42 protein-coding genes and 2 pseudogenes (1 of these 44 running past the window's edge) are annotated in these 57,671 nt (G+C 68.0%); 14 read left to right on the top strand and 30 right to left on the bottom strand.

Annotated features, from left to right (window positions below; translation table 11 throughout):
* The 7 genes and pseudogenes from JZ791_RS47185 to JZ791_RS13290 all read right to left on the bottom strand — a co-directional run.
* Nucleotides 1-3,530, bottom strand: a pseudogene (locus JZ791_RS47185) (amino acid adenylation domain-containing protein); its annotated part reaches 1,447 nt to the left of the window's first position; the annotation flags it as partial.
* Nucleotides 3,531-3,629: 99 nt separating this feature from the next.
* Nucleotides 3,630-11,624 (bottom strand): annotated as a pseudogene (locus tag JZ791_RS47180) (amino acid adenylation domain-containing protein); the annotation flags it as partial.
* Between the two features lie 417 nt (nucleotides 11,625-12,041).
* Complete coding sequence (locus tag JZ791_RS13310) at nucleotides 12,042-12,719, bottom strand: GAP family protein (protein WP_216894614.1); 678 nt, start codon at nucleotides 12,717-12,719, stop codon at nucleotides 12,042-12,044.
* Between the two features lie 19 nt (nucleotides 12,720-12,738).
* Nucleotides 12,739-14,466: a SulP family inorganic anion transporter gene (locus tag JZ791_RS13305; RefSeq protein ID WP_216894612.1), complete on the bottom strand. Its 1,728-nt coding sequence runs from the start codon at nucleotides 14,464-14,466 to the stop codon at nucleotides 12,739-12,741.
* Between the two features lie 9 nt (nucleotides 14,467-14,475).
* On the bottom strand, nucleotides 14,476-16,308 hold the full coding sequence (locus JZ791_RS13300; protein WP_216894626.1) for an alkyl/aryl-sulfatase: 1,833 nt from the start codon (nucleotides 16,306-16,308) through the stop codon (nucleotides 14,476-14,478).
* A 271-nt stretch (nucleotides 16,309-16,579) separates the two neighbouring features.
* Nucleotides 16,580-16,891, bottom strand: coding sequence for a DUF202 domain-containing protein (locus JZ791_RS13295; RefSeq protein WP_216894610.1), 312 nt, complete (start codon nucleotides 16,889-16,891; stop codon nucleotides 16,580-16,582).
* Nucleotides 16,888-17,229: a YidH family protein gene (locus tag JZ791_RS13290; protein ID WP_216894609.1), complete on the bottom strand. Its 342-nt coding sequence runs from the start codon at nucleotides 17,227-17,229 to the stop codon at nucleotides 16,888-16,890. Before JZ791_RS13290 ends, JZ791_RS13295 begins: the two co-directional genes overlap by 4 nt.
* A 774-nt stretch (nucleotides 17,230-18,003) precedes the next feature.
* Here JZ791_RS13290 and JZ791_RS13285 point away from each other — a divergent pair.
* On the top strand, nucleotides 18,004-18,615 hold the full coding sequence (locus JZ791_RS13285; RefSeq protein WP_216894607.1) for a TetR/AcrR family transcriptional regulator: 612 nt from the start codon (nucleotides 18,004-18,006) through the stop codon (nucleotides 18,613-18,615).
* A gap of 6 nt (nucleotides 18,616-18,621) precedes the next feature.
* Here the strand turns inward: JZ791_RS13285 and JZ791_RS13280 are convergent, their stop codons facing one another.
* The 3 genes from JZ791_RS13280 to JZ791_RS13270 are packed head-to-tail and all read right to left on the bottom strand — an operon-like array spanning nucleotide 18,622 to nucleotide 20,890.
* Nucleotides 18,622-19,047, bottom strand: a complete 426-nt coding sequence (locus JZ791_RS13280) for a PPOX class F420-dependent oxidoreductase (protein ID WP_216894605.1) — start codon at nucleotides 19,045-19,047, stop codon at nucleotides 18,622-18,624.
* A 20-nt stretch (nucleotides 19,048-19,067) separates the two neighbouring features.
* Nucleotides 19,068-19,694, bottom strand: coding sequence for a LuxR C-terminal-related transcriptional regulator (locus JZ791_RS13275; RefSeq protein ID WP_216894603.1), 627 nt, complete (start codon nucleotides 19,692-19,694; stop codon nucleotides 19,068-19,070).
* On the bottom strand, nucleotides 19,694-20,890 hold the full coding sequence (locus tag JZ791_RS13270) for a sensor histidine kinase (RefSeq protein WP_216894601.1): 1,197 nt from the start codon (nucleotides 20,888-20,890) through the stop codon (nucleotides 19,694-19,696). Before JZ791_RS13270 ends, JZ791_RS13275 begins: the two co-directional genes overlap by 1 nt.
* Before the next feature lie 129 nt (nucleotides 20,891-21,019).
* Between JZ791_RS13270 and JZ791_RS13265 the strand changes: the two genes are divergently transcribed.
* Both JZ791_RS13265 and JZ791_RS13260 read left to right on the top strand, forming a co-directional pair.
* Nucleotides 21,020-22,069, top strand: a complete 1,050-nt coding sequence (locus JZ791_RS13265) for an ABC transporter permease (RefSeq protein ID WP_216894599.1) — start codon at nucleotides 21,020-21,022, stop codon at nucleotides 22,067-22,069.
* Between the two features lie 16 nt (nucleotides 22,070-22,085).
* Nucleotides 22,086-22,814, top strand: a complete 729-nt coding sequence (locus tag JZ791_RS13260) for an ABC transporter ATP-binding protein (RefSeq protein ID WP_216894597.1) — start codon at nucleotides 22,086-22,088, stop codon at nucleotides 22,812-22,814.
* A 211-nt stretch (nucleotides 22,815-23,025) separates the two neighbouring features.
* Here JZ791_RS13260 and JZ791_RS13255 read toward each other — a convergent pair whose 3' ends face one another.
* The 6 genes from JZ791_RS13255 to JZ791_RS13230 all read right to left on the bottom strand — a co-directional run bounded on the left by JZ791_RS13255 (nucleotide 23,026) and on the right by JZ791_RS13230 (nucleotide 31,240).
* Nucleotides 23,026-24,969 (bottom strand): acetoacetate--CoA ligase, encoded by a 1,944-nt coding sequence (locus JZ791_RS13255; protein ID WP_216894595.1) that lies wholly within the window; start codon nucleotides 24,967-24,969, stop codon nucleotides 23,026-23,028.
* Nucleotides 24,970-25,067: 98 nt separating this feature from the next.
* Complete coding sequence (locus JZ791_RS13250) at nucleotides 25,068-25,916, bottom strand: HpcH/HpaI aldolase/citrate lyase family protein (RefSeq protein ID WP_308162907.1); 849 nt, start codon at nucleotides 25,914-25,916, stop codon at nucleotides 25,068-25,070.
* A complete protein-coding gene (locus JZ791_RS13245; protein WP_216894622.1) occupies nucleotides 25,913-26,395 on the bottom strand; it encodes a MaoC family dehydratase in 483 nt (160 codons plus the stop codon). Before JZ791_RS13245 ends, JZ791_RS13250 begins: the two co-directional genes overlap by 4 nt.
* Before the next feature lie 14 nt (nucleotides 26,396-26,409).
* Nucleotides 26,410-27,570: an acyl-CoA dehydrogenase family protein gene (locus JZ791_RS13240; RefSeq protein WP_216894593.1), complete on the bottom strand. Its 1,161-nt coding sequence runs from the start codon at nucleotides 27,568-27,570 to the stop codon at nucleotides 26,410-26,412.
* Complete coding sequence (locus JZ791_RS13235) at nucleotides 27,567-29,621, bottom strand: ATP-binding protein (protein WP_216894591.1); 2,055 nt, start codon at nucleotides 29,619-29,621, stop codon at nucleotides 27,567-27,569. Before JZ791_RS13235 ends, JZ791_RS13240 begins: the two co-directional genes overlap by 4 nt.
* Before the next feature lie 17 nt (nucleotides 29,622-29,638).
* On the bottom strand, nucleotides 29,639-31,240 hold the full coding sequence (locus JZ791_RS13230) for a carboxyl transferase domain-containing protein (RefSeq protein WP_216894590.1): 1,602 nt from the start codon (nucleotides 31,238-31,240) through the stop codon (nucleotides 29,639-29,641).
* Nucleotides 31,241-31,335: 95 nt separating this feature from the next.
* Between JZ791_RS13230 and JZ791_RS13225 the strand changes: the two genes are divergently transcribed.
* Complete coding sequence (locus JZ791_RS13225) at nucleotides 31,336-31,929, top strand: SACE_7040 family transcriptional regulator (protein ID WP_216894588.1); 594 nt, start codon at nucleotides 31,336-31,338, stop codon at nucleotides 31,927-31,929.
* Nucleotides 31,930-32,239: 310 nt separating this feature from the next.
* Nucleotides 32,240-32,575, top strand: coding sequence for an OmpA family protein (locus JZ791_RS13220; protein ID WP_216894586.1), 336 nt, complete (start codon nucleotides 32,240-32,242; stop codon nucleotides 32,573-32,575).
* Nucleotides 32,576-32,712: 137 nt separating this feature from the next.
* Here the strand turns inward: JZ791_RS13220 and JZ791_RS13215 are convergent, their stop codons facing one another.
* Nucleotides 32,713-33,156 (bottom strand): SRPBCC family protein, encoded by a 444-nt coding sequence (locus tag JZ791_RS13215; RefSeq protein WP_216894584.1) that lies wholly within the window; start codon nucleotides 33,154-33,156, stop codon nucleotides 32,713-32,715.
* 507 nt (nucleotides 33,157-33,663) lie between these two features.
* On the opposite strand from JZ791_RS13215, the gene JZ791_RS13210 reads away from it, so the two are divergent.
* A complete protein-coding gene (locus tag JZ791_RS13210) occupies nucleotides 33,664-34,848 on the top strand; it encodes a TetR/AcrR family transcriptional regulator (RefSeq protein ID WP_438804516.1) in 1,185 nt (394 codons plus the stop codon).
* A gap of 12 nt (nucleotides 34,849-34,860) precedes the next feature.
* Here the strand turns inward: JZ791_RS13210 and JZ791_RS13205 are convergent, their stop codons facing one another.
* The 4 genes from JZ791_RS13205 to JZ791_RS13190 all read right to left on the bottom strand — a co-directional run bounded on the left by JZ791_RS13205 (nucleotide 34,861) and on the right by JZ791_RS13190 (nucleotide 39,264).
* On the bottom strand, nucleotides 34,861-35,511 hold the full coding sequence (locus tag JZ791_RS13205; protein ID WP_216894580.1) for a hypothetical protein: 651 nt from the start codon (nucleotides 35,509-35,511) through the stop codon (nucleotides 34,861-34,863).
* A gap of 331 nt (nucleotides 35,512-35,842) precedes the next feature.
* Nucleotides 35,843-37,984 (bottom strand): ArnT family glycosyltransferase, encoded by a 2,142-nt coding sequence (locus JZ791_RS13200; RefSeq protein ID WP_216894578.1) that lies wholly within the window; start codon nucleotides 37,982-37,984, stop codon nucleotides 35,843-35,845.
* 105 nt (nucleotides 37,985-38,089) lie between these two features.
* On the bottom strand, nucleotides 38,090-38,806 hold the full coding sequence (locus JZ791_RS13195; RefSeq protein WP_216894576.1) for an NUDIX hydrolase: 717 nt from the start codon (nucleotides 38,804-38,806) through the stop codon (nucleotides 38,090-38,092).
* A gap of 92 nt (nucleotides 38,807-38,898) precedes the next feature.
* Complete coding sequence (locus JZ791_RS13190) at nucleotides 38,899-39,264, bottom strand: hypothetical protein (RefSeq protein WP_216894574.1); 366 nt, start codon at nucleotides 39,262-39,264, stop codon at nucleotides 38,899-38,901.
* A gap of 488 nt (nucleotides 39,265-39,752) precedes the next feature.
* On the opposite strand from JZ791_RS13190, the gene JZ791_RS13185 reads away from it, so the two are divergent.
* Entirely contained in the window at nucleotides 39,753-40,721 is a 969-nt protein-coding gene (locus tag JZ791_RS13185; protein ID WP_216894572.1) for an esterase/lipase family protein, read from the top strand.
* A gap of 170 nt (nucleotides 40,722-40,891) precedes the next feature.
* On the opposite strand, the gene mftF is transcribed toward JZ791_RS13185, so the two are convergent.
* Nucleotides 40,892-42,259: a mycofactocin biosynthesis glycosyltransferase MftF gene (gene mftF, locus JZ791_RS13180; protein ID WP_216894570.1), complete on the bottom strand. Its 1,368-nt coding sequence runs from the start codon at nucleotides 42,257-42,259 to the stop codon at nucleotides 40,892-40,894.
* Between the two features lie 146 nt (nucleotides 42,260-42,405).
* On the opposite strand from mftF, the gene mftR2 reads away from it, so the two are divergent.
* Both mftR2 and JZ791_RS13170 read left to right on the top strand, forming a co-directional pair.
* Nucleotides 42,406-43,035 (top strand): mycofactocin system transcriptional regulator MftR2, encoded by a 630-nt coding sequence (gene mftR2, locus JZ791_RS13175; protein ID WP_216894568.1) that lies wholly within the window; start codon nucleotides 42,406-42,408, stop codon nucleotides 43,033-43,035.
* Nucleotides 43,036-43,087: 52 nt separating this feature from the next.
* Nucleotides 43,088-44,170: a ferredoxin--NADP reductase gene (locus JZ791_RS13170; protein WP_216894566.1), complete on the top strand. Its 1,083-nt coding sequence runs from the start codon at nucleotides 43,088-43,090 to the stop codon at nucleotides 44,168-44,170.
* Between the two features lies 1 nt (nucleotide 44,171).
* Here JZ791_RS13170 and JZ791_RS13165 read toward each other — a convergent pair whose 3' ends face one another.
* Together JZ791_RS13165 and JZ791_RS13160 are read right to left on the bottom strand one after the other, a co-directional pair.
* Nucleotides 44,172-44,945 carry a glutamate racemase gene (locus JZ791_RS13165; RefSeq protein ID WP_216894565.1) on the bottom strand — a complete coding sequence of 258 codons (774 nt, stop codon included), beginning with the start codon at nucleotides 44,943-44,945 and terminating at the stop codon, nucleotides 44,172-44,174.
* 54 nt (nucleotides 44,946-44,999) lie between these two features.
* A complete protein-coding gene (locus tag JZ791_RS13160; RefSeq protein ID WP_216894563.1) occupies nucleotides 45,000-46,175 on the bottom strand; it encodes an NAD(P)/FAD-dependent oxidoreductase in 1,176 nt (391 codons plus the stop codon).
* Between the two features lie 212 nt (nucleotides 46,176-46,387).
* Here JZ791_RS13160 and JZ791_RS13155 point away from each other — a divergent pair, with 212 nt between their 5' ends.
* The 5 genes from JZ791_RS13155 to JZ791_RS13135 all read left to right on the top strand — a co-directional run bounded on the left by JZ791_RS13155 (nucleotide 46,388) and on the right by JZ791_RS13135 (nucleotide 51,572).
* Nucleotides 46,388-46,735: an SPW repeat domain-containing protein gene (locus JZ791_RS13155; RefSeq protein WP_216894561.1), complete on the top strand. Its 348-nt coding sequence runs from the start codon at nucleotides 46,388-46,390 to the stop codon at nucleotides 46,733-46,735.
* Nucleotides 46,735-47,364 carry a TetR/AcrR family transcriptional regulator gene (locus JZ791_RS13150; RefSeq protein WP_216894559.1) on the top strand — a complete coding sequence of 210 codons (630 nt, stop codon included), beginning with the start codon at nucleotides 46,735-46,737 and terminating at the stop codon, nucleotides 47,362-47,364. The genes JZ791_RS13155 and JZ791_RS13150 overlap by 1 nt, the downstream gene beginning before the upstream one ends.
* Before the next feature lie 97 nt (nucleotides 47,365-47,461).
* Nucleotides 47,462-48,682, top strand: a complete 1,221-nt coding sequence (locus JZ791_RS13145) for a lipase family protein (RefSeq protein WP_216894557.1) — start codon at nucleotides 47,462-47,464, stop codon at nucleotides 48,680-48,682.
* Nucleotides 48,683-48,802: 120 nt separating this feature from the next.
* Entirely contained in the window at nucleotides 48,803-49,774 is a 972-nt protein-coding gene (locus JZ791_RS13140) for a hypothetical protein (RefSeq protein ID WP_216894555.1), read from the top strand.
* 121 nt (nucleotides 49,775-49,895) lie between these two features.
* Nucleotides 49,896-51,572, top strand: a complete 1,677-nt coding sequence (locus JZ791_RS13135) for a hypothetical protein (protein WP_216894553.1) — start codon at nucleotides 49,896-49,898, stop codon at nucleotides 51,570-51,572.
* Nucleotides 51,573-51,649: 77 nt separating this feature from the next.
* On the opposite strand, the gene tuf is transcribed toward JZ791_RS13135, so the two are convergent.
* The 6 genes from tuf to JZ791_RS13105 all read right to left on the bottom strand — a co-directional run bounded on the left by tuf (nucleotide 51,650) and on the right by JZ791_RS13105 (nucleotide 57,482).
* Entirely contained in the window at nucleotides 51,650-52,840 is a 1,191-nt protein-coding gene (gene tuf / locus JZ791_RS13130; RefSeq protein ID WP_216894551.1) for an elongation factor Tu, read from the bottom strand.
* A 116-nt stretch (nucleotides 52,841-52,956) separates the two neighbouring features.
* Nucleotides 52,957-55,062, bottom strand: coding sequence for an elongation factor G (fusA, locus tag JZ791_RS13125; RefSeq protein ID WP_216894549.1), 2,106 nt, complete (start codon nucleotides 55,060-55,062; stop codon nucleotides 52,957-52,959).
* Between the two features lie 189 nt (nucleotides 55,063-55,251).
* Entirely contained in the window at nucleotides 55,252-55,722 is a 471-nt protein-coding gene (rpsG, locus tag JZ791_RS13120; protein ID WP_215916263.1) for a 30S ribosomal protein S7, read from the bottom strand.
* A 1-nt stretch (nucleotide 55,723) separates the two neighbouring features.
* The gene (rpsL, locus tag JZ791_RS13115) at nucleotides 55,724-56,098 is read right to left on the bottom strand and encodes a 30S ribosomal protein S12 (RefSeq protein ID WP_215916262.1); all 375 of its coding nucleotides are present in this window, start codon (nucleotides 56,096-56,098) and stop codon (nucleotides 55,724-55,726) included.
* A gap of 308 nt (nucleotides 56,099-56,406) precedes the next feature.
* Nucleotides 56,407-56,940, bottom strand: a complete 534-nt coding sequence (locus tag JZ791_RS13110) for a DUF3558 domain-containing protein (RefSeq protein ID WP_216894547.1) — start codon at nucleotides 56,938-56,940, stop codon at nucleotides 56,407-56,409.
* A gap of 8 nt (nucleotides 56,941-56,948) precedes the next feature.
* Nucleotides 56,949-57,482, bottom strand: coding sequence for a DUF3558 domain-containing protein (locus JZ791_RS13105; protein WP_216894545.1), 534 nt, complete (start codon nucleotides 57,480-57,482; stop codon nucleotides 56,949-56,951).
* Nucleotides 57,483-57,671: the final 189 nt, after the last annotated feature.

The raw sequence follows: 57,671 nt of genomic DNA, 5'->3' as shown, positions 1-57,671 counted from the left end.
GGCTCGGCCGTGCGCAGCACGTAGGCGATCCGGTCGGCCGGGTGACTCAGATCCAGCGGCAGGTAGGCGCCGCCCGCGGCGATCACCGCGTACATCGCGACCACCAGCTCCACCGATCGCGGCATCGCCAGTGCGACAACGGATTCGGGCCCGATGCCCGCGTCGATCAGATATCGGGCCAGCCGGTTGACGCGCTCGTCGAATTCGCGATACGTCCACACCGTCCCGTCGTGTACCACGGCCACCGCCTCCGGCGCCGCGGCCGCCGCACGCCGGTACCCGTCCAGCAGCAGCGTCTCGGGGACCGGATGGGCCGTCTCGGCCGCATCCGACAGCAGCCGCGCGCGCTCGGCCGTATCGGTGAGGTCGATATCGCCCAACGCGGCGGCGGGGTCGGCGGCGATCGCCGAGAGCAGCCGCACGAAACGGTCCACGAAGTCCTGCACGGTCGCGCGGTCGAACATGTCGGCGGCGTAGGAGACCACACCGCCGATCCCGGCGGGCGCTCCCTCGAGGTCGTAGCCGTCGCCGATCATCCAGTGCAGATCGAACTGGGACACCTGCGCGCTGATCTCGAGCTGCGCGACCGACAGCCCCGGTAGTTCCAGAGGCACCAGTTCCATGTTCTGGAACGACAGCGCCACCTGATACAGCGGGTGCCGCCCCGGGGACCGGGCCGGGTTCAGCACGGTGACCAGCCGTTCGAACGGCACGTCCGCGTTCGCGAACGCCTGGATGTCGCTCTCGCGCTGACCTGCCAGCAGCTCATCGAAGCTCGCGGCCGGCCGGTAGCGGGTGCGGAACACCAGGGTGTTGATGAACATGCCGATCAGATCGTCCAGCACCTCATCGCCGCGCCCGGCGACCGGGGAGCCGATCGCGACATCATCCGATGCCGACAGCCGGGCCAGCAGCACCGCGAGCGCGGTGTGCACGACCATGAACAGCGTCGCCCCCTGGGCTCGTGCCAATTCCCGCAGCGCCGCATGGGTTTCCGCGTCGACCTCGACGGGCACCTGACCGCCGGCGGCGGACCGCTGGATCGGCCGCGGCCGATCCGAGGGCAGGTCGAGCTGGCCCGGCAGGCCTGCCAGCTCGTGACGCCAATAGGAGATCTGTTTGGCCAGCAGCGATTCCGGATCGTCTTCGGCGCCCAGCAGATCCCGCAGCCACATGCTGTAGTCGGCGTACTGCACCGCGAGCGGGGCCCACCCGGGGGCCTGACCGGCACACCGGGCCGCGTACGCGGTCATCAGGTCCCGGACCAGCGGGCCGAGCGAGGAGCCGTCGGCGGCGATGTGGTGCATCACCATCGCCAGCACGTACTCGCGTCCGGTACCGCTCGCGGCCGGGCCGAGATCGAACAGGGCGAGCCGGACGGGCACCTCGGTGGTGAGATCGAATGCCGTCGTGGCCAGCTCGGCGACCGCGTCCACCACCTCGTCGGGGGTGACGGTCTCGATCCGCAGCTGTGGAATCGCCTGCGCGGCCGGCAGAATCACCTGTACCGGGGCTCGGCCGGTGTCATCGGCGTACGGGTACACGGTGCGCAGGATCTCGTGGCGCTCCGCCAGATCCGCGGCGGCGGCCTGCAACGCCGCCGTGTCGAGGGTGCCGCTCACCCGCACCGCCATGGGCACGTTGTAGGCCACCGAGTCCGTATCGAGGCGGTTGAGCAGCCACATGCCCTGCTGCGCCGGGGACAACGGGATCCGCTCCGGACGCGGACCGGCGACAATCGCCGGACGACCGCCGCCGGACGCGTACTCGCTCAGCCGCGCCGCGACGCCCGTCACCGTCGAGGCCTCGAACAGCATCCGCACCGGGACCCGGGTGTCGGTCGCGGCCCCGAGGCGGGCCGCCAGCCGCGTGGCGATCAGCGAGTTGCCGCCGAGTTCGAAGAAGTCGTCATCGGCGCCGACCGGCATGTCGATATGCAGCAGTTCGGCGAATACACCCGCGACCAATTCCTCCAGCGGCCCCGCCGGTGCGCGGTATTCCCGGGTGCGCAGTGCGGGGGCGGGCAGGGCGGCCCGGTCGAGCTTGCCCACCGGGGTCAGCGGGATCTGTTCCAGCACAATGATATCGGCGGGAATCATATGCGCGGGCAGGCTGCCCGCGGCGAATGCGGCGAGTTCGTCGGTATCGACGGCCGCGCCCGGGGCGGCGTGCACATAGGACACGAGAATGGTTTCGCCACTGGGGAGTTCGTGCCCGATGGTGACGGCGAAATCGACGGTGTCGTGCCCGGCGAGGACCGCGTCGATTTCGCCGAGTTCGATGCGGAATCCGCGGATCTTGACCTGGAAGTCGTTGCGGCCCAGATACTCGATGGCGCCGTCACCGGTGCGGCGTACCAGATCCCCGGTGCGATACAACCGGGATCCGTCCGCGGTGAACGGGTTGGCGACGAACCGGGCTGCGGTCAACGCCGCTCGCGCGTGGTATCCGCGCGCCAACTGTGCACCGGTGATGTACAACTCGCCTACCGCACGGTCAGGTACCGGCGAGAGGCGATCATCCAGCACGTATTCGGTGACCGCCCGGATGGGCGCACCGATGGTAACCGGATCCCCGGCTGCCAACGGTGTGCTGATGTTGGTCATGATCGTGGTCTCGGTCGGCCCGTACCCGTTGTAGAACTCCCGGCTACGGCGCCCACCGATCGGCACCGCCCAGCGCCGCACCAACTCCGGCGGACACGCCTCACCACCAGCGATCACCACACGCAACTTGTCCAGGCCGTCCGGATCCACCGACGCCAGCGCGGCGGGGGTGATGAACGCGTGCGTCACCCGCTCCCTGCCTAGCAGCGCGGCCAGTTCCTGCCCGCCGTACACGCTCGGGGACACCACCACCATGCTCGCGGCCCCACCCACAGCCAACAACAACTCCAGCACCGAGGCATCGAACGACGGCGAAGCGAAAGCCAGCGTCCGTGCGCTGCTGGTCACCCGATACCGCTCACGCTGCTCGGCACAAAAACTCGACAACCCCGCCTGCGTGACCACCACACCCTTGGGCAAACCGGTCGACCCCGAGGTGTAAATCACATAGGCGGGATGCGCCGCCCGCAACGCACGGCGGCGGTCCGCGTCGGTGACCGGATCGACCGGATACTCCTCGAGCCGCCCGGTGACCTCGTCGCCGTCGATGGTCAGCCACGCCACCGAACCGGGGAGCCCGGCCGCCGCGGCCGCGACCGTCAATCCCAGCACCGCCCCCGAATCCGAGAGCATGTGTGCGACCCGCGCGGCAGGATAGTTCGGGTCCACCGAGACGAATCCGGCGCCGGTCTTCGCGATCGCCCACACCGCCAGCACCGACTCCGGTGACCGCGGGATCCCTACCGCCACCAAATCTTCCGGGCCGATACCCTGGTCGATCAGCAACCTGGCCAGCCGGGTCGAACGCTCATCCAACTCCGCGTACTCCCACTCGGCGAGTCGATCGGTCGCATCAGCGAAGATGATCGCGATACCGTCCGGATTCTCCTCGACCGCCCCGGCCAGCAACTCCGGCAGCAACACGACATCCGTGTCCTCCTGCGGCACCGGGGCAGCCGATGCAGCGGGTGCAATGGGTGCGGTGGGGTGAATCGGCGCGGCCAATACCCGATCGCGTTCGCCCTCGTCCAGGATGTCGATATCACCGAGGACGACACTCTCATCGGCGGCGACCGCGCTCAAGATCCGCTCGAACCGCCGACCCACCCCCTGGATCGTCGCCTCCTCGAAAAGATCTGTCGCATACGTGAACACCACCACCAGCTCATCGGGTGTCCCGTCTTCGGTGTAGCGCGGCTCGATGATCACCTGCAAATCGAACTTCGCTACCACCTCTTCCAACTCCACCCCGGAGATCGTCAAACCAGGCAACTCCAGCGAAGGCTGGGCGGTGTTCTCGAACGACAACATCACCTGGAACAACGGATTACGCGCCGCATCCCGCCCCGCAGCCACCAACTCCACGACCCGCTCGAACGGCACATCCGCATTGTCGAACGCCGACAGATCGACCTCACGCACCCGCTCGACCAACGCCGCGAAACTCCCGGAGCGGTCGACCTCGGTACGCAATGTCAGGGTGTTGACGAACATCCCGATCAGGTCATCCAGTGCCGCCGCGCCGCGCCCGGCGATCGGGGTGCCGACTGCGATGTCGGATCCACCACACATCCGGGCCAGCAGCGTCGCCAACGCGGCATGCACCACCATGAACATCGACGAATTACGTTCACGCGCAATCCGATCCAAACCCTGATGGACCAGCGCGGGCACCACCACCACACTCGAGGCGCCGCGCATCGAGGCACGCGCCGGACGCGGACGATCCGGCGGCAACTGCGCGGCCTGCGACACCCCTGCCAGGGCCTCACGCCAGTAGGTCAGTTGCCGGGCAGCGATGGAGTTCTCATCCTCTTCGACACCGATGACCTCGCGCTGCCAGAGCGCGAAATCGGCGTACTGCACCGGCAACGCAGACCAGCCCGGCGCGGTGCCCTGCGCGCGTGCCAGATACGCCGTCGCCAGATCCCGCGCCAACGGCGCCATCGACACACCATCCGCGCAAATATGGTGGGCGACCACCACCAGCAAATACTCATCCGCGCCCGGACCTGAGAACAACCCGATCCGCACCGGCGGATGCTCGGTCACATCGAACCCGGCGGACAACATGCCGATCACCCGCTCACGCAGATCCCCCGATGCCGCCTCGACCGGCAACCCACCCGGCAACGTCTGCGCCGCCGACAAGATCTCCTGACGCGGCACCCCATCCGGGCCGTGCACCGGGAACCGCGTACGTAGTGCCTCGTGCCGCTCCAGCACATCCACCACGGCCTGCCCCAACGCCGACACATCCAGATCACCGGTCAACCGGATCGCGAACGGCATGTTGTAGGAAGCAGACTCGGTATCAACCTGATTCAGCACCCACATCCGTTGCTGCGCCAGCGACAGTGGCACCACCTCGGGCCGCTCCACCCGGACCAGAGCAGGCCGATCCGCACCCGAGCCCGAACCCGCCGCGATGGCAGCGGCCAGATCCGCCACCACGGGCGAATCGAACAACATCCGCACCGACACCCGCACACCCAACGCGGCACTCAACCGAGCCGCCACCTGAGTAGCCACCAACGAGTTACCACCGAGAGCGAACAGGCCGTCGCTAGCCCCCACCCGGCCCACACCGAGCACATCGGCGAACACCCCGGCCACGATCTCCTCGACCGGCGTCGACGGCGCACGATACTGCCTGGCCGCGAGGACCGGGCGCGGCAACTCCTTGCGATCCAGTTTGCCGCTGGAATTGAGAGGAAACTCGTCCAGCTCGACGATCGTTGCCGGAACCATGTACGCGGGGAGCCGCGCCGAAAGCTCCGAAAGCACTTGCGCCGGTTCCACCGTGACCCCGGGGGCAGGCACCGTGTACGCCACCAGCTGGTCGCCGAGTTCCAACGACACCACCAGGACGGCGGCCTGACTCACCGAAGGCAATGCCAGCAGCGCCGATTCGATCTCACCGAGCTCTATCCGCTGCCCTCGCAGCTTGACCTGGAAGTCGGAACGGCCCCGATACTCCAGTACCCCGCGCCCGAGTTCCGGCGTGGTCGAGTCCTCCGTACCACCCCGCACATGCCAGACCACCAGATCACCGGTTCGATACATTCGCTCACCGGACCCGAACGGGTTGGCCACGAACCGGTCCGCGGTGAGGTCCTCACGCGCCAGATAGCCCCGGGCCAGCTGGTCGCCGGCCAGATACAGCTCACCCACCACTCCGGCCGGAACCGGCCGCAACCGCGAATCCAACACGTAGACACGGGAATTCCACTGTGGCAGACCGATCGGCACGGTCGCGAGCTCCGCGCCGGTGGTCTGCCAGTAGGTGATCGAGACCGCGGCCTCGGTGGGCCCGTACAGGTTGTGCACCGACGCGTCGGAGATCGCCCGCATCGCGGCCACGGTCTCGGGCGGCAGCGCCTCGCCGATCACGAACACGTCGCGCAAGGTCGGCACCGCACCGGCCGCGGTGTTCGCGGCGAACACCGTCAGCATCGACGGCACGAAGTCGGTGACCGTCACCCCCTGCGCGGCAATGGTTTCAGCGATGTACTCCGGATCGCGATGCCCGTCGGGAGTGGCGACGACCAGTTTCGCGCCCACACTCAGCGGCAGGAACCAGCCCCACAGCGACACGTCGAAACTCGTCGCGGTCTTCTGGAAGTAGACGTCGTCCGTGTCCAGCGGGTAGTGGTCCAGCATCCATACGATCTGGTTGTGTATCGCCGCGTGCGAGACCGCGACGCCCTTCGGCCGCCCGGTCGAACCCGAGGTGAAGATCACATACGCCGGGTTGCCCGGGCGCACCGGTCGCAGCAGTTCCTCGGCGCGCACCGGCGCGCCGTCCACCTCACCCAGGTCCAGGGTGTCGAGGTACATCACCGCGATTCCGTCCGGCACGGGCACGGCGTCCGCGTGGGTGGTCAGCAGGCACTGCGGCCGCGCGATCGCCAGGATGTGGCCGTTGCGCTCGTCGGGGTGATCGGGATCCAGCGGCACGTAGGCGCCACCGGCGACCAGAATCGCGTACATGCCGACGACTTGATCCAGGGAGCGGCGAATCGCCAGACCGCACAGCGATTCCGCGCCCACGCCGCGCGAGATCAATACCCGCGCAAGACGATTGACTCGCTCGTCGAATTCCTTATAGGTGAGCGCGGCGCCCTCGTGAACCACGGCCACCCGATCCGGATATTCCCGCACCGCACGGTGATAGCCGTCCAGCAGCAACCCGGGTTCCACGGGATGCCGGGTGTCGTTCCAGTCCAGCAGAATACGATCCTGCTCGCCGGGCAGCATGACATCGATGTCGCCGACGAGAACATCCAGGCCGTCCGGCTCCCCGGCCAGCGCCTCGAGCACCCGGATCATCCGCGCGGCAAGGGTTTCCACCTCGTCGGCCGACAGCCGACTCGCCAGATGCTTCCAGGTCAGCTCGATGGTCTGCCCGGCGCCCACCAGGAGCGTCAACGGGTAGTGCGTGTCGTTGTTGATGCCGACACCGGTGACCGATACGCCATCGATCGAACTCGCCGCGGTGATCGCGTCCCGGTCGATCGGATACGACTCGAACACGATCAGAGTGTCGAAAAGCGCTCCGGCGCCGGCGATACGCTGAATATCGGTGAGACCGACGTGGTGGTGGTCGAGCAGTTCGGCCTGCTCGCGCTGCAGCCGCGTCAGGAAGTCGCCGACCGTCGACCGGTCGGAGACGGTGACGCGGACCGGCACCGTATTGATGAACAACCCGACCATGGACTCCACGCCGGGCAATTCGGCCGGTCGACCGGATACGGTCGCCCCGAAAACCACCCGGTCGCGGCCGATGAGCCTGCCGAGCAGGATGCCCCATGCCGCCTGGACCAGGGTGTTCACGGTGATACCGAGTTCGCCGGCGCGCCGGACGAGCCGACCGCTGCGGTCGGCGTCGATCTCGGTGACCAGGGTGCCGACCTCCTGGTGTTCGGCGGTGCGTGGCTGTGGCGCGAGCAGGGTCGGCTCGTCGACATCGGACAACGCCGTCGCCCACACCCGCAGCGACTCCTGCGTGTCTCGCCCGGTCAGCCAGCTCAGGAAGTTGCGATAGGACGCGCTCCTGGGCAGCGCGGACCGATCACCGCGAGACGCGTACAGCATCAACAGATCCCGCATCAGCAGCGGCATGGACCAGCCGTCGAGCAGGATGTGGTGGAAGGTCATCAGCAGATGCCACTGTCCGGCCGCGTCGTCGGCGATCGAGTTCATCCACCCCGCCGGCTCACCGTCCCCCTTGGTGCGATACAGGGTCAACCGCATCAGCGGCGCGGCGGACATGTCGAACGGGGCGATCATGTCCGCCTCGGTCGACCGCTGTAGTTCGGCGGCCTGCTCGGACGCGGGCAGATGCGTGAGATCCACTACGCGCCAAGGCACCTCGACCCGATCCAGGATCACCTGAACGGAACGGCCCTGGGCATCGGTGACGAATGCGGCCCGCAGGTTCGGGTAGCTGTCCAGGATCGCCTGCCCTGCCGCCCGCAGCCGGGCGGCATCGACGGCGCCGGTCAGCTCGATTCGCGCCTGCATGATGTAGGGGTCGACGCTCTCCACCATCAGCGCGTGGAACAGCAGACCGGACTGCAACGGGGACAGCGGCCAGACCTCCGACAACGCCGGATAATTCCGTTCCCACACCTCGATGTCCGACTGATCGGCATGCACCAGCGGCAGATCCGACGGCGTCAGACCACCGGCATCGTGCCGGTGCGCGTGCCGGGCCAGCGCGCTCAGCGCGTCGGCCCACAGATCGGCGAACTGCTGCACCCGCTCCCGCGACAACAGCCCCGACGGGAAGGCGAACGACGCACTCAGCTGCGGCCCCTCCGCCGTGTCGACGACGGTCGCGGTGATGTCGACAGCACCGTTCGCGGGCATATCCGGATCCATCTCGGCGTCCAGTTGCCCCAGCTCGCCCACCGGCATCCAGCCCAGCTCACCCAGCTGCCGGGGCAATCCACCCGGCTCCACACGACCCGGATACACCACACGACCCAGATAGTTGAAGCTGATCTGCCCCGCGGTCCCGTCCAACTGCGCGGCGGTCTCCGGGTTCAGGTAGCGCAGCAGGCCGTAGCCGATCCCCGCGTCGGGGATCGCCAGTAGCTGTTCCTTGACCGATTTCACGATGTCGCCCATGGTTTTTCCACCGGCGAACGCCTCGTCGAGGTCCGCGCCCTTCAGGCCCGCGAGATCCAGCCGGACCGGGTAGGCGCTGGTGAACCAGCCGACCGTCCGGGACAGATCCGCGCCCGCGACAACGGCCTCCTCGCGACCGTAGCCCTCCATCGCGATCAGCGCCGTACCGCCGGATGTTTCCCCGCGCCACCGGAACACCGCCAGCGCGAGCGCCGACAGCAGGCCGTCGTACACGGCGCCGCGATACAGGTTCGGGATCTCGGTCAGCACCGCATCGGTCACCTCCCGCGGCAGGCTCACTCGAACCCGGTCGACGGTGGCGAGAGTGTCGACCGCCGGATCGAAGGCACGCGTGCCGACGAGCGGATCGGTATCGTCGATATTGTTACCGGAAGCCGAAACCTCCTGCCAGAACGGCAGTTCCGCGATACGGGCCGGCTCCTTCGCCGCGTCGGCCAGGGCGTGCGCCCAGCGCCGCATCGAGGTTCCCACGGCCGGCAGCGCCACCGGTTGGCCCGTCGACAGCTGCGACCAGGCCACCGCCAGGTCCTGAATCAGCGTCCGCCAGGACGCACCGTCGATCACGACCTGGTGCGCGACGATCAGCAACACATCGCGACGGCCGGTGGCGACCGGCTCCGCGGATTCGCCGGTGGATCCGGCCGATTCGGTGCAGGCGAACCAAACGAATTGCAGCATCACCGCATTCGACGGATCGAGTCGTCCCAGGGCCGCGTCGTATTCGACGCCCGCCCGCCGCGACAATTCGGCATCGTCGATGTCGGCGGGGAGCTCGACCTGATGCACCAGAGCGCCGACATCCACCGCGCCCGGCTCCAGGGCCTCGAAAGTCCACGGGGTGCCCCCCGCGGATTCGCCCGCCACAGGACCGCTGCCGCTCAACCGAATACGCAACGCATCATGGTGGCCCACCACGGCATCGATCGTCGCGACCAGCGTCGGCAGATCAATGCCGTCCGGCAGCCCGAGCGTCATCGACTGCGAGAACCGCCGATACGACGAGCCACTGGTCAGTCTCGCCGCCATGATCGGCGTCAGCGGAATCTCACCCACCCCGCCACCGGGCAGTTCCGCCAGCCGCTCCTGCTCCGATTCCCCAGCGAGCGCGGCGATCTCGGCCAACGACTCGACGGTGCGATAGTCGAATACATCCCGGGTGGTGAACGTCAGACCGCGCGCCTTGGCCCGAGCCACCAGTTGGATCGACAGAATCGAATCGCCGCCCAGCGCGAAGAACGAGTCGTCCAGACCGATCCGCTCGACACCGAGCAACTCGGCGAACAACTCGGCGATGAGCGTCTCGACATCGCTGACCGGCGCCCGGAATTCGCGGCCCGCCAGGACCGGTTCGGGCAGCGCGTCACGATCCAGCTTGCCGACCGCAGTCAACGGGATCTCATCGAGCACCACGATCGCGGCCGGAATCATGTACGCCGGCAACGACTCCGCCAGAAACTCGGTCAACACACCGGTATCCGGCGCAGACCCCGCCCGCGGCAACACATAAGACACCAACGCGGTCACACCCGACGGCAACCTCCGCCCCAACGTCGCCGCGAACTCGATATCGGCATGACCGGTCAACGCATTGTCGATCTCACCGAGCTCGATCCGGAAACCACGGATCTTCACCTGAAAATCCGACCGACCCACATGCTCGAGGAAACCACCCGCACCATCGGACTCGATGCGGCGCACCAGATCCCCGGTGCGATACAACCGCGCACCACCGCTCGCACCACCGAACGGATTGGCCACGAAACGCTCCGCGGTCAACCCCGGACGGCCCAGATAGCCCTGCGCCAACCCGGGACCAGCCAGATACAACTCACCCATCACCCCCGCAGGCACCGGACGCAACCGCGAATCCAGCACGAACGCACCAACGCCCGCAATAGCCGAACCGATCGTGATGGGCCCGCCGGGTACCAGCGGCGGGGTGCTGGTGGCCAGAATCGTCGCCTCGGTAGGCCCGTAACCGTTGTAGAACTTGTGCTTACCGGCCCAGCGGGCGACCAGTTCCGGCCCGAACCTGTCACCGGCGACCACCACGGTCTGGAGGTCGTCGAGGCCGTCCGAGTCGACCGATTCCAGTGCCCCGGGGGTGATGAGCATGTGCGTAACACGCTCGCGCCGAAGCAGATCCGACAACCCGGAACCACCGAACACCGAGGGCGGCGCGATCACCAGCGTCGCACCGCAGGAGAAAGCCAACAGCAACTCGAGCACCGAGACATCGAAGTTCGGCGAACAGACGTGCAGGACTCGCGATTCTTCGGTCACCCCGTAGTGTTCGCGCTCAGCGGCCACCAGTCCTGCCAGACCGGCGTGCGAGACCACGACGCCCTTGGGTTTTCCGGTCGACCCCGAGGTGTAGATGACATACGCGGGATGCCGGTGATCGACCGNACGCACCCGATCGGCATACGACACCGGATGCCCCGCCCGCCCCGCGATCAGCCCGGCCTGCCCCGGCTCGTCCAGCTCGATCCACTCCACACCCGCACCGAACACCGGCCGATACCCCATGGTGGTCAACCCCAGCACCGCACCCGAATCCGACACGATATGCGCGATCCGCTCCGGCGGATACCCCGGATCCACCGGCACATACGCCGCCCCGGTCTTCGCCACCGCCCACACCGCCAGCACCGACTCGATACCGCGAGCGATACCGATCGCCACCACATCCCCCGCACCCACCCCACGCGCGATAACCTCACGCGCCAACCGCGAGGACAACTCATCCAACTCGCGATAGGTCAACTGCCGATCATCGGCCGGATCACCGGACGGACTGAACCGGACCGCGACCCCATCGGCCACCGACTCCGTAGCGGCCACCAGCAAATTCCCGAAGAGAATATCGCCGCGACGACGACCACGTGCGGGACGACGATCCCTAGCCAATTTCGACACCTCTCACATACGCCGAGCAGGCCCGCCGCCCGCCGCCTTCGCCGTCAGCCCGCCGGTCCAACCCGAAACCTCACTTCCGGAACGCCGCAGGGCGCTCCCAGCGACATGCCCACGCCGACGCCGAGATGTATCCAGTGTGACGTGTGGCAGTCGGACTGCCTCGAATCTCAATCGGACGGGCATGCGCGCCCACAGGAGATAACCGTCGCCCGGACCGATCCCGTTACCGGGAAAGGGTCACGACCGTCGGCGGCCCGCTGGATTGTACGCATGGACACCGAACCAACCTACCGTCCAGACGCCGCATCCGACGAAAAAGATTCATAGCTGGACAGCATCATCGCAGCTCATATCGCTGGTTCAGTTGGTGAGTGTGGCGATGGCGTCACCGACCGATTTGACGCCGAGGATCGTGAGCAGCACGGCCATGATGGTCGAGCTGTTGCGCATCGCCCAGTCCTTCCAGCTGGTGAGTATCGCATCGGCGCGATCTCCGCCCAGCAGGTGGACCCCCAGCGGAACGGTGACGCTGAGCGAGGCGATGAGCAGGAAGACCAGTCCGGCGAGCGCGCGGGCGCCGTGCCCGGGAGTGATGGAGGTGATGGCGACCGCGGCGGCGGCCAGCTGGGTGATGTTCTTCGGGTTGGCCAGGGCCAGCGTGGCCGCGAGCGCGACGACTCTGCCGGTGCTCTGGCCGGGTTGGCCCAGCCAGCGGGGTTTGGGCCGGTCGGGGTCGGGATGCAGGGCGCGGCGAGCCTGCTGGGCGGCGATGGCCAGGGCCGCCAGGCCGATGACGAGTTTGGCCCAGCCGGTCCAGGTGGCGGGATGATCACGGTGATGGGCGCCGAACAGACCGCCGACCACGAGCAGGACGGCGACGGCGACGGCGAGCACGACGATCCAGGTGGCGGCGAACACGGCTGCGCGGGTGCGCGCCCGCGGGGTGCCGAGCAGCAGGGTCATCGCGACCAGCGCCAAAGGGCTGATCGCGACGCCGACGGCATGCACGAGGATCTGGCCGATCGAAGTGCCGAGCATCGTTGCCCTCCTTACACTTTCACTGGTCGGGGTCGGTGTCGCGGCGGTCCCTGATCCATGCCCGCCCGGCGGCGACGGCGCGGTCCACCGCGCCGAAAACATGGGTGTCGGCGGGCACGACGCCGCCCTCGCCGAGCTGCGCCGCCAGGCCGGTGCGAGCCAGCACGCCGGCCAGTCCGGGCCGCACACCCGCGAGAATCAGCCGCCCACCGGCCTTGTCGACGCGAGTGGCGTAACGCCGGAATGCCTTGATCATCGCCGAGGACGGCACCTCCGGGACCACGCGCAGCGCCAGCACCAGCACGGCGTCGCGGGCGCCGGACGGATCGGGCAGTTCGGCGTCGATGCGCGAGGTCTCGGCGAAGAAGCTTCCGCCGCCGTAATCGACGACGGTCACCTCACCCGGAGGCAGCGTCGCCGGGACCTCGGCGGTCCGCCAGCGGCCGTCGGAATCCGGCACGAGAGTGAGGAGTTCGGCCTGCCGCGACATCTGCACGCAGTACAGCAGCAGCGACAACATCGCGCCGAGCACGATCGCCTGTTGCAGGGGCAGCTGCGTCGTCGCCAGGAACGTGACCACCATGGCCAGCGCCGACAACCGGGAGGTGCGCAGCACCAGCCTGATGTCGGGGATCTTGCCGACGATCAGTTCCGCGCCGACGACCATGATCAGTCCGCCGATCACCGGCATCGGAATATGCTCGGCCAGCGACCCGCACACCAGCACCACGATCGCCAGGAAGACACCGGAAATCACACCGGCCCACCGGGTTTTCGCACCGACCCCGGCCGCGACGCCCGTGCGCGACAGCGAACCTCCGGACGGCAGCGCGGAGAAGAATCCACCGCCGAGATTGGCGGCGGCCTGGGCGGCGAAGTCCCCGTTGACATTCGAGCGACTGCCGTCCGGATTGGGCATCGACGGCGACACCCCCGCCGCCTGGGCCAGCGCGACCAGTCCGACCGCGAGCGCGCCGCCGATCAGATGCGGCATCGCACCCCAGTTCGGCGCCGAGAACGGGGGCAGCATCCCCGGGATGTGGGCGATGTCCCCGACGGTCTCCACATGGACGTCGAATATCGCCACCCCGATGCTGACCACGATCATCGCCACCAGCAGCGCCAGCTCCGCGATGGGCCGGATCAGCCGGGCCGCGGCCCACATGGCGATCGTCGCCACCGCGACGAGCGTGGCGGACAGCTGCCAATGCCCCACACCCACAACCCAATTCCAGACCTGAAGCAGTTTGTTGTGCCCGGATGGTTTGTAGGCGGTCGCGTCCTTGAAGACTCCGGTGATGATGGACAGCGCGATGCCGGTCGAGAACCCCGTCATCACCGCGTTGGACACGAAGCTCATCACCACGCCCAGCCGTAGCGCGGCCATGATCGCCATGACCACCCCGACCAGCACGGTCAGCGCCGCCACATTGGCCCCCGCGTGCGGGTCCAGGCCCGCATCGCTCAGGACCGACTGGCTGGTGAGCGCGATCGCACTGGTCAACGTCGTGATCATCAGCACGGTCGGCGCGAACAGCGAACCGAGGATCGGCGGCACGACGCCCGCGTACAACCCGGCGACCGGGTTGAAACCGCCGATCGATGCGTACGCCATCCCCTCGGGGATGCTGAACAGTCCCGTCGCCATGCCCGCGGTGACATCCGAGCCCGTGGGGCGGCTCAGCCGCGCGCGCAGTCGCCCGATCAGGCCCGGAGCGGAGCCGATCGCCGTGTCGTCCTCGGGCATGCGGCTGCCCTAGGGAGTGACGATGGCGAAGTCCGGGTCGGGCTTGTCCAGCACGGCTATCAACTGTCCCAGCTTCGTGGGGTCGCCGGAAACCTTCACCTGACCGGACTGCACAGCGGCGGTCAGGTCCTGCCCACCGGCGATGACCGCGATGAGGGTGGGCCGGCTCAGGGTGAAGGTGGCGTCCGGCGCGGGCCCCTTGAACTTCGATGGGACCGCGTAGTGGATGAGCACGCCGTTGTTGAGTTCGGTGCGGTACGTGGTGTTCTCGTCGGTGACGATCCAGTCGTTGATCAGGTGCAGATCCCAGGCCTTGGGCCCGTTGATCAGGAAGGCGGCGGCATCGAAGACCTGGTCGACCGACAGCGCCGCCAGCATCGTCGGGGACGAGGGCACGGTCGGGGTACCGACATTTCCGTTGCGCAACTCGTAGGCGCCCATCAGGTAGAAATTGCGCCAAGGGCCGTTTTCGGCGCCGTAACCGAGCTGTTCGAACGCGTCGGCCTGCAATTGTTTGGCCGCGTCGTTGTTCGAATCGGCGAAGATCACATGTTTGAGCAACTCCACCACCCAGCGGTAGTCGCCGTCGTCGAAGGCCGTACGCGCCTTCGCCATCGCGTGGTCCGCGCCGCCCATCGCGTCGATATACCGCTTGGCCGCCTCGACCGGCGGATGCTGCCACAGGTTGGCGGGATTGCCGTCGAACCAGCCCATATAGCGCTGGTAGATCGCCTTCACATCATGGCTGACCGAGCCGTAATACCCCTTGGCATGCCACGTCTTCTCCAGGGCGGGCGGCATCCGCAGCATCTCGGCGATCTCGATGCCGGTGTGGCCCTGATTCAGCAGCCGCAGCGTCTGATCGTGCAGATAGCCGTAGGTGTCCCGTTGCAGCGACAGCCATTCGGTGACCCGATCGGTGCCCCACGCGGGCCAGTGATGCGAGGCGAACGCGACATCGGTATCGGCGGCGAACATGGTGATCGCCTCGGTCAGGTACTGCGACCACACGTGTGCGTCGCGGACCACCGCGCCGCGCAGCGTGAGGATGTTGTGCAGGGTGTGGGTGGCGTTCTCGGCCATGCACAGCGCCCGGCGGCTGGGGAAATAGAAGTTCATCTCCGCGGGCGCCTCGGTGCCCGGTGTCATCTGGAACACGATGCGGACCCCGTCGATCACCTCCTGCTGGCCGGTGGTGGTGATGTCCTTGGTCGGCGGGATCATCGTGACGGTGCCGGTGGAGGTTGTCATGCCCAGACCGGCACTGATCTGGCCCTTCGGGTCACGTGGCAGCGCCGCGCCGTACATGTAGGCCGCGCGGCGGCCCATGGCCGTGCCCGCGTACACGTTCTCCGCCACCGCGTGCTCGACGAATCCGGCCGGCGCCAGCACCGGTACCCGCCCGGCCCGCACATCCTCGGTGGTCGTGACGCCCATGACGCCGCCGAAATGGTCGACGTGCGAGTGGGTGTAGATGACGCCGGTGACCGGCTTGTCCCCGCGCTGCTCCCGATACAGCGCCAGCCCCGCCGCCGCGGTCTCGGTCGAGATCAGCGGGTCGATCACGATGACACCGGTATCGCCCTCGACGAGGGTCATATTCGACAGATCCAGGCCGCGGATCTGATAGATCCCCGCGGTCACCTCGTACAGACCCTGCTTGATCATCAACTGCGCCTGCCGCCACAGGCTCGGACTCACCGAGTTAGGGCACGTGCCTTGGATATAGGAGAAGGAGTCGTTGTCCCACACGACCTTTCCGTCGGCATCCCGCACCACCCCCGGTTTCAACTCCGCGACGAACCCCCGGTCGGCGTCCTCGAAATCGCTGGTATCGGACATCGGCAACGACTGCGCCGCCTGTTTCAACCGCTCCTGAGTATGGGTGGTGGGATCGGCCAACTGGACTGTATCGGTCACGACTGCTCCTGATCCTCGGGCGGAGAAAGGGCGGCCACAGCTGTTCGAGAGCCGGTTCAGCCATGACGACGCATTCCATGTGGCAAATACTCAGCTATCGATCAAGGTAGCCGAGTAGAAGCCTTCGCGGAAGAGCAGGTCCGCACCAAGGGTCTCGCCGCTGGATAGCGAGGGGTGCGGGTGCCTGGAGTGCCTACCGCAGGGGATCGGTCAGGCCGATATACAAACTGACCACACCGACCAGGACGATCACCGCGGCCGTCGCGGTGACGGGGAGCCCGGAACGGTGATCCTCGCCGCGACGCAACGCACGCCCGCGATGGAAGCTCACGGCCGCGAGCACGGCCAGCACGACGGCGGCGACCAGCGGGGCCACCGCCGTATGCCGCCAACCGCTGGATACGGCGTGATTGATGAACAGTGCCGCCGTGCCCATCGACGACACCGCGGTGCGACGCCACGACAGCGCCGTCCGCTCCCGGGCCATGCCGGTATCCGCGGTCACTGCATGAGCACCGCGATCGCGGCGATCACCGAGACGATGGTGATCCCGACGGCCAGCAGCGGCACCATGACGGTCCCGGTCAGCGGGTCGCCGCGGCGCATGGCGGCCTCGACGTCGCGCCAGTGCCGGTACGCGCCCGCGGCGACGATCACGGCCAGCACGATGCAGCTCACCGCCAGGGTCCGGCGGATTCCGGCGTGCCTGAACGGCTGCACGAGGGTGTGCACGGCGACGCCGCCGGCCAGCAGGCCCAACGAGGTGCGGATCCAGGCCAGGAAGGTGCGCTCGTTGGCGAGGGTGAATCGGTAGTCGATCTGGTCGCCGGGTCCGGAGGTCATCGAACCTCCCACATCTCGGCTACCGCCGAGCGAGCGCGATCGGTCGAGTGCACAGTCACCGCCTGGTGTCGAGTAATACATCATCGAAGTACTGCCAACTCCCGGCAATCACATCCTGCCAGGGGTGTCACAGCCACATCATTGCAGGCGCACTGCATTTTGCATGTGAACTGCAATACGCCGACTCCGGCCCGAGCAGAACAAAGGCCCGACCGCGAGGTGCGGTCGGGCCTTCGAGTTCATTCCAACGCTAGTACCGCGGCGGCGGTGGCGGCGGCACGCAGCAGCTGCCGGGCGGCGGTGGCGGCGGATAGTGCGGTCCGGGCGGGCCAGGAGGGGGGCCGGGGTAGTGCGGTCCCGGCGGTCCGGGCGGGCCCGGATGCGGAGGTCCGGGCGGGCCCGGGTGATACGGTCCGCCGTGTCCGGGCGGATACGGCGGCGGCTGTGAGGTCGCCGGCCCCGCCAGCAGCGCACCCGGAATCGCGGCGATCACGAGGACCGTTGCGCAACGCCGGGCGAGACGATGTGAGCGATTACCTGTCATACCGGTCGAACCTGCCCTTCTTCCCAAATCCGAGAATCCAGAAGTGATGCGAGTCGATCAGTACCTGTCATGGCCATCGCACCTGCGAGCCCATCAGGTCCGTTCATTGTAAGCCCGATTGATCCGACCGGTTCGTATGTATATAACGGAACCCCCTGAGCGCCTCTGTAGTGCGGATATGATGGAGCGGTTTGGCCCGACAGGTGGCCCGAAGAGGTGGAGTTTTATTCATGGCCGACCGGAACACACTGCTCGAGAACGCAGCCCCGCGCCCGCGGCGGCGGCGAAATCCCGAGCAGACCCGGCGCGCCATCGTCGAGGCGACCCTCTCGGCCCTGTCCGAGGGCACCTTCCTGCCGACCACCAAGGACATCTCCGCCCGGTCGGGCGCGTCCGAGCGCAGTATCTTCGTGCACTTCCCCGGACGCGACGACCTGCGGCTCGCGGTCATGGAGGAGCAGGCCACCCGCGTCGAGGCGCTGATCGAGGAGATCGACCCGGCGTGGACGCTGGACCGGCGCATCGACGCGGTGATCCACCGCAGCGAGGCGATCTACGACCTGCAGCGCTTCCCGCGCCTGGCCGGGCTCATCGAGGCGCATACCGTGCCGGGCGTGGACGCGCGAATGCGGCAGACGGAGAACAGGGTCCGCGAATCGCTGGCCCGCGCCTTCCTCGCCGAACTCACCCGGGAGGGCCGTGTCGACGAGCAACTGCTGGATCTCGTCGACACCGCCACCGGCTGGAGCGCCTACCACTACTACCTGGAACGACGACGCCTCTCGAAGGCCGACTCGTCCAAGGCCGTCCGGCGCAACCTGAAGATCCTGCTCACCCGGTAACCACGGCTACCCGATCATATTCACGCCACCCAGGATCTTGAGCGGCCGCAACCGCACCACCAGCTCGCCGGGCACGCCGTTGCGCTTGCCGAACTCCTCGGCGCGGTCGGCGCCCATATATCGGGCGGCGATATCGGTCGCGGTACGCACCAGCTCCTCGGGATCCTCCGAGACGGTGGCGATGCCCTGGACCTGGAAGTAGCCGAACGGCGGTTCGTCCAGGTCCACACACAGCGCCAGCCGGGGATCACGCAGGATGGCGCGACCCTTGGCCGTGTCCTTGCCGGTGTTGAAGACCAACTCGTCACCCTCGAGGACGAACCAGACCGGATTGATCACCGGACGACCGTCGGATGCGACGAAGGCGATTTTGCCCGTGCGCGTGCCGTGCGAGAGAAACTCCCGTACCTGCGGATCGGTGATGGATGCCATGCGCTCGAGCGTACGGCGGTTCAGATCGCGCCGCGCTCGCGGGCACGGGCGACCGCGGAGGTGCGCGACTTCACGCCGAGCTTGGCGTAGATGTGCACGAGATGGGATTTCACGGTCGTCTCGCTCAGGAACAGGCTCTTGCCGATCTCGCGGTTCGAATGCCCGTCGGCGACCAGCCGCAGTACCTCGATCTCCCTGGGGCTCAACGTGGTATCGGGTTTGCGCACCCTGGTCATCAGGCGCGAGGCCACCGACGGCGACAGCACGCTCTCCCCCTCCGCCGCCGCGCGCACCGCGGCCAGCAGCTCCGCGGGCGGGGTGTCCTTGAGGATATAGCCGCAGGCCCCGGCCTCGATCGCGCCCAGGATGTCGGCATCGGTGTCGTAATTGGTCACCACGAGCACATGCGGCGGGTTCGCCAGGGCGCGCAGCGCGATCGTGGCGTCCACACCCGACCGGCCCGGGCCGAACCGCAGATCCATCAGCACCAGGTCCACTTCCGTTGTGGTGCAGACCGATACGACCTCCTCGGCGGTGGCCGCCTCGCCGACCACCGCGACGTCCGCGGCGGAATCCAGCAGAGCGCGCAGCCCGGCGCGCACGATGGCGTGGTCGTCGGCGAGCAGCAGCCGGATCGTGGAGCTCATCACACCTCCGACGGAACCGTCTGTGCCGCTGGAGCATTCACCACAGGCGCCGGATCGGTGGGGAACGAGACCGTGACCGCGGTGTGGCCGGGTTCGGATTCCATGTCCATACTCCCGCCCTGCTGCTCGACGCGGCTGCGCATGGCGTTCAATCCGAAGGTGCCGCGCGCGAAGACAGCCGGCTCTATGCCGATTCCGTCGTCGACCACGTCCAGGTGCACGCCGTCGTCGGCATAGGTCAGGGTGATCCGCATCCGCCGCGCGCGGGCGTGGCGCACCACGTTGGAGACCGCGCCCTGCGCCACCCGCACCAGCGCGGCCTCGATCGGCATCGGCAGCCGTTCCGGTTCGCCCTCGATGAGCACCTGGGCGTCCAGGCCGGGTGCGCTGGCGCGCTGGGCGATTCGCTCGAGCGCGCCCACGAGCGATTGGCCCTCCAGCGCGGCCGGGCTGAGTTCGGCGATGAGCTGGCGGGTTTCGGCGAGACTGTCGGCGGCGGTCTCGCGCGCCAGCCGAATCTGGTGCAGCGCCGGATGATCGGGCGCGACCCTCTCGGCGGCGTGCAGCAGCATCTGGATGCTGGACAGCCCCTGCGCGACCGTGTCGTGGATCTCCTGCGCCAGGCGCTGGCGCTCGGCGAGCTTGCCCGCGGTGCGTTCGCGTTCGGCGAGTGTCGCACGGGTGGCGAGCAATTCGTCGATCAGCCGCTGGCGCTCGGCGGCCTCGCGGAACAGCGCCCGGTATCCGAAACCGATCGCGACCGCGACCACCGCGCCCAGCAGCGGCCCGATCACCCCGCCCGCGCTCCACCCCTCGTGCAGGCCGTAGCCGACCACCGACAGCACGGTCGCGGCCACGACCGCGAGCAGACCCCAGAACCGTGGCAGCAGATGCAGATACAGGAAGAACAGCCCGAATACCAGGTACACCGCCTCGGGAGCCAGACCCACCAGCCCGAGCCACAGCACGGTCAGCCCGCCCAGCCACACCCGCGCGGCCACCGGCCGACTCCGCAGGACCGCACCGCCGACGAAGTAGGTGAGCAGGAACAGCGCGGCCAGCACCGGCACCGCCACCCGGTTCTGTCCGCCGGGCACCATGGCCCGCACCACCACGTACGCCGTCAAGGCGACCATCAGCCCGTGCAGGGCCGCCTGCAGCGCGGCGAAGACGGGGACCAGCGGAGAACGGTGCACAATCCCAGCTTATGTCGGGTTATTCGACCGGCATCCATCGAACGGAGTATTCGGACACCATCCATGGCTGGTCCGAGGGCCGACCGCACCGACGATGGAACGCGGCCCGAAACGGGCCAGGCTGTGATCATGTTCGTCGCATTCCGAGATCTGCGTGCCGCCAAGGGCCGCTTCGGGCTCATCACGCTGGTCGTCGTCATGATCGCCCTGCTGGTGAGCTTCCTGAGCGGACTCACCGCCGGCCTGGCCCACCAGAACATCTCCGCACTACAGACAATGTCCGGCGACACGGTCGTGTTCGACGACACCGGGTCCTCGCCCTCGTTCGCCTCCTCGGCGCTGAGCCGGGACCAGGTGCTCACCTGGCAGCGCGGGGGCGGCAGTGTGGACCCGGTCGGGATCGCGCAGAGCCAGGCCACGCGATCCGGGGGCGCGCCCGCACAGGTAGCGCTGTTCGGTGACGACGGCGCGGCCTTCGGCAAGCACACGGCAATCCGTCCGGGCGCCGTGGAGCTCAGTGCACCGGCCGCCGAGAGCCTGTCCGCCGCGGTGGGCGACCGCATCGCGGTCGGAACCGGCACGTTCGTCGTGACCGCGGTCGGCGGTGACGACTGGTTCGCGCACACCCCGGTGGTGTGGATGACGCTGGCGGACTGGCATGCGGCCGAGCCGCGTGGCGGTGCCGCGACCGTCCTGGTCGTCTCGGGCGCGCACGATGCGGGCGCGGTGAACGCGGCCGCGCACACCACCACGACCACCGTCCCGGGATCGCTGCACGCGATCGCCTCCTATCAGGCGGAGAACGGGTCGCTGACGCTGATGAGCGTCATGCTGTTCGTCATCTCCGCGCTGGTGATCGGCGCGTTCTTCACGGTGTGGACGATTCAGCGCACACCCGACGTCGCCACGCTGGCGGCGCTGGGCGCGACCACCGGATCGCTGGTGCGCGACGCACTGGGTCAAGCGCTGATCGTGCTGCTGCTCGGCGTGGGTATCGGTGTCGGCGCTACCGCGCTGGCCGGAGCGGCGATCGGCACGAGCATGCCGTTCGTGCTCAGCGCCACCACGACGCTCGTGCCGGGGGTGGCGCTGGTCGGGCTGGGCCTGCTCGGCGCGGCCGTCGCGCTGCGCTTCCTGATCACCGTCGATCCACTCACCGCACTCAACCAGGCCCGCTGAGGCACAGGAGTTCTCGATGACCACCACACTCACCGTCACCGATGTCACGCTCACCTATCCCGACGGCGGCGGCCGGATCACCGCGCTGGACCGCGTCGGCCTGCGGGTGGACGGCGGCCGGATCGCCGCCATCACCGGACCGTCTGGTTCGGGCAAGTCCAGCCTGCTGGCGGTGATCTCGACCCTGCAACACCCGGATTCCGGCCGGGTTCTGCTCGAAACTGACAGCGGTAGTACGGATTTGGCCACCATGAGCCGCCGGGAAGCCGCGGCGTTGCGGCGCGAGGAGATCGGCATCGTCTTTCAGCAGCCCAACCTGATCGCGGCGCTTACCGCCGTCGAACAGCTGGAGGTGATGGCCCGCCTGGGCCAGCGTCTGTTCGTCCCAGGCCGGGTTCGCCGCGAAACCCACACGCGGGCAATGGATCTGCTCGATCTGGTCGGCCTGAGCGGGCACGAGCACAAACGCCCGGCCCAGCTGTCCGGCGGCCAGCGTCAGCGCGTCGACATCGCCCGCGCCCTGATGAACGATCCGTCCCTACTCGTCATCGACGAGCCGACCAGCGCCCTGGACACCGAACGCGGCAGCGCCGTCATCGACCTGATCCTGCGCATGGCCGACGAACACCACGCCGCAACCCTGCTGGTCACCCACGACCGCGCCCACCTCCACAGGATGGACTCGGTATACCGCATGGTGGACGGGGTACTGACCGCCGAGCAGGATGTGAAGCTGGCGGGCTGACACCCCACCTCAGTCACTCCGGCAGCCCACCTCCGTCATTCCGGCGTGCTTGTGGCCGGAATCCACTGGTAGATAGCGGTTACGGTGGATCCCGGCCACAAGCACGCCGGGATGACGGTGGACATCAGCCGGGATGGCCGTGGACATCAGCCTGAATGACCTGGATATCGACCGGAATAGCCGTGGGCGTCAGCCAGGATGACCGTGGGCGTTACTCGGCGGGCTTGGGTAGCTGCACTGCCGCGTACCAGTCCAGCAGGGCCGGGTCGTCCACCGCGCTGCGCTCGACGACGCGGGCGGCGTCGGCGCCTTGGAACAGCTTCTTGATCGGGACCTCGAGCTTCTTGCCGGTGCGGGTGTGCGGGATGCCCGGGGCGAGGATGATCTCGTCCGGTACGTGGCGCGGCGACACCTCGGTGCGGATCACGGATTTGATGCGGTCGACGAGGCCGGCGTCCAGGTCGACGCCGGGGGCGAGCACCACGAACAGCGGCATCCAATAGCCGCCGTCGGGCTGCTCCGCCCCGATCACCAGGGCCTCGGCGATCTCCGGCAGCGACTCCACGGCCTGGTAGATATCGGCCGACCCCATCCGGATACCGTGCCGATTCAGCGTCGAATCCGAACGGCCGTGCACCACGACGCTGCCGTGATCGGTGCGGGTGATCCAGTCACCGTGCCGCCACACGCCGGGGAACATATCGAAATAGGCTGCGCGGTACCGTGATCCGTCGGCGTCGCGCCAGAACGCGATCGGCATGGACGGCATCGGCGCGGTGATCACCAGCTCGCCGACCTCCTCGTGCACCGGCGTGCCCGAGGCGTCCCATGCGTCCAGCGCGACGCCCAGGAACGGCGCCGACAGCTCGCCCGGCCACACCGGCACCGTCGGCGCGCCGCCCATGAACGCCGAGACCACGTCGGTCCCGCCGCTGATCGAGGCCACCTGCACGCGCTCGCCGAGGACCTCGCTCAGCCACAGCGCGGAGGATTCCGGCAGTGAGGACCCGGTGATGCCGACGGTGCGCAGCGCCGACAGATCGTGCTCGCGCGCGGGATGGGCGTCGGCCTTGATGCAGCCGAGCACATAGCCGGGACTGGTGCCGAGCACGGTGGTCCGGGTACGAGCGGCGATATCCCACAGCGCATCCGGGGCCGGGTACGCGGGACTACCGTCGTAGCAGACGATGGTCGCGCCCAGCAGCAGCCCGGCGACCTGGAAGTTCCACATCATCCAGGAGGGGCTGGTGTACCAGAAGAACACGTCGTCGGGCCCGATATCGGACTGCAGCCCGGCCGCTTTCAGATGTTCGAGCACCACGCCGCCGTGACCGTGCATGATCCCCTTGGGCAGCCCGGTGGTGCCGGAGGAGAACAGGATCCACAGCGGATGGTCGAATTCCACCGGCTCGATGGACAATTCGGCGTCGCCGGGCGCACTGGCCCGCTCCCAGTCCAGCGCGCCGGGCACGGTGCCGCCCAGGCGCGAGACCACCACGGTCGCCCGCAGGCCGGGCAGGCCCGCGCGCAGCGTGGCGATATCCTCGCACTTGTCGTGGGACTTGCCGCCGTAGCGATAGCCGTCGGCGGTGACAAGCACCACCGGTTCGAGCTGTCCGAGCCGGTCCAGCGCCGCCTTGGCCGAATAGTCCTGTCCGCACGCGCTCCAGACCGCGCCGATGCTCGCCGTGGCCAGGAACGCGATCACCGTCTCGGCGATATTGGGCAGATACCCGATCACCCGATCACCCGGCACGACACCGTGTGCGCGCAGGGTCTGCGCGAATGCCGCGGTCCGGCCGAGCAATTCGGTCCAGGACAGCTCGGTCAGCGAGCCGTCCTCGGCGGCCGAGACGATCGCCGGACTGGTCGCGTTCGCATGCCGGGCGACCTGATCCACGTAGTTCAGCCGCGTACCCGGAAACCACTGCGCGCCGGGCATATCCGTACCAGCCAGCACCCGCTCGGGCGCCGGGCCGAGCTCGAAGTACTCCCAGAGCGCGCCCCAGAAACCGGGCAAATCCTCGATCGACCACTGCCACAGCGCGTGATAGTCGGCGAACGTCAGTCCCGTCCGCTCGGTCACGAACCGGGCGAACTGCGTGATCCGCGCCGTCGCGACATCACGCTCGTCAGGCACCCACTGCGGCTGCATCGCTATCCGCCTCTCCGCGCTGGTCCGCCTCTCCGCGCCTCAGGCCAGACTCAAAATCAATTCTTGCGTTTCGGAAGCCCTCTGGGGGCAGGCTGAGTTTACTCACCGCGGCGCAGGATTCGCTGTGCGTGCTGGATGACCGGGCCGTCCACCATGCGGCCCTCGAAGGCGAAGACGCCTCGGTTGTTCGGCACCTCGGCGAGTACACGGCGCGCCCAATCCAGCTGGTCCGGGTCGGGTGTGTACGCCTCCCGGATCACCTTTGTCTGGCTGGGATGGATGGCGACCTTGACGTCGAATCCGACCGCCACGGCGTCCTCGGACTCGGTGCGTAGTCCGTCCAGGTCGCGGAAGTTCAGGTACACCCCGTCCAGGGCCAGCTTGCCGTACGCCTTGGCCGCCAGCAGTGTGGTCGAACGCAGGTGCCGGGCGATATCGCGGTAGCTGCCGTCCGGATGCCTGCTCGCGCTGCCGCCGAGTCCGGCGACCAGATCCTCCGCACCCCACATGGTGCCGATCACGTTGTCGGCCCGCGCCGTCTCCGGCACCGTCAGAACGCCCAGCGGCGACTCGATCAGGGCGATGACCTCGAACGCCGTCAACGCCGAAACCTGCTCGGGCGACTCGCATTTCGGCAGCATCACCCGTCGGTACGGTGTCCGGGCCAGCGCGTCGAGGTCCAGGGCGAAGTCCTCGGTGGTCGCCGCGTTGACCCGTACCACGACGCGCTCGGAGGGCAGCGAGGACCCGAGGAGCGCCTCGCGGGCGGCCGCCTTGTCGCCCGGCGCGACCGCGTCCTCCAGATCGATGATCACCACGTCGGCGGCGGCAGCGGCCTTCTCATAACGCTCCGGTCGATCCGCCGGGCAGAACAGCCACGTGGGCCCGGGCAATTCCCAGGTCGTTCCGAGTGGTGAGCCGTTGGAGCTCGGGGAATGAGCGGTCACTGCGGTTCCTTTCGTACCAAGGTCTTGCGCGCCGCGGTCGCGACGATATCGCCGTGCTGATTGCGGGCGGTATGCGCGAAGGTGACGATGCCTTCGCCGGGGCGGGACTTCGATTCCCGCTTCTCGGTGACCACGGTTTCGGCGTACATGGTGTCCCCGTGGAACAGCGGCTTCGGGAAGGCGATATCGGAGAATCCGAGATTCGCCACGATCGTGCCCTGGGTCAACTGCGCCACCGACAATCCCACCAGCGTCGAGAGTGTGAACATCGAATTGACCAGGCGCTGGTTGAACGGCGGCAGCGCGTCGGCGAACGCGGCGTCCAGGTGCAGCGCCTGGGTATTCATCGTCAGCGTGGTGAACAGCACGTTGTCGGCCTCGGTGATCGTGCGCCCGGGCCGGTGCTCGTACAGCACGCCGCTCTCGAATTCCTCGAACCACAGCCCGCGCTGCACCACCTTGCGCACCGCCTCGCTCATAGCTCCGCGCTCGGTCACAGACCCAACTCTCGTCCGATCAACATCAACTGTACCTCTGTGGTGCCCTCGCCGATTTCCAGAATCTTGCTGTCACGATAGTGCCGGGCGACGGCGAACTCGTTCATGAATCCGTAGCCGCCGAATATCTGAGTGGCATCGCGCGCATTGTCCATCGCCGCCTCGCTGGCGACCAGTTTCGCGATGGACGCCTGCTTCTTGAAGGGTTTACCCGCGAGCATCAGCGCGGCGGCGTCGTAGTAGGCGGTGCGGGCGGCGTACGCGCGGGCCTCCATCCTGGCGATCTTGAACGCGATGGCCTGATTGCGGCCGATCGCCTGTCCGAACGCCTCGCGCTCACCGGCGTACCGCACGCTCTCGTTCACGCAGCCCTGCGCCGCGCCGACGGCCAGCGCCGCGATCGCGATGCGGCCCTCGTCCAGGATGCGCAGGAAGTTGGCGTACCCGCGCCCGCGTTCGCCCAGCAGATTCTCCTGGGGCACACGCACGTCGGTGAAGCTGAGCGGATGGGTGTCCGAGGCGTTCCAGCCGACCTTGTTGTACGCGGGCTCGGCGACGAATCCGGGGGTGCCGGTCGGCACCAGGATGGTCGAGATCTCCTTGCGACCCTCGTTCTGCCCGGTCACCGCGGTGATTGTCACCAGCCGGGTGATGTCGGTGCCCGAGTTGGTGATGAACTGCTTGCTGCCGTTGATGATCCAATCGCCGCCGTCGAGCACCGCCGTGGTTCTCGTGCCGCCGGCGTCGCTCCCGGCCATGGGTTCGGTGAGCCCGAACGCGCCGAGTGCGCGACCACTGGTCAACTGCGGCAACCACTCCCGCTTCTGGGCCGCGGTGCCGAATCGGAAGACCGGCATCGCGCCCAGCGACACCCCGGCCTCCAGGGTGATCGCGACGCTCTGGTCGATCTTGCCGAGCTCCTCCAGGGCCAGGCACAGGGCGAAGTAGTCGCCGCCCATCCCGCCGTACTCCTCGGGGAACGGCAGCCCGAACAGGCCCATATCGGCCATCCCCGATACCACCTCGTACGGGAAGCTGTGCGCGGCATCGTGCTTCGCGGCGACGGGGGCCACCACCTGGTTCGCGAAGTCCCGGACGGTCAGGGCCAGGTCGCGATACTCCTGGGGCAGGGCGCCGGTGGATAGGAACTCTGTCATTCGGGATCGCCCTTCGTGGTCTCCGGTGTATCGGCCGCCGAGTCGGCGGCCACTACGATGCGTGCCAGCAACTGGTCGAGCTGGACCTGAGCGCCCGGATCCACCAGCAGCTCAACGGTTCCCGCGACCGGCGCGGTGAGCGTGTGCTCCATCTTCATCGCCTCGACCACCACGACCGGATCCCCGGCAGCCACCACGCCACCCGCGGCGGCGGGCGTGGCGATCACCGACCCCGGCATGGGGCTGCGGATTTCGGCGTCGCCGACCCGCTCGGCCGCAGCCCGCACCGCGGCTTCGGCCACGATGCGCAGATTCGCCACGCCGGTGTCGTCGGCGACCCACAGCTGCCCGCCCTGTTCGGCCACCCGGTAGTAGGCGCGCACACCGTCCAGGGTCAGTGTCAGTGTGCCGTCGTCGAGATCGGCGGTCAGCGAACGGGGTTGGGCCTCCTGCGATTCCTGGCCGTCCAGCCGTACCTGCGCCCGATCGGGCTGTCCGGTGATGTGGACGTGGGTGGTCCGCTCTCCTGCCGCCAGCCGGAAGGTGGTCGGCGCCGCGACACCGAGCCGCCAGCCGTCCGGAACCTCCCAGGGCCCCTGCGGATTCGCGGGCCACGCGCGCAGCCACCGCAGCACCGCCGCGGCGATGAACTGCTCCTCGCGCACCTGCGCCGGGGCGAAGTCCCCCGCGCGCCGATCCAGCAGGCCGGTATCCAACCGTCCGGCGAGCACGTCCGGATCGGCGAGCAGGAAACGCAGGAATTCGACATTGGTCCGCACACCGAGGACCTGCGTGTCCCGCAGTGCCCGGTCCAGGGCCGCGATCGCACCGTCGCGGTCCGACGCGTGGGTGATCACCTTGGCCAGCATGGGGTCGTAGTCGCTGCCGACCACCGCGCCCACCCGCAGTCCCGAATCCACCCGCACACCAGGGCCGTCCGGCTCCACGAGGTCCAATACCGTCCCGCCGGTGGGCAGGAAGCCCCGGCCCGGATCCTCGGCGTAGACGCGCGCCTCGACCGCATGGCCGCTGAGCCGGATGTCGTCCTGCTCGACGGCCAGCTTCTGCCCCGCCGCGATGCGCACCTGGCACTCCACCAGATCCACGCCCGTCACCAGTTCGGTCACCGGATGTTCCACCTGCAGACGGGTATTCATCTCCATGAAGAAGAATTCGCCGGGCCGCGCGGCCGAGACGATGAATTCCACCGTCCCGGCGCCGACATAGTCGACGCTGCGGGCGGTCGCGCACGCCGCGGCGCCGATGCGCGCCCGGGTCGCGGAATCCAGCAACGGTGAGGGCGCCTCCTCGATCACCTTCTGATACCGCCGCTGCAAGCTGCATTCACGCTCGCCGAGGTGCAGGACGTGGCCGAAGCGGTCGGCCAGGATCTGCACCTCGATATGCCGCGGATCGGTGACGAACCGCTCCAGGAACAGCGTGTCGTCGCCGAAGGCGGCCGCCGCCTCTCGCCGCGCGCTCACCAGCGCCCCGGCCAGCGCCTCGTGCTCGTGCACCAGCCGCATACCCTTGCCGCCGCCGCCCGCCGAGGGCTTCACCAGGATCGGATAGCCGATATCGCCCGCGGCATCCAGTAATTCGGCGTCCGACAGGCCGGGCCGGGCGATGCCCGGGACGACCGGGACCCCGAACGCGGTGACCGCGTTCTTGGCGGCGATCTTGTCGCCCATGACCTCGATCGCCCGCGCCGGCGGCCCGAGGAATACGATCCCGGCCTCGGCCAGCGCGGCAGCGAAGGCCGGATTCTCGGACAGGAACCCATATCCCGGATGCACGGCCTGCGCACCGGTGCGCACCGCCGCGGCGACCACCCGGTCGATGGCCAGGTAACTGTCTCTCGCCGGCGCCGGGCCCAGCCGCACCGCGACGTCGGCCTCGTGCACATGCCGCGCCCGCGCATCGGCGTCGCTGTACACCGCAACGGACCGAATCCCCATGGCGCGCAGCGTCCGGATCACCCGGACGGCGATCTCACCGCGGTTGGCGACCAGCACGGTGTCGAACGGGGGCGTCGCCGTCTGTAATCCCATGGTTTCGAGCATGCGCCTCACATCCTGAATACGCCGTAGGAAACGGATTCCAGCGGGGCCTGCGCGCAGACCGAGAGGGCAAGGCCCAGCACGGTTCTGGTATCGGCCGGATCGATCACTCCGTCGTCCCACAGTCGCGCGGTGGAATAGTACGGATTTCCCTGGTGCTCGTACTGTTCGCGAATCGGCGCCTTGAACGCCTCCTGCTCCTCGGGCGTCCATCCCTGACCGACCTGGTCACCCCGCACGGTCGCGAGTACCGAGGCCGCCTGCTCGCCGCCCATCACCGAGATCCGCGCATTCGGCCACATCCACAGGAATCGCGGCGAATATGCCCGCCCGCACATCGAATAGTTGCCCGCGCCATAGGATCCGCCGATCACCACCGTCAACTTCGGCACTCGCGCGCACGCGACCGCGGTGACCATCTTCGCGCCGTTCTTGGCGATGCCCCCGGCCTCGTAGTCGCGGCCGACCATGAATCCTGTGATGTTCTGCAGAAATAGCAGTGGAATCGAACGTTTATCGCACAGCTCGATGAAATGGGCTCCCTTGAGCGCGGACTCGCTGAACAGCACGCCATTGTTGGCCACGATCCCGACCGGATGCCCGTGAATGCGCGCGAAGGCTGTCACCAGGGTGCGGCCGTATTCGGACTTGAATTCCTGAAACTCGCCGCCGTCGACGACGCGCTCGATCACCTCGCGCACGTCGTAGGGCGTGCGCAGGTCGACCGGGACCACGTCGTACAGCTCCGACTGCGGCGCACCTGGTTCGGCGGTGGCCGCGATCTCCCACGGGCTCGGTTCGCGCGGGCCCAGGGTGCCCACGATGCGGCGCACGATGCGCAGCGCGTCATCGTCGTCCTCGGCGAGGTGATCGGTGACTCCCGAAGTGCGCGAATGCAATTCGCCACCACCCAGTTCCTCGGCAGTGACCACCTCACCGGTGGCGGCCTTCACCAGCGGCGGACCGCCCAGGAAAATCGTGCCCTGATCGCGCACGATCACCGCCTCGTCGCTCATCGCGGGCACATAGGCGCCGCCGGCGGTGCAGGAGCCGAGTACGGCGGCGATCTGCGGAATTCCCTGGGCGCTCATGGTCGCCTGGTTGTAGAAGATGCGGCCGAAATGCTCCCGGTCGGGGAACACCTCGTCCTGCCGGGGCAGGAACGCACCGCCGGAGTCCACGAGATAGATGCAGGGCAGGCGATTCTGCAGCGCCACCTCCTGCGCGCGCAGATGCTTCTTCACCGTGATCGGATAGTAGGTGCCGCCCTTGACCGTGGCGTCGTTCGCGACGATCACGCATTCGCGGCCGGAGACCCGCCCGACGCCGCTGATGATGCCCGCGCCCGGACATTCGTCGTCGTACATGCCGGTGGCCGCCAGCGGCGACAGCTCGAGGAAGGGACTGCCCGGATCGAGCAGCCGGTCCACCCGGTCGCGCGGCAGCAGTTTGCCGCGCGCCACGTGCCGCTCGCGCGAGGCGGCAGAACCGCCGAGCGCGGCGCTCGCGAGCCGGGTGCGCAGGTCCCGCACCAGCGCCTCGTGCGCCGCGCGGTATGCCGGCGCCCCGGAACCCACGGCGCCCGGCGCATCGTCCCGAATAACCGTCATCACACCATCCTGCCCGGTCGGTTAGTCGCCAATAACTGGAATTCAGGTTAATCTTGATTAACCAAGATGTCCAGGACTGTGCGAGAGGAGGGGCGATGACCAGCAGCGATCCCGTCACGCCCACCCGCCGGGAGCAGCTCAAGGCACAGCGCCGTCGCGAGCTCCTGGAGGCCGGGGCTCGGCTGATCGCGGACCACGGCTTCCCCGGCGTGCGCCTGGACGATCTGGGGGCGGCGGTCGGGATCAGCGGGCCGGCGGTGTACCGGCATTTCCCGAACAAGGAGGCATTGCTGGTCGAACTGCTGGTCGGGGTCAGCCAGCGACTGCTCGACGGCGGCAGAGCCGTCGCTGCCCGGGCCGATTCCCCCGAGCGGGCGCTGGCCGGTCTGATCGACTTCCACCTCGATTTCGCCCTGGGCGAGCCGGAGCTGATCCGCATCCAGGACCGCGATCTGGACAATCTGCCCGAGGCCGCCCGGCGCCAGGTTCGCAGCACCCAGCGGCGCTACGTCGAACTGTGGGTGACGGTGCTGCGTGAACTCGATCCGGAGCTGCCCGAGACCGCGGCCCGCGTCCAGGCCCACGCCACCTTCGGACTGATCAACTCCACTCCGCACAGCGCGTCCGCCGCCCTGGCCACCCGAGCTCGCCCGATCCTGCGCCGCATGGCACTGGCCGCCTTGCAGTAGACGCACTGTGAAATCCGCGCCCGCACAGTTCGATCCCTCGCGAAACTCGCCGGACCGTCTTACTTTGTTTGATTGATTCCGAAATGCGCGTTCGCCGTGACCCGTTTCGGCAGCGACCGTGTGGTTCTCGACGCATCGAGGCTGAAATATCGGCTACAACGGGACAATTCGGCGAATGCGCAGTAATGTCTGGCCCGGTGCTCGAAGTTGGCCGGATGACGGCCGACGTGTAGCCAACCGGCGCACGGGGGGCCCATTTATGAAGGAAAAATCTCCGGGTTATTCCGGCGATTGGAAAGTTAGGAAACACATGATTCGTCGTGCCCTGAAGTCCGGCAGTGCCCTTGCGGTGATCGCCGTCCCGCTCGCCGCGGCAGCGGTATTCGCCGGTGGAGCCTCCGCCGCGCCCGTTTCGGCCGCGCCGTCCGTCGCCCAGCCGGTGTCGCACACGATTCCGTTGGAGCCCATTACCACCAACCCGCACGCCAGGTACCACGATCCGGTCGCCAACGGCGCGGTTCTCGGTGCCGGAATCGGCTCGGCCACCGGATCATTCATCGACCCGTGGACCACCCTGCTGGGCGCGGCGATCGGCGGCGGCGTCGGCTATTTCGACCCCAACGTGATCCCGCAGATTCTTCCGTGATTCCTCGGGGTCCGCGCTGATCCGCGCGGACCCATCGGATTTCGTGATAACGCACCGAACGGCGGCAGGGTCGACACTGCCGCCGTTCGGCGTTTCAGTGGCAGCGCGTTTCCGTGTCGGCTGTTTCCGTGTCGGCTTCAGTGCCGGCGCAGCTCGTGACCGGCCGTGGCCAGCACACGGCGAAGGCCCACGGCGACCATCGGCGCCATGGCCATGGTCCACATCCCGGCGAATACCGGTGCGACGACCTCGAATTCGGAGGTCCACCGCACCCGGGTGCCGCCCGTGACCTCATCGAACCTCACACATCCGTCCTGGCGGCGCAGAGCCGGATAGGACGTGAGCAGCTTGTACCGGATCAGCCGGGGCGGTTCGTACTCGATGATCTCCTCGGTGACCCGCACGAACGGAGTCACCAGCAGACGCACCGCGCCCACACCGTGTTCGGCGACGTTGCCGGGCCGCACCAGCGTCACCCGCCGAATGAGCGAGGTCCGCTGATAATTCGTCGCATCGGTGATCCAGTCGAAAACATCCTCGGCGGGCGCCCGGATGGTGCGCTCCACCTTCACCGTGCGCATCAGGACTCCATTTCGGGTCGGACGTGGATGACTCGCCGCGAAGCCTACGGGGCAGATTGGGGGGCAAGCCAGGGAACCGGTCGGAATCGATGCGGTTTCGATACCGGGCCGTGTCGCGGGCAGTGGCGTAACTCATTGTGACAGCGGGCTTTTCAGATTTCTCACACCGACCGGCCGCCGAGGCGATCCCCGCGCGCGCCGTCCCGGTGATCACCCAGGCCCGACGCGAACCGAGTGGTCGCGACTACCGATACCGGCGGTAACAGGCAACGAGGCCATAACGCCTGGTAGCTACCATGGCGACCAGGAACACCCAGGACCGCCGCGCGGTGGCACCGACCGCGCCGGCGTTCCGCCAGCCGCGCGCACGACGCAATCCGCCGTGCCCGCCGTTACCGAGAGACGGGCCAGAACACAGTGAGTCGAGCTCAGCGCGGCACCGCGCACCCAGCCCAGGATGCGTCGACGAGCGCGCCCGTCGCAGCGCCGGCCACCCCGGAGCGCGTGATCCGTCGCCGTCCCAAGAACCGCCGGGCGCAGATCGCGGCGACCTCGGCGGCCGCATTCGGATCACAGGGCTATCACGGTGTCAGCATGGAGGACATCGCCTCGCGCCTCGGCATCTCCTCGGCCGCGCTGTACCGGCACTACCCGAGTAAGTACGCGCTGTTCCGGGAGGAACTGCTACGGCTGAGCGCGGCCGCGGAGGCCGCGGTCACCCTGCCGGACGAGACCGCGGACTGGCCCCCGGAGCGGCGACTGGGACGAGTCATCGACGCCATCGTCGCCGACAGCATCGCCAATCGCACGACGGTGGCACTGACCCGCTGGGAGCGGCGCTACCTCGAGGACGCCGACCGCACGCTGCTGGACGGACAGTTCGACACCGCCGTCGGCGCGGTCTCGGATCTGATCGGCCAGGTGCGCCCGCACCTGTCCCCGGGCGACCGATGGATGCTCGCGGCGACGGTCCTCAGCGTGATCAGCAGCATCGGTGACCACCACACCACCCTCCCGGTGAAACCGCTGACGGCCGTGCTGAATTCGGCGGCGTGGGCGCTGGTCCGGGCCGATCTGCCGGAACCGACCACCGTCGCGCGCAAGCCCAGGGCCGTGGAGATCCCGCAGTCGTTCAAGCATGAGCTGCTGCTGAAGAAGGCGGTGGAGCTGTTCCACCAGAACGGCTATCCGAACGTCAGCGTCGAGGACATCGCGATGGCGGCCGACCTGTCGGCGGCCTCGGCGGTCTACCGCTATTACCGCAGCAAGAGCGATCTGCTGGCCGCGGCGTTCCGGCGTGCCGCCGACCGGGTGGCCAGTGCGATCGGACCGGCCACCGCCTCGTCGAGCGACCCCGCCGAGGCATTGGCGAAGCTGATCGACATGTATGTCGCGGGCTGTTTCGCCGAGCGCGACCTGACCTTCGTCTACTACGCGGAGGTCGGCCATGTGCCCGTCGAGGAGCGCGCCATGCTGCGCAACATCCAGCGGCTGATCGTGACCGAATGGGTGAACCTGCTGGTCCAGGTGCGCGACGACATCTCCCAGGCGCAGGCCCGCATCCTGGTCCAAGCCGCCTTCAGCCTGGCCGTCGACCTGGGGCGGATCTTCCCGGACGACGAACGGATCTGCTCCTCCGATCGAGTGATCAGCCTGGTGGAGATCACCCTGTTCGGCGAGACCCGGCGTTAGGCGGCGACCGACTCAGACCGGGTATCGCGGCCAAGGATAGAACGCCAGGTGCAGAAGCAGGATCACCAGCAGCGCCAGGATCACCGCGGCCAGCGGATGTGCGCGCCGCTCCAGGTAGCCGATGGTGCGAAACAGCGTGGGGAACGGCACATCACGCGCGAAGAACATGGCCAGCACGCTCGGCAGGATCACCCACAGCACCGCGATCAGCCCGTACAGCACGTACGCGCCGATGTAGGTCCCCGGATGTATCTGCCGCGCGACGATCGCGGCCACCACCCCGACGATCAGCCCCGCCACGGCCAGCACCAGATAGCCGCCCATGCCCTCGGCGGGCACGGCCCCCGCGTCGGGTGTGGTCCGGCCGTTGGGAGTGGTCTGCTGCCCGCCCACGATCCGCGGCGCCGTCGGGTGCGTGAACAGTTGCGGCACAGCGTAATACCCGAGGACGACGATCACGAAGACCACGATCAGCCGCACCCACTCGTGCGCCGCCTCGAGGTGCCCCGTCGTATTCGAGATCGTCGGCCAATCGACCAGACCGAACACCGACGCCAACTCCGGCACGGCAATGGCCAGCGCGGCCAGCCCCCACATCAGATAACCCCAGAACTCCGCCGACCGCCCTCGGGTCTGAGGCGGCTGGGTCACAACCTCGGTCATGCCACCGGTGTACCACCGGCAACCGACAACTACTCGTAATACACCGAACTCGACCCCGCACCGACACTCCCCCGCAACATCGCAGCCCCGACATCGCAACCCACACCGTCATTCCCACATATCCAGCCCGTCATTCCCGCACGTTTTCGGCGGGAATCCACTCGTACACGATGGATCCCGGCCGAAAGCGTGCCGGGATGACGATGGACAAGCACGCCCGGATGACCGCCGCGCGGGCACGCGAGGCAGGCAACGAGCCGCGGTTGGCGACGGCCGGGATCCGGTCGCAAGATCCCGGCCGCGCCCACCGGATACCCGGTGGTCTTTTCTCCTACACCCCAGGTGCGACAGTCAGGTCGTACACCTGTACGCCGTCGACGGTGGTCGGGGCGTAGTGCGCCTGCACCCACGCGGTGATCTGCCCGGCGGAGGTGCTGGCGTCGGATCCGCCACCGCCCCCTCCTCCCGCATTCTGCGCAGGGCCAATGCCCTTCTGCTCCAATGTATCCGCATTGCGGCCGTGCGTCCCGGCGGCATGCGAACCGGTCGCGCCGGTATGCGTGCCGGACGCGCTGGGCGCCGCCGTATCCGAGGTATCGTCGCGCCCCTTCGACGTCCGCGCGGTAGCCAGGAAGTAATGCACATCACCGCCGGCCACATTCTGCTGGAACTGCGCCAGGGTCGGCGACGGATCCCGCCCGCTGAAGCCGCCGATCGCCATCAGCGAAGCACCCGTGCGCAATTCGATCGAGCTGACCTGCTGCGATCCGACGGCGGCTGCGGCCCAGCGATTTCTGGCCGCGCTCAGCATGGCGTCGAGCCGCGGTGTCGAGCCGCCGCTTTCGCCGTTGCCGTGCCATCCGCCATTGCCCCGTACGCGGATCGGACCGCTGTAGGGACTGCCGCCGCTGTGCGGCACCGCCACCGTCTCCACCGCGTAGGCGGCGGGTGCGGCGATGCCGAAGGCCAGTGCGACCGCGGCGATCACGGCCGCCGCCCGGCGGGCCGTGCGCCCACCGTCCCCCGAACCCGCACGCACCCCGATTCCGCCCAGCGCGGCCAGCAGCGCCGCCGCGACCACACCGCCCACCAGCAGCGTCCACCGCAACCAGGGCAGCCAGTGCGGCGTCTGACCGAGCAGATAGAACACCCATGCCCCGGTGGCCGCCGACATCGCGCCGAGGGTCAGCCGCGCCCCGAGATGCTCGCGCCGCCGCCACAGCAGCGTCGCGCCGATGGCGCCCAGCGCCGCGATCGCCGGGGCCAGCTCGATCGTGTAGTAGGTGTGGAACGAACTGCTCATGTAGCTCAGGACCAGCCAGGTGCCGACCAGCCAGCCGCCCCACAGGATCAGCGCGGCCCGGTTGGCCTCGGTGCGCGGCCCGCGCCGGGTGAGCCACAGCCCGGCCACCAGCCCGATCACCGCGACGGGCACCAGCCAGGAGAATTCGGTGGCCAGCGACGGTTGCAGCAGCCGCGTCAGCCCGGTCTGCCCACCGGTCATGCCGCCGAAGTGCGCGGGCGTATGCGTGGCCGCGGCGTGCGCGGTGGCTCGAGCCGCGGGATGTGTGGGCGCCCTGTGCTGCTTCCTGCCCAGGATCCGTCCCAGACCGTTGTAGCCCACGGCCAGTTCCCACAGGCTGTTGGTGGTGGACCCGCCGATGAACGGCCGCGAGTTCGCCGGCCACAGCTGCACCAGCGCCACATACCACCCGGCGGACACCAGCACCGCCAGCCCGGCGGTCACCAATTTCGCGATCCGCGACCAGAATCCGCCCGGCATCGCGATCAGCACCACCAGCGCCAGGCCCGGCAGCACCAGGAACGCCTGCATCATCTTGGCCAGGAACCCCAGGCCGATCGCCACACCGGCCACCACCAGCCACCCGGTGCTCGCCGATCGCCACCGCACCGCGCTCACCGGATTCGCCCGCAGCGCCCGCACCACGCAGTACGCCGCGGCGACCACCAGGAACATCATCAGCGCGTCCGGATTGGCGTACCGGAACATCACCGCCGCCACCGGCGTCGACGCCATGGCCGCACCGGCGAGCAGACCCGCGCCGGGCCCATTCAGACGACGCACCGCACCGTAGACGAGGGCGACGGTCGCCACGCCCAGCAGCGCCTGCGGCAGCAGCATGGACCACGCGCTGAATCCGAACATCCGCCCCGAGAGCGCCATCAGCCACATATCCGCGGGCGGCTTGTCCACGGTGATGGAGTTACCCGGATCGAGCGAGGCGAACAGCAGCGCCTTCCAGCTCTTGGTGCCGGACTGCACGGCCGCCGCGTAGAAGGGGTTGGTCCATCCCGCCGAACGCAGGCCCCACAGGTACAGCACCGCGGTCGCGACCAGTAGCCCAGCCAGGCCCGGCAGGGCCCAGCGCTTCTCGTCACCCGTGGTGACCGGTAGCTCCCGGGCCACTCCCACGTCGTTCACGGCGCCTTTCGAGATGCCGATCGAGACCATGCTCCGCCTTCCTCCACACGATTCTCCCCGATGTCGACACGAGATTAAAAAGGTCGCCTGGCAGGGGTGCTGTGCTTCGGCTGGGAACTGCCTGTGGTGGTCCGATCAGGCCGCCTGGGGACGCATCATCGGCGGGTGCAGCACTTCGGCCGGCCCGGCCCGGTACAGCTGCGCGGGACGACCGCCGTCCCGGATGCTGGTGCGCCCGGTCGCCTCGACGAATCCGGCGGTACTGGTCACCTTGCGATGGAAGTTGCGGGGGTCGATGGCGGTGCCCCAGACCACCTCGTAGACCCTGCGCAGTTCGGCGACGGTGAATTCGCGACCACAGAACGCCGTGGCCAGGGGGCTGTATTCGAATTTGGCCCGGGCGCGCTCGACCCCGTCGGCCAGGACTCGGTGGTGGTCGAAGGCCAGGCGGCCCGGATCGGCCAGCAACTGCTCGACCGACCAGATCGCGGCGGCGGTGGCATCGGCGCCGGCGGCGGGCGCGGGCAGATTGGGCACGAGCGCGAGATAGGCCGTGCTGATCACCCGGCCGCGCGGATCGCGACCCGGTTCGCCGTAGGTCGCGAGCTGTTCGAGATGCAGGCTGTCGGCGCGAATGCCGGTCTCCTCCCGCAGTTCCCGCACGGCCGCGGCGGACAGGCTCTCCTCGGGTTGCACGAATCCCCCCGGCAGCGCCCATCTACCCCTGTACGGTGCATATAGTCGCTGCACCAGCAGGGCGCACAGGGTGTCGTTCGGCGCGTTGCGGGCGCCGAGAGTGAGCACTACCAGGTCGACCGCGACCGCTGCGTTGAGACGAAAAGCATTGGCCATGACCGCGATTGTAATCGTCAGCCTGACGATAAAGTCGGGTTGCCAGTGGTACGCGCAACCGATGCGGATCGATCATCACCGCCGTGGCGGGATCAATTCATCACGACCGGCATGAACGGCGCGTAATCGCGAACGCACCCCTCGTTCCAATCCCACAGCGACACCGGATCTACCGCGACGCCCCGCTGCAGAATCAGCCGCCACCCCTGCGACTCCTTCTCCCAGACGTCACCGTCGCGATCCAGGTAATAGCCCTGTGCATTCGGTTCGATGGAACCGTTATCGCTAAACACCAGCACATCTCCTGACTGTTGTCCCATGAGGATCCCCAGTACCTTCGACGCCTCGGTACCGCGCCGGTTCTGTTTCTCGCTCATATTCCGCAATACCCTCCCTAACAACGTCCTCACCAACCATTCCGCATCGCCTCCGCAGAGCGGCTCGGCAATCGAATTCATGCACCTCTTCAACTTTGGACCTACAGCGTATGCCGACACTAACAAAACATGCTCCTACCAGAGGTTACGGAACAGAAACGACGCGATGGAGGTCATGCCCGGAAGATTCCTCCGGCACCCGTCCGAAGTTCAAAAGTAAACCATCGGACCATCTGGCAAAATATGCCGCCGACCGGCCGTGAGCGAGTTTTCGAATGCTTCGAGCCGCGCAATTGAACCCATGATCGACAGCGCAAGCGAGCGGCTCGGCGTTTTTTGAAATGTCACAGCTTCATAACCGTTGGGCAAATATGCGGCATGCCATATGCTTCCGAGCGGCGCGGATCGCGGACCTGCCCGCTGGACGGCGTGTTTGCGTCACCACGCCGAATGCCATTGACAGCGAGGGGACCACACTGGTGCGATTGAGAACGCTCAGGGGGTGAGGAGATGCTGGCTGTCCGGGGGTCCGATCCCTCACGACGAGTGATCGAAAGGCTGTGCCGCAGATGAGGACCGAGGCGAGCGCCCGAATCGGGCTGCTGGTCGCCGCGCTGGCGAGCGCGGTGGCGATCGCGACCGCCCCCGCCGCCGCGAATCCGGCAGTATCGCAGGCGCCCAGCCTGTCCGCCGTGCCCGATCACCAGGCGGCACGGCCGGGCGGCACCGCACCCGAACGCGGCAGCCAACCCGCCATCCCGGCCGGTTCGGTGATCGAACCCCCGCTGAACTGCACCCCGAGCGCGCAACGCCCGCATCCGGTGATCGTGCTGCCCGGGGCCGACGGCACCACCGACAAGACCGCGGCTCAGTGGAGTCCGATGCTCGACGCTCTGCGATCCGACGGCGCCTGCGCCTTCCTGTTCCAGGGCGGGATCATCAAGGATCAGCGCTGGGCCGGTGACATTCCGAGCGAGGCCCGCCAGGTGGCCGAGTTCGTCGCGAAGGTGCGGGCGCACACCGGGGCCGAGCAGGTCGATATCGTCGCACATTCGGCGGGCACGTTCGTCGCCAACTACTTCCTGAAGGTGCTGGGCGGCGCGTCGTCGGTACACGATGCGGTGCTGCTGGCGCCGGAGTCCCGCGACTGCGACGGCGCCGGACTGCTCGCTCAGTACGGGATCACCGATCCGCCGCTCACCCCTGTCCAGGCGGCCAAGGCGGCGCCGTACATGGTCTCGCTGATGACGATCATGTTCCCCGGCCTGGCCCCCGCCATGCAGATGTCCCCCACCTCACCGGTCTACCAGGCCGTATTCAACGGCCCGGTCACCCAGCCCGGGGTGCGTTACTCGGTCCTGGCCACCCGCAACGACAAGATCGCCACACCCGCTGTCACCTGCTCGGTACTCGACGAGCCAGGCGTGCTGAACGTCGTCTACGAGGATCAGTTCCCCGGCGCGCCCACGGTCGACCACTCCAGCCTGCGCTCGAGCCCGTTCACCATCGCCTGGGTGATCCAGCAGCTGCATTCGTGACTCCACCAGCGGCGGCACGCACCAGCGATGCACTGACAAGCCCTGTGGATCCTCGCCGGTGCCGGACCTTCCCCGGGACCGGCACCGGCGAAGCAGTTGATGACCGGGCATCGGCACATCCGGTCATACGGCGTTCACCCTACCCGCATCTCCCGACAAACCAGGCAGTATCACAAATCCGGCGCCCCGCGCCTGTCACGCACCACGCCGTACCACAGCCCGGTGCCGTAGGCGATGTCGTCGAGGCGCTTGCACAGCAGATAGCGCACCGGATCCAGGCCACCCACGTCGCGATGGGTGAACCAGTCGGCCAGGCCGTCCGCCACCGCCATGGTCAGGGCGAGGCGCCGCACTCGCCGCGAGGCGATCATCGCCACGACGGTGACGGGCCAGTAGTTCCGGCACATCACCGACACGATGCGCCAGACGCCACCGGAGAATCCGCGGGCCAGCGCGATCGCCGCCACCCGGGTCGGATTGTCCAGCTCGGCGAACACCCGGCGTAGTCGCACCAGCGCGGCGACGAGGGTCAACGCCGCGCCCAGCACGCTGCTGCGCGAGGCGATGCCCAGCAGCGCCATGGCTACCACCGTCCAGAACGGCACCGACGGCGGCTCCGGGCGGGGCGCCGCGGGCGTGTCGTTGACACCGTCGGAGACCTTGCGCCCGAACCACTTCCCGAACGACACCGGATGATCGCAGGCCACCCGGGCCGCCGGTTCGTAGCGCAGCCGCCAGCCGGCCCGCTCGAGCCGCCGGCACAGGCCGGCATCGGCGGCCGAGCACGTCTGCTCGTCGAATCCCCCCTCGGCCAGCAGCGCACGGCGCCGCACCAGCAGCGCCGCGCCCGGCACGGAGGACACCACGCCGCGCGCGCCCACCGCGGCCTCGCGCCGCCCGCAATCCAGGGACGAGCGTGTCTGCTCGTAGCGCCCCAGCACCGTGACCGCCGGCTCCCGCGAGACGATGCGCGGGGCCACCAGCGCCACCTCCGGGTCGCTGAAGTGCCCGAGCATCACCTCGAGCCAGCCGGCCCGCGGCACCATGTCGGAGTCCACGAAGGCGACGAATTCGGTTGTCGCCGCGCGCAGTCCGATATTGCGGGCGGCGGCCGCGCCGTGCCTGCGCTCGTGCCGCAGCACCGTCACCCGGCAGCGTCCGCCGGTGCGCGGAATCGGCACCGGCCGGTCCGAGCCGTCATCGACCACGATCACGCTGTGCCCGCGCAGTGTGCGCAGCAGCCGCTCGAGCCCCTCGGTGTCGTTGTGCAGCGGCACTATCACGGTCACATCCTCCGGCCGCGGCAGCAGACGCGGTCGCGGATTGCCGACACCGGCGTCGAGCAGTCGTCTGGCTACCACCGCGGACTTGCGGTCCGTGACCTCGAGATAGCCGTCACCGATCAGGGCGGCAGCCTCCGGCGCCAGGCGCAGCAACCGCATCGGCGCATCGCCGACCAGGTACCGTCCACCGGAGTATGTGCGCACCCTGGGATCAAGCCGCACTCCGAAACCGTCGGGCAGTCGATCATGGCGCATTCGTGGAATATTAAGCCCGCAATTGCGGTCGCCCGGTGAGTGACACACATGCGGCCATACACCGGGCGGCGCGCTCTAGACTGCGGAGGGAAAGCACGGTGAACAGCACCGGCGTGGGGTCTGGAAGCGGCATGGGAGTCGGGCGGATGCAAACCAGCGGAGGCGGCAATACGCTCTCGGAATCCGAGATCGTCGAGGCCGCACTACGCGTGGTGCGCCAGGACGGTGTGGAGAAGCTGTCCATGCGCAGGCTGTCGCGCGAACTCGGCGTCTCACCGATGGCCCCGTATTACTACGTCGCGGATAAACGCGAACTGCTCGACCTGGTCGCCACCGCGGCGCTCACCGGCCTGCGCACGCCGCCGCCGGAATCCGGGCCGTGGCAGGTGCGGCTGCGCGATCTGATCGATCAGATCGACGATAAACTCCGCAAACATCCGGGCCTGGGTGATGTGCTCATCGAGCAGATGCTGGGCAAACAGCTGGATCTGATCGATGCGGTGATGCGAATTCTCTTCGACGCCGGATTCGACGATCGCACCGTGTTGTCCGCCTATGCCACCATTCACACCTATCTGTTCGGCCGCACCCGGGTGAATCCGCGAGGAGCCGGGGCATTGGCCGACACCCCGCTGCCCGAGTCGGTCGCGCGTGCGGTGAAACACATGAGTGATCTGCGTGGGAAGTATTCCTACGACTTCGGCATGGATGTGCTGATCTCCGGGCTCGAGGCTCAGCTTGTCCGGCGGGGCGACGGGCACGTATCATCAAATTAGAACACGTTCTAGTTTTCGTGTTCGCACTGCTCACCCGGCCCGAGAGGACGCTATGACCACCGGCAACTCCGCCGACCCTCGACACGACCCTGTCGTACCGCACGGCTCGCGATCCGTGGTGCTGCGCGTCGCCGAGGTCATCGCCGAGACGGCCGATGCCTGTTCGCTCGTCTTCGAGGTGCCCGCGGATCTGCGCGAGCGATTCGCCTACCAGCCGGGACAGTTCCTGACCCTGCGCATCCCCAGCGAGCGGACCGGATCGGTGGCGCGCTGCTATTCGCTGGCCAGCTCGCCGCACACCGACGACAAGCCCAAGGTCACCGTCAAGCGCACGGTCGACGGCTACGCCTCGAACTGGGTGTGCGACAACGTCCGCGCGGGCGACGAGATCGAAATGCTGCCACCCTCGGGCGTATTCACGCCCAAGGACCTGGACGAGGATCTGCTGCTGTTCGGCGCGGGCAGCGGTATCACGCCGGTCATGTCGATCCTCAAGTCGGCCCTGTCCAGCGGCAGCGGCCGGGTCGCGCTGATCTACGCCAACCGCGATCCCGAATCGGTGATCTTCGCCACCGAATTGCGCGAACTGGCCGACAAACATCCGCAACGGCTGGTGATCGTGCACTGGCTCGAGACGCTGCAGGGCCTGCCGAGCGTCGAGAAGCTGGCCGCCCTGGCCGAGCCGTTCGCCGACCGGCGCGCGTTCATGTGCGGTCCCAAGCCGTTCATGGACGGCGTGCACGACGCCCTGGCGCAGATCGGCGTGCCGCGGGGCCGCACCCACGCAGAGGTCTTCAATTCCCTTGCCGGAGACCCGTTCGCCGACGCCGCCACCGTCGAGGTGAGCGACGAGGAGGCAGCCGACGCCGCCACCGTCGAGGTGGAACTCGACGGCGAGGTGTACAACCTGAACTGGCCGCGCAGCCAGACTCTGGTCGACATCATGCTGAGCAAGGGCCTGGACGTGCCCTACTCCTGCCAGGAGGGCGAGTGCGGGTCATGCGCCTGCACGGTGCTCGAGGGCAAGGTGGACATGCGCAACGCCGAAATCCTGGACCCGGAGGACATCGAGGCCGGATACATCCTGGGCTGCCAGGCGCGGCCGGTCACGGATCATCTCAAGATCCAGTTCTGAGTCAGCTGACCGAGAGCTCAGCCGCTCCCAGCACCCGTCCCGCTTCGAAGGCGGCGGCGCTGCGGGGCAGCACGCCGGGCCGCCCGCTGTTGAGGACCGTGACCGTGCCCGACCCCGCGGTGGGGCGGCCGAGGCCATCCATGCGGCGCAGCGTTTGCACCGCAACGGCTTCGGCGCTGTCGAAGATCCGCACTCCGGGCGGGAGCGCGGCCAGGATGGCGTCCAGCACCAGCGGGTAGTGGGTGCAGCCGAGCACCATGCCCTCGATATCCGGCGGGGTCAGCGCGGCCGCCTTGGCGATCGCCTCCTCGATGGCCGGGAGGTCGCCGTGGTCGATGGACTCGGCCAGGCCGTGACAGGCCACGCCGATCACCTCGGCGTCACCGCCGAAACGGGCGATCAGATCGGCCTGATAGCGGCTGGCCGTCGTCGCGGCCGTCGCCCACACCGCCACCTTCGAGCAGGCCGCGGCGGCCGGTTTGATCGCCGGAACCGTCCCGATCACCGGCACGCCGGACCCCACCTCGGCGCGCACCTGCTCGAGCGCGGAGACGCTCGCGGTGTTGCACGGGATGACAATCACCTCCGCGCCCAGGATGAGCGCCCGCCGAGCGGCCTCCAGCACCCGATCGACCAGCCACGGATCGGGTTTGGGCCCCCACGGCGCGCCGTCGGGGTCCATCTGCAGCAGCAGATCGAGCTCGGGCCGGAGCCTGCGCAACCACGCTCCTGTGGGCAACATTCCGAGTCCCGAATCGATGAGCGAGACGATCACCCGGACAACTCTAATTAACCCACTGCACACGCCTTGCGTCGCGGGTGCCGGGCGCTACACAGATACCGCGTTGGCGGCTAGTTCCGCGCGCATCTTCATCACCTTGCCGACCATGCCCGCGCCGACAACCGCGGTGAGCACGCCACCGGTGAGATAGTGGGCGAGGAATTTGCGGCCGTCATCCTCGATGATCCGGATCTCGTCGGCGCCGCCGGGCGCACCGAGTACCTGGATCTTCACGTTGTACTGGTCGCTCCACACATAGGGGACCCCGGGCGCGGGCGATTCGGCGCCCAGGAGCGCCGCGGCCAGCAGCTGAGCCTGTTCGCCGGCGTTGGTCCAGTGCTCGACCCGCCGATGCCGTCCGCTCGGGTGCCGCCAGGCCGCGACATCGCCCAGTGCCCAGACATTCTCGATCGAGGTGCGGCCGGACGCGTCGGCGAGCACGCCGCCGCCCTCGCGCCGATCCGCCAGCGGGATACCGGATTCGGCGAGCCAATCCGTCACCGGGGCGGAGCCGACGCCGATCACCACCAGATCGGCCTGCACCACGGCGCCATCGGACAGCCGCGCGCCGGTCACGGCGCCCGCCTCGGCCACCAGCGAGTCCAGACCCACACCGCACCGCAGGTCGACACCCTCCTCCCGGTGCATGCGCCCGACCAGCGCACCGACCTGTTCGCCCAGGGATGCGGCCAGCGGGGTCGGCTGCGGCTCCACCAGGACCACCTCGACGTCCTGGGCTCGGAAGCTGGCCGCCAGCTCACAGCCGATGAATCCGGCGCCCACCACCAGTGCGCGACGGGCCGTGGACAGGTCCGCGCGCAACGCCGCCGCATCGTCGTGGCTGCGCAGCACATGGATCCCGGAGGCCTCGGGCAGGCCCGGAATCCGCTTGGGCCGCAGGCCCGTCGCGATGATCAGCTGGTCGTAGTCCAGGGCCGAACCATCGCTGAGCAGCAGCCGGCGCGCGACGGTATCCACGCCCGACGCGCGCACGCCCAGCCGCAGCTCGATGGCCTTCTCGGCGAAGAATTCCGCGGGCCGCAGCGTGGTGTCGTCGATCTGACCGCGCACGAACTGCTTGGACAGCGGCGGGCGGTCGTAGGGCAGTCGCGACTCGTCGCCGAGCAGCACGAGCGGGCCGTCGTACCCGGCCCGGCGCAGCTCCTCGGCGGTGCGCAGACCGGCCAGACCAGCGCCGACGATCACGATCGGGTGCGTGGTCATCGGATCGCTCCGATCACGGCGGGGACGAATACGGGTGCAGCAGAAGGTGAGGGCACGCTATCCAACTTATTCTAGTTCCAATTTTTTGTACTGTGACGACCGCCATATCCGGGTTCGCCGCGGAATTGTGCCGAGCAAGGTATTGATCGGGCGGTCAATCAGAGATATACCGGGAAGTGGACACACCATCACCCCCTTTCAGGAGGCACACAATGTTCAATGAATCCCGTACGCAGGACTACGTCGCCGTCATCCTCGGCGTCTACGCCGCGTTGTCACCGCTGTGGGTCGACAACAACGGCCGAGCCATGTGGACACTGATCGTCCTGGGCATACTCATCGCACTGACAGGCCTGGCGCAGCTGACCCGGCCGGCGATGGCGGGCCTGGACTACGCGATGGGCCTGTTCGGCGTGCTGCTGTTCATCGCCCCGTGGGTCATGAACTACCACGCCTTCAACGGCGCCTCGTGGACATCCTGGATCGTCGGCGTGCTGACCGTGGTCGTCGCCGTCGCCGCCCTTCCACAAGTCACCGCACGGTTGCATACTGCTCACTGATGCATATGCCCAAACCCCATCGAGCGGGGCGCCGCCGGAGCAAGAGGATCGACGGCGACGCCCGCGCCCTCATCCTGGATGCCGCCGAAAGTCTTTTCGCGACACATGGATTCGACGCCACCGCGACCGCGGCCATCGCCGCGGCCGCCGGTGTGCCGAAGGGGTTGGTGTTCTACTACTTCCCGACGAAGGATTCGATCCTGTCGGCCCTGATGTCCGAGCGAATCCCGGCCAACCCCCTGGACGACATCAATTCCGTTGTCTCGCCGGGCGATCCCGCCAAGAGTCTGGTCGCCCTCGACGCGGCGCTGAACCTGCGCGATCACCATTCCTCGGTCCTGCGCGTGATCATGTGGCGCGAGGCCGACACCCACCCGGATGTGCGAAAGCAGTTACGGCGCATGCGCGACCAACTGCTCGACATCACCGCACGGGTCCTGGCGGCCAGCGCGCCCGGCCCGGTGCGCCCGGGCACCCTCAGCGCCTGCGCGGGCGCCTGGGTCTCGGCCATGCTCGCCATCGCCACCACCGACCGGCTGCACACTCTGGACGGCCTCACCCTGCCGTCCGGCGAGGAGATCCTCAACATCTCCCAGGTCGTCGCCGCGGGGATGACACATCTGGGTTGAGGTCGGCGTGTCGCCGGAAAACATCCGCTCCGGACCCACTTGAATAGTGCCGATCGGTACGTTCTCGGACTTTCGAATAAGTACGTTCCAGGAGGTCATGGGTGTGATTCGTCCTGCGTTCGGTTCGACGCTGCTGAATGTCCTGGTGATCCTGGCTCTCGGGCAGGTGATGGCGGCGACGAGTTCGGCGCAGCCGATCTACCCCAGACCCGACCCCGACCCGTTCTATGCCGCGCCGGCGGATCTGGCCGACCACGGGCCCGGCGATGTGCTCGCGGTGCGGCCGATGCCGCCGCTGCCCATATTCCCCGGCACGACCGTGAAGCTGGTCAAGTTCCGCTCCAACAACTCTCGCGACCAGCCCATCGCGGCCGTCACCACGGTGCTGACCCCGGCCAATCATCGGCCCGACGGCCCGCTGCTGTCCTATCAGCACATCATCAACGGCCTGGGCACCGAGTGCGCCGTCTCGCGCGTGCTGTACACCTCGGATCCGAATCTCGTGGTGCGCGAGGCGCCCGCGCTGAATCTTCTGCTGCTGCGCGGCTGGAGCATCGCGCTACCGGACCATCTCGGACCGCAATCCGCCTACGGCGCGGCGCGTCTGGGCGGCCAGATCACCCTCGACGGGATCCGCGCGGCCCAGCGGGTGCCCGAGCTGACGCTGGCGCACAGCCGCGTCACCATGGCCGGTTACTCCGGCGGCGGCATGGCGACGGCGTGGGCCGCCGCGCTGCAACCCCGGTACGCCCCCGAACTCCAGATCGCGGGCGCGGCCGCCGGCGGCGTGCCGATGAACCTCGAGACCATGGTGCGTGCCCTCGGCGGCAACCGGCATCCGGCGTTCGGCCTGGCGATGGCCGCGGCGATCGGGCTCGAGCGGGAGTATCCCGACCGACTGCCGATCAGCAACTATATGAACGCCCACGGCATCGCCGTGCGCAATGCCATGGCCAACGGATGCACCAACGACATCATGGCCGCCGGGGCCGGGCACAACGCCCTGGAGCTCGCCGCCCGTACCGACCTGATCTCCAGCCCCGACGCGCTGCACGTCGTCCAGGAGAACAGCCTGGAGCTGTTCGACGGCGTGCCGACGATGCCGGTGTACGAATGGCATTCGCCGACCGATCCGCTGATCCCGGTCGGCGCGATCGTGCATACCAACCAGCGCTACTGCGCGGCCGGGGTGCGGCTGGAGTCCCAGCTGAGCCCCTCGCCCGAGCATTTGAGCGCGGCGGTGCTGGGGCTGCCCGGTATGGTCCGCTGGCTCGAGGGACGTTTCCGCGGCGAACCGGCGCCGTCGAACTGCCCCTGACGCCTCGAGGATCCCCGGCCGAAACAGACCCGAAGTCGGCGAGTTACCAACACCCCCCGAGTTATGCACAATCATCCCGAGGCGGCGTCGGGGGGTGTGCGGCGCGCTCATGATCGACGTATGGCCACGCCGCAACCGATCTCCCGTCGCTCGGCCCTCGACGCCGGACTCTCCGATTCCGATCTGCGCAGACTGTGCCGGATCGGGACCTGGCATCGCATCCGGACCGGGCACTATGTCACCGTGCCCGCCGCGGCGCTCACGCCGGCCGAGCGCCATCGGGCGCTGCTGCGCGCGACGCTCGACGCGGTCGCCGATACCGCTGTGGTGAGCCATGTTTCGGCGCTGATCGGGCACGGCCTGCCCGCCTGGGGCATACGGCTGGACCGCGCGCACCTCACCCGCCCTCGTCGCACCGGAGCACGGGTGGGCCGGGTTCTGGTGGTGCACGCCGGGCAACTCGCACCCGACGAGATCATCGTCATCGACGGCGTCCGGTCCACGACGGTGGAACGCACCCTCGTCGACATCGCCCGCACCGAACAGTTCGCGGCGGCGGTCGCGGTCGGCGATGCGGCCCTGCACCGGGGCGCGACGACGGCCGAGCGGCTGCGCGAGCAGCTCCACCGCGCCCGGGCCCGGCCCGGATATCACCGGGCCGCCGCGGTCGTCGCCTTCCTGGACGGCCGCAGCTCGAACACCGCCGAATCCCGCCTGCGGGTGGCGCTGTCGGCGGCCGGGCTCCCGGCGCCGGAGCCGAAGGCGCAGGTGCTCAGTCCCGACAACACTTTTGTCGCCCGGGTCGACCTGCTGCTGCCCACACTCGGCGTCGCCGCCGACTTCGACCCGGCCGGCCGCGGCGGCCTCGGCGCGCGTACCGATCCCGCGCGCGCCGACCCGCGCACCGAGGCCGTCGAACGGGCGCTGATCGCGGCGGAATTGCGCGAAGACCGGCTGCGGTCGCTGGGCTGGATTCCGATCCGCTGGACCTGGGGCGAACTCGAGGATCCCCGGGAGGTGCCGCGCCGGATCGAGGCCGCCGCCGCGAGCCGCACCCGATCAGGTAGGTGGCTACCATGCCCGCGCGCCTGAAAAGTCCCACTGACCGGATTGGTCCGTATCCTCCCAGCTACCAGGCGATTCCGGCACGCGCGACGGGTGGAGAGCGACCCGCGGACTCGCATGCCATCGCCATGGAGGTAAGAATGGCCTAATGACCGACCCCGACTTCGCCAATTTCGGAGAGCCCAACCGCTCGCGTCCGGAGGGTTATCGCCTGACCCATCCGCGTGAGGAGTCGGCGTCGGAATCCTCGGGGGCGCTCACCGGATTCGATCCGGGGCGTGCAAGTCTCGGACGGCCCGAGGTCCCCGTGAACTGGACCCCGGCCGATGCCGCACCCGCACCCGAATGGGCCACCGGAACACCGGCGGCAAACGGCCACGCCCTACCTTTCGGCCATTCCGAATCGCTGATATCGTCACCCGATTCGGTGGCGATCGGCAGGTCCGAGTTCAACACACCGATATCCGATTCGGTAGCCATCCCCCGGCAATCGGACACAGAGTTTTCCGCGTTCGTATCCCCCTACTCCACCGACACCACCCAGCCGGAGTACCCACAACACGATGCCCCAAATTTGCCAACGCGCACCACAGCACCCGAATTCCGGACGACCACACAACTCACGGGCACGGATCCGGCGGCCCCTCCCCGCAACGGCGACGCGCCGCACGGTTCGTTCGGCCTACCGCAGCGCAGTCCCGGATTGCCCTCGCGCACAGGCGCATTCCCGCCACACGCCGCGAATTCCGGATCTTCCTTCGACGAACCGGCGGCCGCTGCGATGAAACCCGAATACGCACCCCACACCAACGGTTCGACGATTCCCTCCGCCGAATCCGCCCCTTTCCTCAACGATTCCGTGCTGACCTCACCGGAATCCGGCCGTCGCGATACCGGCCGTCTCACACATCACCCCGCCCCGGAGGTCGCGTCGGCCGCCGCCCCGGCACAGCCCCGGCCCGCCTACTCGGAGCCGCCTTTCGCCGAGCCGACCCCACCCGAGGTCGAGTCACGGCGCCCCGCGGAAGAATCCGCATTCAGCGCACCCGTGCGCACCGCCCTGCCGACCCGTAATCCCCAAGGTCGGGATGCGAGATTGGGGCTGACAACCCCCGCGGCACCGGACGCCGAACCGACGCCCGGCACGGCGGCGAACCTCAACGGCACAGCCCAATCACCGAGCGGCACAGCCGAACCGGCGCCCGATACCGCCGCGGACGTGCGCAACACCATGAATGCGCACGGCACGGCCACCTTCGAGATCTCCACCAATTCGCACGCCGCGGCCGATACGGCCCACGACACAGCCGAATCCGAGAAACAGCCCGGCCTGCCACCCCGTCGGCCCCGCGGATTCGTCAGCCGCGCGGGCCGCAGGACAACCGAATTCGCGGTGAGCGGAACCCTCATAGCCGAAACCCCCTCGCCCGTCGACGACCCGCCGCTCGAACAGACGAGTACGCCCTCCCACGAGACGAACGCCTCGTCCGAGCAGACACCACCGCCCGACACCACCGAACCGACACCCACGGTGTCGAACCTGGCGGCCCCCGCATCTCGCCGGTCCGCCCACCGCCGCGCCGCCCAGGACGACGCCCCCACCACCGTCGACGTCCACCTCATCATGCATCTCCTGTTGTCCAGCCACACCCTGGAAACCGTCGCGGACAAGGCCGAGGCGGGCGAGGCCTCCCTGGAAGACTTCATCCGGGCCGCCCGCCGCACCCGCACCGCCGCCGTGGACCTGGTCACCGCCTGGTTCGGCGGCCCCGACCAGATGCGCCAATTCGCCGAGGCCCTACTAGCCGCGTCCGGGCCCACCTGACTCGAAGGCCGGGCATTCCGCGAACACGAAAAAGGCCGCCCCCCAACGGGGAGCGGCCCTTTCGGTAAGAGCTGGTCCTACTTGTTGATCTTCGTGACGCGACCGGCGCCGACGGTGCGGCCACCCTCACGGATCGCGAAGCGCAGGCCCTCTTCCATGGCGATCGGCTGGATCAGCTTGACGCTCATCTCGGTGTTGTCGCCCGGCATGACCATCTCGGTGCCCTCGGGGAGGGTCACGACACCGGTCACGTCGGTGGTGCGGAAGTAGAACTGCGGGCGGTAGTTGTTGAAGAACGGGGTGTGGCGGCCGCCCTCGTCCTTCGACAGGATGTACGCCTGGCCCTCGAACTCGGTGTGCGGGGTGGTCGTACCCGGCTTGACGACGACCTGGCCGCGCTCCACGTCCTCGCGCTTGATGCCACGAACGAGCAGACCGACGTTGTCACCGGCCTGGCCCTGGTCCAGCAGCTTGCGGAACATCTCGATGCCGGTGATGGTGGTCTTGGTGGTCTTCTCGCGGATGCCGACGATCTCGACTTCCTCGTTCACGTTGACCACACCACGCTCGACACGACCGGTGACGACGGTGCCACGACCGGTGATCGTGAAGACGTCCTCGATCGGCATCAGGAACGGCTTGTCGGTCTCGCGGACCGGGTCCGGGATCGACTCGTCGACCGCGTTCATCAGCTCGATGATCGACTCGGTCCACTTCGGATCGCCCTCGAGCGCCTTCAGACCCGAGACGCGCACGACCGGCGCGTCCTCGTCGAACTCCTGCGAGCCCAGCAGTTCGCGGACCTCCATCTCGACGAGCTCGAGGATCTCCTCGTCGTCGACCATGTCCGACTTGTTCAGCGCGACCAGGATGTAGGGCACGCCGACCTGACGGGCGAGCAGCACGTGCTCACGGGTCTGCGGCATCGGGCCGTCGGTGGCGGCCACGACCAGGATCGCACCGTCCATCTGGGCGGCGCCGGTGATCATGTTCTTGATGTAGTCGGCGTGACCGGGGGCGTCGACGTGCGCGTAGTGGCGCTTCTCGGTCTGGTACTCGACGTGGGAGATGTTGATCGTGATACCACGAGCCTTCTCCTCCGGCGCCTTGTCGATCTGGTCGAACGCGAAGGCCGCGTTCAGCGTCGGGTACTTGTCGGCCAACACCTTGGTGATCGCGGCAGTCAGAGTGGTCTTGCCGTGGTCGACGTGACCAATCGTACCGATGTTGACGTGGGGCTTCGTCCGCTCGAACTTCGCCTTCGCCACTGTTGTCCTCCTGGACTAGTTAGTGCGTGCTTTTTTGCAGCAGTGCGGTTTGTATTACAGGGGGTCGTTCGACGACCGACCTGGGGCGGCTTCTCTCGAGGCCGCCCCGGCAACGATTACTCGCCGGTCGCCTTGGCGATGATCTCCTTCGACACGTTGGCCGGAACCTCCGCGTACGAGTTGAACACCATGGAGAAGTTCGCTCGGCCCTGGGTCTTCGACCGCAGGTCACCGATGTAACCGAACATCTCCGAGAGCGGAACCAGCGCCTTGACGACACGGGCACCACTGCGTTCCTCCATGGCCTGGATCTGGCCACGGCGGGAGTTCAGGTCGCCGATCACTTCGCCCATGTAATCCTCGGGCGTGGTGACCTCGACGGCCATGATCGGCTCGAGGATCACCGGACCGGCCTTGCGCGCGGCTTCCTTGAAGGCCGCGGAACCGGCGATCTTGAACGCCATTTCCGAGGAGTCGACCTCGTGGTAAGCGCCGTCGAGCAGCGAGGCCTTCACGTTGACCAGCGGGTAACCAGCGAGAACACCGTACTGCATGGCGTCCTGGATACCGGCGTCCACCGAAGGAATGTATTCCCTGGGTACGCGGCCACCGGTGACCTTGTTCTGGAACTCGTAGGTCGCGCCGTCCTCGCCGTCGACCAGCGGCTCGAGGGCGATGATCACGCGCGCGAACTGGCCGGAGCCACCCGTCTGCTTCTTATGGGTGTACTCGTGCTTCTCGACCTTCTTGGTGATGGTCTCGCGGTAGGCCACCTGCGGCTTACCGATATTGGCCTCGACCTTGAACTCGCGCTTCATGCGGTCGACGTAGATATCGAGCTGGAGCTCGCCCATACCGCCGATGACGGTCTGGCCGGTCTCCTGATCCAGCTTCACGTTGAAGGTGGGGTCCTCCTCCGCGAACTTCTGGATCGCGGAGCCCAGCTTCTCCTGGTCGGCCTTGGTCTTCGGCTCGATGGCGACCTCGATGACCGGGGCCGGGAAGGTCATGGACTCCAGCACGATCTGGTTCTGCGGATCGCACAGCGTATCGCCGGTGGTGGTGTCCTTCAGGCCGATGACCGCGTAGATGTGGCCGGCCTGGGCCTCGGTGACCGGGTTCTCCTTGTTGGAGTGCATCTGGAACAGCTTGCCCAGGCGCTCCTTCTTACCCTTGGTCGAGTTGATGACCTGGGCGCCGGAGTCGACCTTGCCCGAGTACACGCGCACGTAGGTCAGCTTGCCGAAGAACGGGTGCGTGGCAACCTTGAACGCCAGCGCCGAGAACGGCGCGCTGACGTCGGCGTCGCGGTGGATGATCTCGTCTTCCTTGCCCGGGACGTGGCCGTCGGTGCCGCCGTCGTCCAGCGGGTTGGGCAGGTAGTCGATCACGGCGTCGAGCATGGGCTGCACGCCCTTGTTCTTGAACGCCGAACCGCACAGCACCGGGTAGAGCTCGGAGTTGACGGTCATCTTGCGGATGGCGCCCTTGATCTCCTCGATCGAGAGCTCCTCACCGCCGAAGAACTTCTCCAGCAGCGCCTCGTCGGACTCCGCGACGGTCTCCAGCAGGGCCTGCCGGTACTCCTCGGCCTTCTCCTTCAGATCGGCCGGGATCTCGACAACCTCGTACGACTCACCGAGCTTGGTCTCGCCGCGCCAGACCTTCGCGTTCATCTCGACCAGGTCGACGATGCCCTCGAAGGTATCCTCGGCGCCGATCGGCAACTGCAGGACCAGCGGCTTGGCGCCGAGGCGCTCGACGATGGTGCGCACGGTGAAGTAGAAGTCCGCGCCCAGCTTGTCCATCTTGTTGACGAAGCAGATGCGCGGGACGTCGTACTTGTCGGCCTGCCGCCAGACCTGCTCGGACTGCGGCTCAACGCCCTCTTTACCGTCGAAGACCGCGACCGCGCCGTCGAGGACGCGCAGCGAGCGCTCCACCTCGACCGTGAAGTCGACGTGTCCCGGCGTGTCGATGATGTTGATCTGGTTGTCATTCCAGAAGCAGGTCGTCGCGGCCGACGTGATCGTGATGCCGCGCTCCTGCTCCTGTGCCATCCAGTCCATCGTGGCCGCGCCGTCGTGGACCTCACCGATCTTGTAGGTGATGCCGGTGTAGAAGAGGATGCGTTCGGTAGTCGTGGTCTTACCGGCATCGATGTGGGCCATGATGCCGATGTTGCGGACCTTGTTGAGGTCGGTGAGCACGTCCTGTGCCACGGAAATCTTCCCCGCTCTGCGTTGTCGATGCTAGTTGGGATTTACTGGAGCGACCCGGCGGCTTGCCGCCAATTCCGACTGTGTCGGGGGTTCGTCTGTGTTAACGCCGGACGCGGCTGGTAAGTGCCGCGTCCGGCTGTGACTCGCCCTCCCGGCGCCGTTCCTGCACCGGACGGTCCGGGGGATGAATCACCAGCGGTAGTGCGCGAAGGCCCGGTTGGACTCGGCCATCTTGTGCGTGTCCTCGCGGCGCTTCACCGAGGCGCCCAGGCCGTTGCTGGCATCCAGCAACTCGTTGGCCAGACGCTCGACCATGGTCTTCTCACGGCGAGCACGGGAGTAGCTGACCAGCCAGCGCATCGCCAGCGTGTTGGCGCGACCCGGGCGAACCTCGACCGGCACCTGGTAGGTGGCGCCACCGACGCGGCGGGGCTTGACCTCGAGGGCCGGCTTGACGTTGTCGAGCGCGCGCTTGAGGGTGACGACCGGATCGGTGCCGGTCTTCTCGCGCGCCTGCTCCATCGCGCCGTACACGATGCGCTCGGCGACGGACTTCTTGCCATCCATCAGGATCTTGTTGACCAGCTGGCTGACCAGCGGCGACCCGTAAACCGGGTCGTTGATCAGCGGGCGCTTGGGAGCGGGGCCCTTGCGTGGCATATCAGCTCTTCTCCTTCTTGGCGCCGTAGCGGCTGCGAGCCTGCTTGCGGTTCTTCACGCCCTGGGTGTCGAGCGAACCGCGGATGATCTTGTAGCGCACACCGGGGAGATCCTTCACACGACCGCCGCGCACGAGCACCATCGAGTGCTCCTGCAGGTTGTGGCCCTCACCCGGGATGTAGGCCGTGACCTCGACCGCGCTGGTCAGGCGAACACGCGCGACCTTACGCAGCGCGGAGTTCGGCTTCTTCGGGGTCGTGGTGTACACGCGGGTGCACACGCCACGACGCTGCGGGCTCCCCTTCAGGGCCGCAGTCTTGGTCTTGGAGACCTTGTCGTTGCGACCCTTACGGACCAGCTGGTTGATGGTTGGCATAGACCGGCTTTCCTCGTTTAGTAACCAGGTGTCTGGAACTTCATGTGTGTGTTATCGAGCCTTCACCCACTAGCCCGGATCGCGTCACTCGCGTCCCGAGGTCGGGCGTGTCGCGCGCAGTTCAGAGCCCTTTTTCTGGGCACGTCTGAACGTTCAGCCGCTCTCGCTGGCTTACGTCCTGCACAACAACTTGCCCGCACGCTCCGGGCACAGCGATCCACGATACCCGCCGACTCACCGTGGAGCAAAAAGGGGTGGGTGCGAGGGCTCCCCGCACACCCCGGAGAACGCCTGTCCGGACCGTCGCCTCACCGCGCCAGATCGAGGGTCAGCCCGACCAGCTTGCTGGCCGCGTCGCACGGATCGGGGTGCGCGCCGGCGTGATAGTTGATCCACCACCCGATGACCCCGGTGTCGGCCGCCGGAGCCTCCACGCCGCAGGAGTCCGGATCGTTGGGCCGGCGAATCTCCAGTGATCGGCGACCCTGCACATTGATATTGGTGGTGCTGTAGCCGAGCTTGTCGTTCGTGGCCTTCTCGTTGGTGAGCGAGCCCATCTCGTACCAGTTGAGCGTGGCCATCCCGTCACCGCTGGGCGCGCCGTCCAGAACCCACATGCAGACCGCTCCGTTGAACGAGCTGGTCGCGTCCTGCGCGCTGGTCGTCTTGGCGATCTGGTCCTGCTTGACGACATCGCATTCGCGCAGCAGCTTGTCGAAGTTGGTGTTGACCCCGCCCCCGCCCGCGGGCAGAGCGGTACCGGGGACCGTCTTGCCGCAGCCGCCGACCGACAGGCCGACCGCCAGCGCCACGGTGGCGACCGCTATCGACCGAGCCTTCATGGTTCGCCTCATTTCATCCGCTGCACGGTCAGTTCGGCCAACTTCCGATTCTTGTCGCACGGAGTCGGACTCGGCGTGCCGAAAGCCCCGGAGGAGGTGGACCATTCGAAGAAATCGTCGCCGAGTTGCACCGCGAAGTCGCAGATCGTGCCGTCGGGGGTGGCGTCCTGGAAACCCGGGTGCCCGCCCACGTCGACCGTCTCCGGATTGCGCCCCTGCGCGGTCACCCACGCCTTCTCCCGGCCCAGTGGGCTGCCGCGATAGGACGCGAACGTCACGCTCGAACTGCCCAGGCCGGGCCCCTGCCAGTTGCAGCCGACCGCGTTCTTGTACACCTGCGTGACCTGACCGAGCCCGCCGATCGTGGCGATCTCCTGATCGGTGACGTTGCCGCACTCCCCGACGAACGGCCCCAGCGCGGCCACCTTCATCGGCGGCCGCATCGAGGAGGTGTCGTTGCCCGAGTCGCCCCCCGACCCACACGCCGTCAGCAGCCCAACGACAGCAGCCCCAACCGCGATAGCCGACGTGATCCTCCGCATGGGCCGGAGTCTACTGAGTTATCGGCCTCCGCTTCGCTCCGGGTTTTTGGCCTCCGCTTCGCTGCGGCAGGTTTTCGGCGCCCTGGGGGCGCGTCGGTCGGGCACCGCTGCTTGCTCCTTCGTCGCCTACGCAGCGGTACCCCTTTCTCTTATACACATCTCCGCGCCCACGAGACACTCGCTAACCTC

This window comes from Nocardia alni, from assembly GCF_019038435.1.
GTDB lineage: Bacteria > Actinomycetota > Actinomycetes > Mycobacteriales > Mycobacteriaceae > Nocardia > Nocardia alni.
The sequence above is the reverse complement of the archived record's forward strand: the minus strand, read 5'-3'. Positions and strand labels throughout refer to the sequence as shown.

Bases quoted from the DNA above. Each gene is read 5' to 3' on its own strand.
- JZ791_RS13215 (WP_216894584.1), bottom strand. From the start codon at position 33,156: ATGCGCACGGTGAAGGTGGAGCGCACCATCCGGGCGCCCGCCGAGGAT.
- JZ791_RS13230 (WP_216894590.1), bottom strand. From the start codon at position 31,240: ATGACGGTTATTCGGGACGATGCGCCGGGCGCCGTGGGTTCCGGGGCG.
- JZ791_RS13190 (WP_216894574.1), bottom strand. From the start codon at position 39,264: ATGAATTCGATTGCCGAGCCGCTCTGCGGAGGCGATGCGGAATGGTTG.
- JZ791_RS13280 (WP_216894605.1), bottom strand. From the start codon at position 19,047: ATGGCATCCATCACCGATCCGCAGGTACGGGAGTTTCTCTCGCACGGC.
- JZ791_RS13110 (WP_216894547.1), bottom strand. From the start codon at position 56,940: ATGAAGGCTCGGTCGATAGCGGTCGCCACCGTGGCGCTGGCGGTCGGC.
- JZ791_RS13195 (WP_216894576.1), bottom strand. From the start codon at position 38,806: ATGGCCAATGCTTTTCGTCTCAACGCAGCGGTCGCGGTCGACCTGGTA.
- JZ791_RS13145 (WP_216894557.1), top strand. From the start codon at position 47,462: ATGGGTGTGATTCGTCCTGCGTTCGGTTCGACGCTGCTGAATGTCCTG.
- rpsG (WP_215916263.1), bottom strand. From the start codon at position 55,722: ATGCCACGCAAGGGCCCCGCTCCCAAGCGCCCGCTGATCAACGACCCG.
- JZ791_RS13310 (WP_216894614.1), bottom strand. From the start codon at position 12,719: ATGCTCGGCACTTCGATCGGCCAGATCCTCGTGCATGCCGTCGGCGTC.
- JZ791_RS13140 (WP_216894555.1), top strand. From the start codon at position 48,803: ATGGCCACGCCGCAACCGATCTCCCGTCGCTCGGCCCTCGACGCCGGA.
- mftF (WP_216894570.1), bottom strand. From the start codon at position 42,259: ATGCGCCATGATCGACTGCCCGACGGTTTCGGAGTGCGGCTTGATCCC.
- JZ791_RS13160 (WP_216894563.1), bottom strand. From the start codon at position 46,175: ATGACCACGCACCCGATCGTGATCGTCGGCGCTGGTCTGGCCGGTCTG.
- JZ791_RS13240 (WP_216894593.1), bottom strand. From the start codon at position 27,570: ATGACAGAGTTCCTATCCACCGGCGCCCTGCCCCAGGAGTATCGCGAC.
- JZ791_RS13255 (WP_216894595.1), bottom strand. From the start codon at position 24,969: ATGCAGCCGCAGTGGGTGCCTGACGAGCGTGATGTCGCGACGGCGCGG.
- JZ791_RS13225 (WP_216894588.1), top strand. From the start codon at position 31,336: ATGACCAGCAGCGATCCCGTCACGCCCACCCGCCGGGAGCAGCTCAAG.
- JZ791_RS13200 (WP_216894578.1), bottom strand. From the start codon at position 37,984: ATGGTCTCGATCGGCATCTCGAAAGGCGCCGTGAACGACGTGGGAGTG.
- JZ791_RS13300 (WP_216894626.1), bottom strand. From the start codon at position 16,308: ATGTCCGATACCAGCGATTTCGAGGACGCCGACCGGGGGTTCGTCGCG.
- JZ791_RS13185 (WP_216894572.1), top strand. From the start codon at position 39,753: ATGAGGACCGAGGCGAGCGCCCGAATCGGGCTGCTGGTCGCCGCGCTG.
- JZ791_RS13285 (WP_216894607.1), top strand. From the start codon at position 18,004: ATGGCCGACCGGAACACACTGCTCGAGAACGCAGCCCCGCGCCCGCGG.
- JZ791_RS13155 (WP_216894561.1), top strand. From the start codon at position 46,388: ATGTTCAATGAATCCCGTACGCAGGACTACGTCGCCGTCATCCTCGGC.
- JZ791_RS13275 (WP_216894603.1), bottom strand. From the start codon at position 19,694: ATGAGCTCCACGATCCGGCTGCTGCTCGCCGACGACCACGCCATCGTG.
- JZ791_RS13305 (WP_216894612.1), bottom strand. From the start codon at position 14,466: ATGCCCGAGGACGACACGGCGATCGGCTCCGCTCCGGGCCTGATCGGG.
- mftR2 (WP_216894568.1), top strand. From the start codon at position 42,406: ATGCAAACCAGCGGAGGCGGCAATACGCTCTCGGAATCCGAGATCGTC.
- JZ791_RS13245 (WP_216894622.1), bottom strand. From the start codon at position 26,395: ATGAGCGAGGCGGTGCGCAAGGTGGTGCAGCGCGGGCTGTGGTTCGAG.
- JZ791_RS13260 (WP_216894597.1), top strand. From the start codon at position 22,086: ATGACCACCACACTCACCGTCACCGATGTCACGCTCACCTATCCCGAC.
- JZ791_RS13150 (WP_216894559.1), top strand. From the start codon at position 46,735: ATGCATATGCCCAAACCCCATCGAGCGGGGCGCCGCCGGAGCAAGAGG.
- JZ791_RS13135 (WP_216894553.1), top strand. From the start codon at position 49,896: ATGACCGACCCCGACTTCGCCAATTTCGGAGAGCCCAACCGCTCGCGT.
- JZ791_RS13205 (WP_216894580.1), bottom strand. From the start codon at position 35,511: ATGACCGAGGTTGTGACCCAGCCGCCTCAGACCCGAGGGCGGTCGGCG.
- rpsL (WP_215916262.1), bottom strand. From the start codon at position 56,098: ATGCCAACCATCAACCAGCTGGTCCGTAAGGGTCGCAACGACAAGGTC.
- JZ791_RS13105 (WP_216894545.1), bottom strand. From the start codon at position 57,482: ATGCGGAGGATCACGTCGGCTATCGCGGTTGGGGCTGCTGTCGTTGGG.
- JZ791_RS13220 (WP_216894586.1), top strand. From the start codon at position 32,240: ATGATTCGTCGTGCCCTGAAGTCCGGCAGTGCCCTTGCGGTGATCGCC.
- JZ791_RS13170 (WP_216894566.1), top strand. From the start codon at position 43,088: ATGACCACCGGCAACTCCGCCGACCCTCGACACGACCCTGTCGTACCG.
- JZ791_RS13235 (WP_216894591.1), bottom strand. From the start codon at position 29,621: ATGGGATTACAGACGGCGACGCCCCCGTTCGACACCGTGCTGGTCGCC.
- JZ791_RS13290 (WP_216894609.1), bottom strand. From the start codon at position 17,229: ATGACCTCCGGACCCGGCGACCAGATCGACTACCGATTCACCCTCGCC.
- JZ791_RS13265 (WP_216894599.1), top strand. From the start codon at position 21,020: ATGTTCGTCGCATTCCGAGATCTGCGTGCCGCCAAGGGCCGCTTCGGG.